General features: G+C 68.0%; 44 protein-coding genes (2 of these 44 only partly in view). 18 read left to right on the top strand and 26 right to left on the bottom strand.

The features are described 5' to 3' along the window. Together glyQ and glyS are read left to right on the top strand one after the other, a co-directional pair. Positions 1 to 283, top strand: partial view of a glycine--tRNA ligase subunit alpha gene (gene glyQ, locus FHW85_RS16735; protein WP_167254781.1) — the 3' portion only. The gene continues 638 nt to the left of window position 1, outside the view; 283 of the gene's 921 nt are visible here — the last part of the coding sequence; its start codon lies beyond the left edge, outside the window; it ends in the stop codon at positions 281 to 283. After that, positions 280 to 2,427 (top strand): glycine--tRNA ligase subunit beta, encoded by a 2,148-nt coding sequence (gene glyS, locus FHW85_RS16730; protein WP_168649003.1) that lies wholly within the window; start codon positions 280 to 282, stop codon positions 2,425 to 2,427. Before glyQ ends, glyS begins: the two co-directional genes overlap by 4 nt. A 61-nt stretch (positions 2,428 to 2,488) precedes the next feature. Here the strand turns inward: glyS and FHW85_RS16725 are convergent, their stop codons facing one another. Continuing rightward, the gene (locus FHW85_RS16725; protein ID WP_167254785.1) at positions 2,489 to 3,055 is read right to left on the bottom strand and encodes a helix-turn-helix transcriptional regulator; all 567 of its coding nucleotides are present in this window, start codon (positions 3,053 to 3,055) and stop codon (positions 2,489 to 2,491) included. Between the two features lie 340 nt (positions 3,056 to 3,395). Here FHW85_RS16725 and FHW85_RS16720 point away from each other — a divergent pair, with 340 nt between their 5' ends. Further along, positions 3,396 to 6,449, top strand: a complete 3,054-nt coding sequence (locus FHW85_RS16720; protein ID WP_168649002.1) for a TonB-dependent receptor — start codon at positions 3,396 to 3,398, stop codon at positions 6,447 to 6,449. Between the two features lie 303 nt (positions 6,450 to 6,752). Further along, on the top strand, positions 6,753 to 7,631 hold the full coding sequence (locus tag FHW85_RS16715; RefSeq protein ID WP_167254789.1) for a DUF1481 domain-containing protein: 879 nt from the start codon (positions 6,753 to 6,755) through the stop codon (positions 7,629 to 7,631). An 83-nt stretch (positions 7,632 to 7,714) separates the two neighbouring features. Here the strand turns inward: FHW85_RS16715 and FHW85_RS16710 are convergent, their stop codons facing one another. The 4 genes from FHW85_RS16710 to mnmG form a co-directional block, all read right to left on the bottom strand. Beyond that, positions 7,715 to 9,559 carry an autotransporter domain-containing protein gene (locus tag FHW85_RS16710; RefSeq protein WP_168649001.1) on the bottom strand — a complete coding sequence of 615 codons (1,845 nt, stop codon included), beginning with the start codon at positions 9,557 to 9,559 and terminating at the stop codon, positions 7,715 to 7,717. A gap of 120 nt (positions 9,560 to 9,679) precedes the next feature. Next, positions 9,680 to 12,013: a Tex family protein gene (locus FHW85_RS16705; RefSeq protein ID WP_167254793.1), complete on the bottom strand. Its 2,334-nt coding sequence runs from the start codon at positions 12,011 to 12,013 to the stop codon at positions 9,680 to 9,682. A 145-nt stretch (positions 12,014 to 12,158) separates the two neighbouring features. Next, positions 12,159 to 12,932 (bottom strand): RDD family protein, encoded by a 774-nt coding sequence (locus tag FHW85_RS16700; RefSeq protein WP_168649000.1) that lies wholly within the window; start codon positions 12,930 to 12,932, stop codon positions 12,159 to 12,161. 85 nt (positions 12,933 to 13,017) lie between these two features. After that, positions 13,018 to 14,892: a tRNA uridine-5-carboxymethylaminomethyl(34) synthesis enzyme MnmG gene (gene mnmG, locus FHW85_RS16695; protein ID WP_168648999.1), complete on the bottom strand. Its 1,875-nt coding sequence runs from the start codon at positions 14,890 to 14,892 to the stop codon at positions 13,018 to 13,020. Between the two features lie 503 nt (positions 14,893 to 15,395). On the opposite strand from mnmG, the gene FHW85_RS16690 reads away from it, so the two are divergent. Further along, a complete protein-coding gene (locus tag FHW85_RS16690; protein WP_246866797.1) occupies positions 15,396 to 15,674 on the top strand; it encodes a hypothetical protein in 279 nt (92 codons plus the stop codon). A gap of 36 nt (positions 15,675 to 15,710) precedes the next feature. Here the strand turns inward: FHW85_RS16690 and pepN are convergent, their stop codons facing one another. After that, positions 15,711 to 18,362: an aminopeptidase N gene (gene pepN, locus FHW85_RS16685; RefSeq protein ID WP_168648998.1), complete on the bottom strand. Its 2,652-nt coding sequence runs from the start codon at positions 18,360 to 18,362 to the stop codon at positions 15,711 to 15,713. 68 nt (positions 18,363 to 18,430) lie between these two features. On the opposite strand from pepN, the gene FHW85_RS16680 reads away from it, so the two are divergent. Further along, positions 18,431 to 19,441: an aldose epimerase gene (locus FHW85_RS16680; protein WP_168648997.1), complete on the top strand. Its 1,011-nt coding sequence runs from the start codon at positions 18,431 to 18,433 to the stop codon at positions 19,439 to 19,441. Further along, positions 19,438 to 20,385: a pyridoxal-phosphate dependent enzyme gene (locus FHW85_RS16675; protein ID WP_168648996.1), complete on the top strand. Its 948-nt coding sequence runs from the start codon at positions 19,438 to 19,440 to the stop codon at positions 20,383 to 20,385. The genes FHW85_RS16680 and FHW85_RS16675 overlap by 4 nt, the downstream gene beginning before the upstream one ends. A gap of 86 nt (positions 20,386 to 20,471) precedes the next feature. Here FHW85_RS16675 and FHW85_RS16670 read toward each other — a convergent pair whose 3' ends face one another. Beyond that, the gene (locus tag FHW85_RS16670) at positions 20,472 to 21,356 is read right to left on the bottom strand and encodes a DMT family transporter (protein WP_168648995.1); all 885 of its coding nucleotides are present in this window, start codon (positions 21,354 to 21,356) and stop codon (positions 20,472 to 20,474) included. Positions 21,357 to 21,607: 251 nt separating this feature from the next. Here FHW85_RS16670 and FHW85_RS16665 point away from each other — a divergent pair, with 251 nt between their 5' ends. From FHW85_RS16665 to FHW85_RS16650, 4 genes are all read left to right on the top strand, one after another. Beyond that, the gene (locus FHW85_RS16665; RefSeq protein WP_168648994.1) at positions 21,608 to 22,375 is read left to right on the top strand and encodes a hypothetical protein; all 768 of its coding nucleotides are present in this window, start codon (positions 21,608 to 21,610) and stop codon (positions 22,373 to 22,375) included. 151 nt (positions 22,376 to 22,526) lie between these two features. Beyond that, positions 22,527 to 23,270, top strand: a complete 744-nt coding sequence (locus FHW85_RS16660; protein WP_167254807.1) for an MHYT domain-containing protein — start codon at positions 22,527 to 22,529, stop codon at positions 23,268 to 23,270. Positions 23,271 to 23,389: 119 nt separating this feature from the next. Continuing rightward, positions 23,390 to 23,959, top strand: coding sequence for a DNA-3-methyladenine glycosylase I (locus tag FHW85_RS16655; RefSeq protein ID WP_168648993.1), 570 nt, complete (start codon positions 23,390 to 23,392; stop codon positions 23,957 to 23,959). Between the two features lie 332 nt (positions 23,960 to 24,291). Further along, a complete protein-coding gene (locus FHW85_RS16650; protein ID WP_168648992.1) occupies positions 24,292 to 25,161 on the top strand; it encodes an MBL fold metallo-hydrolase in 870 nt (289 codons plus the stop codon). On the opposite strand, the gene bioC is transcribed toward FHW85_RS16650, so the two are convergent. From bioC to bioB, 5 genes are read right to left on the bottom strand one after another with little or no spacing between them, the layout of a single operon-like run. Further along, entirely contained in the window at positions 25,158 to 26,039 is an 882-nt protein-coding gene (gene bioC / locus FHW85_RS16645; protein WP_167254810.1) for a malonyl-ACP O-methyltransferase BioC, read from the bottom strand. The genes FHW85_RS16650 and bioC overlap by 4 nt on opposite strands. Beyond that, the gene (gene bioH, locus FHW85_RS16640; RefSeq protein ID WP_168648991.1) at positions 26,036 to 26,806 is read right to left on the bottom strand and encodes a pimeloyl-ACP methyl ester esterase BioH; all 771 of its coding nucleotides are present in this window, start codon (positions 26,804 to 26,806) and stop codon (positions 26,036 to 26,038) included. Before bioH ends, bioC begins: the two co-directional genes overlap by 4 nt. After that, entirely contained in the window at positions 26,803 to 27,558 is a 756-nt protein-coding gene (locus tag FHW85_RS16635; protein ID WP_168648990.1) for a sulfurtransferase, read from the bottom strand. Before FHW85_RS16635 ends, bioH begins: the two co-directional genes overlap by 4 nt. A gap of 25 nt (positions 27,559 to 27,583) precedes the next feature. After that, on the bottom strand, positions 27,584 to 28,777 hold the full coding sequence (gene bioF / locus FHW85_RS16630; protein WP_168648989.1) for an 8-amino-7-oxononanoate synthase: 1,194 nt from the start codon (positions 28,775 to 28,777) through the stop codon (positions 27,584 to 27,586). A 10-nt stretch (positions 28,778 to 28,787) separates the two neighbouring features. Further along, positions 28,788 to 29,849 carry a biotin synthase BioB gene (gene bioB, locus FHW85_RS16625; RefSeq protein ID WP_168648988.1) on the bottom strand — a complete coding sequence of 354 codons (1,062 nt, stop codon included), beginning with the start codon at positions 29,847 to 29,849 and terminating at the stop codon, positions 28,788 to 28,790. Between the two features lie 346 nt (positions 29,850 to 30,195). On the opposite strand from bioB, the gene FHW85_RS16620 reads away from it, so the two are divergent. The 5 genes from FHW85_RS16620 to FHW85_RS16600 all read left to right on the top strand — a co-directional run bounded on the left by FHW85_RS16620 (position 30,196) and on the right by FHW85_RS16600 (position 33,677). Continuing rightward, a complete protein-coding gene (locus FHW85_RS16620; protein ID WP_167254818.1) occupies positions 30,196 to 30,402 on the top strand; it encodes a hypothetical protein in 207 nt (68 codons plus the stop codon). A 16-nt stretch (positions 30,403 to 30,418) separates the two neighbouring features. Further along, a complete protein-coding gene (locus FHW85_RS16615; protein WP_168648987.1) occupies positions 30,419 to 31,138 on the top strand; it encodes a ComF family protein in 720 nt (239 codons plus the stop codon). Positions 31,139 to 31,159: 21 nt separating this feature from the next. Then, a complete protein-coding gene (locus FHW85_RS16610; RefSeq protein ID WP_168648986.1) occupies positions 31,160 to 31,963 on the top strand; it encodes a thioesterase family protein in 804 nt (267 codons plus the stop codon). Between the two features lie 113 nt (positions 31,964 to 32,076). Then, positions 32,077 to 32,421, top strand: a complete 345-nt coding sequence (locus FHW85_RS16605) for a helix-turn-helix transcriptional regulator (protein ID WP_167254824.1) — start codon at positions 32,077 to 32,079, stop codon at positions 32,419 to 32,421. Continuing rightward, positions 32,421 to 33,677: a HipA domain-containing protein gene (locus FHW85_RS16600; protein WP_168648985.1), complete on the top strand. Its 1,257-nt coding sequence runs from the start codon at positions 32,421 to 32,423 to the stop codon at positions 33,675 to 33,677. Before FHW85_RS16605 ends, FHW85_RS16600 begins: the two co-directional genes overlap by 1 nt. Positions 33,678 to 33,722: 45 nt before the next feature. Here FHW85_RS16600 and FHW85_RS16595 read toward each other — a convergent pair whose 3' ends face one another. The 4 genes from FHW85_RS16595 to FHW85_RS16580 form a co-directional block, all read right to left on the bottom strand. After that, entirely contained in the window at positions 33,723 to 35,243 is a 1,521-nt protein-coding gene (locus tag FHW85_RS16595; RefSeq protein WP_168648984.1) for a CehA/McbA family metallohydrolase, read from the bottom strand. A 62-nt stretch (positions 35,244 to 35,305) separates the two neighbouring features. Then, positions 35,306 to 37,819, bottom strand: coding sequence for a TonB-dependent receptor (locus FHW85_RS16590; RefSeq protein WP_246866796.1), 2,514 nt, complete (start codon positions 37,817 to 37,819; stop codon positions 35,306 to 35,308). Between the two features lie 305 nt (positions 37,820 to 38,124). Continuing rightward, the gene (locus FHW85_RS16585) at positions 38,125 to 39,672 is read right to left on the bottom strand and encodes an MFS transporter (protein WP_168648983.1); all 1,548 of its coding nucleotides are present in this window, start codon (positions 39,670 to 39,672) and stop codon (positions 38,125 to 38,127) included. Continuing rightward, positions 39,665 to 40,405: a 3-oxoacyl-ACP reductase family protein gene (locus tag FHW85_RS16580; protein ID WP_168648982.1), complete on the bottom strand. Its 741-nt coding sequence runs from the start codon at positions 40,403 to 40,405 to the stop codon at positions 39,665 to 39,667. Before FHW85_RS16580 ends, FHW85_RS16585 begins: the two co-directional genes overlap by 8 nt. Before the next feature lie 104 nt (positions 40,406 to 40,509). Here FHW85_RS16580 and FHW85_RS16575 point away from each other — a divergent pair, with 104 nt between their 5' ends. Continuing rightward, positions 40,510 to 41,124 carry a TetR/AcrR family transcriptional regulator gene (locus tag FHW85_RS16575; RefSeq protein ID WP_167254834.1) on the top strand — a complete coding sequence of 205 codons (615 nt, stop codon included), beginning with the start codon at positions 40,510 to 40,512 and terminating at the stop codon, positions 41,122 to 41,124. A 450-nt stretch (positions 41,125 to 41,574) separates the two neighbouring features. On the opposite strand, the gene ubiA is transcribed toward FHW85_RS16575, so the two are convergent. Beyond that, on the bottom strand, positions 41,575 to 42,468 hold the full coding sequence (gene ubiA / locus FHW85_RS16570; protein WP_343203710.1) for a 4-hydroxybenzoate octaprenyltransferase: 894 nt from the start codon (positions 42,466 to 42,468) through the stop codon (positions 41,575 to 41,577). A gap of 236 nt (positions 42,469 to 42,704) precedes the next feature. Here ubiA and FHW85_RS16565 point away from each other — a divergent pair, with 236 nt between their 5' ends. Next, entirely contained in the window at positions 42,705 to 43,055 is a 351-nt protein-coding gene (locus tag FHW85_RS16565) for a hypothetical protein (protein WP_168648980.1), read from the top strand. Between the two features lie 140 nt (positions 43,056 to 43,195). Here FHW85_RS16565 and FHW85_RS16560 read toward each other — a convergent pair whose 3' ends face one another. The 9 genes from FHW85_RS16560 to ilvC all read right to left on the bottom strand — a co-directional run. Beyond that, a complete protein-coding gene (locus FHW85_RS16560; protein ID WP_210427830.1) occupies positions 43,196 to 45,727 on the bottom strand; it encodes a TonB-dependent receptor in 2,532 nt (843 codons plus the stop codon). Positions 45,728 to 46,099: 372 nt separating this feature from the next. Beyond that, complete coding sequence (locus FHW85_RS16555) at positions 46,100 to 48,958, bottom strand: TonB-dependent receptor (protein WP_168648979.1); 2,859 nt, start codon at positions 48,956 to 48,958, stop codon at positions 46,100 to 46,102. A gap of 49 nt (positions 48,959 to 49,007) precedes the next feature. Beyond that, positions 49,008 to 50,030: a FecR domain-containing protein gene (locus tag FHW85_RS16550; protein WP_168648978.1), complete on the bottom strand. Its 1,023-nt coding sequence runs from the start codon at positions 50,028 to 50,030 to the stop codon at positions 49,008 to 49,010. Continuing rightward, the gene (locus FHW85_RS16545) at positions 50,027 to 50,587 is read right to left on the bottom strand and encodes a sigma-70 family RNA polymerase sigma factor (protein WP_168648977.1); all 561 of its coding nucleotides are present in this window, start codon (positions 50,585 to 50,587) and stop codon (positions 50,027 to 50,029) included. Before FHW85_RS16545 ends, FHW85_RS16550 begins: the two co-directional genes overlap by 4 nt. Before the next feature lie 372 nt (positions 50,588 to 50,959). Next, complete coding sequence (locus FHW85_RS16540; RefSeq protein ID WP_168648976.1) at positions 50,960 to 52,933, bottom strand: S8 family serine peptidase; 1,974 nt, start codon at positions 52,931 to 52,933, stop codon at positions 50,960 to 50,962. 160 nt (positions 52,934 to 53,093) lie between these two features. Next, a complete protein-coding gene (gene ilvA, locus FHW85_RS16535; RefSeq protein ID WP_168648975.1) occupies positions 53,094 to 54,677 on the bottom strand; it encodes a threonine ammonia-lyase, biosynthetic in 1,584 nt (527 codons plus the stop codon). Further along, a complete protein-coding gene (ilvN, locus tag FHW85_RS16530; protein WP_167254850.1) occupies positions 54,674 to 54,922 on the bottom strand; it encodes an acetolactate synthase small subunit in 249 nt (82 codons plus the stop codon). The genes ilvA and ilvN overlap by 4 nt, the downstream gene beginning before the upstream one ends. A 10-nt stretch (positions 54,923 to 54,932) precedes the next feature. After that, complete coding sequence (ilvB, locus tag FHW85_RS16525) at positions 54,933 to 56,735, bottom strand: biosynthetic-type acetolactate synthase large subunit (RefSeq protein WP_168649008.1); 1,803 nt, start codon at positions 56,733 to 56,735, stop codon at positions 54,933 to 54,935. A gap of 137 nt (positions 56,736 to 56,872) precedes the next feature. Then, a protein-coding gene (gene ilvC / locus FHW85_RS16520) for a ketol-acid reductoisomerase (RefSeq protein ID WP_167254852.1) crosses the window boundary here: on the bottom strand, positions 56,873 to 57,487 show its 3' portion. The gene runs 414 nt beyond the window's last position; only the last 615 of its 1,029 coding nucleotides appear in the window; its start codon lies off the right edge, out of view; the stop codon is at positions 56,873 to 56,875.

Here is a 57,487-nt window from a genome sequence, read left to right as displayed (position 1 = left end):
GCCGGAGCTGCTGCGCTGGTTCGACGTATGCGAGGGCGAAGCCAACAAGCTGATCGCCGCCGGCCTGCCGCTGCCGGCCTACGAGCAGGTGATGAAGGCCAGCCACACCTTCAACCTGCTCGATGCGCGCCGCGCCATCAGCGTCACCGAGCGCCAGCGCTACATCCTGCGCGTGCGCACGCTGGCCCGCGCGGTGGCCGAGGCCTACGTCGCGCAGCGCGAAAAGCTCGGTTTTCCGGGCCTGAAGAAGCAATCCAAGCCGTCCAAGGAGCAGGCCGCATGAGCGCCGCCAAGTCACTGCTGATCGAACTGGGCACGGAAGAACTGCCGCCCAAGGCGCTGGACGAACTCGCCGCCGCGTTCCAGCGCGGCATCTGCGACGGCCTGGCCAGGCGCGGCGTCGAAGCCGCGCTGGATCTGGCGCGTGGCTTCGCTTCGCCGCGCCGTTTGGCCGTCCATATCCCGCAGGTCGCCGCGCAGCAGCCGGAGCAGACGATCGAGCGCCGCGGCCCAGCGGTGAATGCCTCGCTCGATGCCGAAGGCAACCCGAGCAAGGCGCTGCAAGGTTTCGCGCAGTCCTGCGGTGTCACCGTCGAGCAGCTGGAAAAACTCGAAACCGACAAGGGCGCCTGGTTCGTGTTCCGCGCCGTGAAGCCCGGCCAGCCGCTGGCCGCGCTGCTGCCGGACATCCTCGACGAAACGCTCAAGAGCCTGCCCATCCCCAAGCCGATGCGCTGGGGCAATCACGACTACAGCTTCGTGCGCCCGGCCCACTGGCTGGTGATGCTGCACGGCGCCGACATCGTCGAAGGCGAGGCGCTGGGCCTGAAGAGCGGCCGCAAGTCGCGCGGCCATCGCTTCCTGCATCCGCATCCGGTGCATGTGGCCGACGCCGACATCTGGCTGGATTCGATGCGCGCCTCCCACGTGCTGGCCGACCCGGCCGAGCGCCGCCAGCGCATCCGCGCCGAGGTGGCCAGGGCCGCCGCGCAGACCGGCGGCCTGCCGCGCCTGGACGACGCCCTGCTCGACGAGATCGCCAACCTCACCGAATGGCCGTCCGCCATCGCCTGCACCTTCGAGCGCGAGTTCCTGGCCGTGCCGCCGGAAGCCCTGGTCACCACCATGGAGACCAACCAGAAGTTCGTGCCGGTGTTCGACGCCGGCGGCAAGCTCACCGAGCATTTCATCGGCATCGCCAATATCGAGAGCAAGGATCCGGCCGAGATCCGCAAAGGCTACGAGCGCGTGATCCGCCCGCGCTTCGCCGACGCCAAGTTCTTCTGGGACGAGGACCTGAAGACGCCGCTGGCCGGCTACCAGGACGAGCTCAAGAACGTCACCTACCAGCAGTCGCTGGGCAGCCTGTGGGACAAGAGCGTGCGCGTGGCGGAACTGGCGCGCATCGTGGCCAATCGCGTCGAGGTCGACGCCGGCCAGGCCACCCGCGCCGCCGCGCTCAGCAAGTGCGATCTGCTCACCCGCATGGTCGGCGAATTCCCCGAGCTGCAGGGCGTGATGGGCCGCTACTACGCCAGTCATCACGGCGAAACCGCCGAAGTGGCCGCCGCGCTGGACAGCTACTACCAGCCGCGCTTCGCCGGCGATGCCATCGCCGCGGGCAAGGTCGGCCAGGTGCTGGCCGTGGCCGAGCGCCTGGACACCCTCGCCGGCATTTTCGCCGTCGGCCTCAAGCCCAGCGGCAACAAGGACCCGTTCGCCCTGCGCCGCGCCGCGCTCGGCCTGGCGCGCACCCTGGTGGAAGGCGGCCTGGAACTGGACCTCAAGGCCAGCTTCACCGAGGCGCTGGAGCTGATCCCCGAAGCCGCGCTCGCCGCCGGCGTGAAGCCCGGCAAGGACGGCAAGGTGCCGGCGCTGGACGCCGGCAAGCGCCGCGCCGCGCTGGTCGACGAGCTGTACGACTTCGTCATCGAGCGCCTGCGCGGCTACTACGCCGAGCAAGGTTTCAATGGCGAGCAGTTCGAAGCCGTGCTGGCGGTGGCGCCGGCCTCGCTGGCCGACTTCGACCGCCGCCTGCGCGCGGTGGCGGAATTCGGCCGCCGCCCGGAGGCGCTCAGCCTCGCCGCCGCCAACAAGCGCGTGGCGAACATCCTGCGCAAGCAGGCCGAAGAAGCTGGCGCGCCAGCGGTGCAGGGCGCGGTCGACCCCGCGCATTTCGAAGCGGATGCGGAGCGCGCGCTGGCGTCGGCGCTGGCAGCGGCGAAGTCGGAAACGGCCGGTGCCCTGCAGGCGGGCGACTACACCGCCGTGCTCACCCGCCTGGCGCAGCTGCAGGCGCCGGTGGATGCGTTCTTCGACGGCGTGCTGGTGAACGCGGAAAATCCCGCGGTGCGCGCGAACCGCCTGGCCTTGCTCGGCCAGCTGCAGGCGCAGTTCACGGCCATCGCGGATATCGCGCGGCTCTGAACTTTCGCCGGCACAACGAAAAACGGCAGCCATGCGGCTGCCGTTTTTTTATTCGCCTGGCTCAGGCCAGGTGGCGATCGCGCTTGAGGCGGTCGCCCAGGCGATGATTGAACGCCACCATCGCCGCCGCATCCACGTCGTTGCCGCCCGGGCCGAGAATCTCGTACAGGTCGGCCAGCAGGTCCGCATTGTCCGCCAGCGACAGGTTGCTCTCAGCCAGATCCAGTTCGGACTGCAGGATGCGCAGCGCCGTGTTCAGGCGGTGCGGATCCATCGCCACGCCGCTCGCATGCAGCGTATCGGCGGCCGTGCGCAGCTTGGTGCGCTGGCGGTTGGTGAGCGAAGTCTCGGTGCCCAGTTCTTCGCCGGAGGTGATCGCTTCGGACTGGATCATCGAACCTTCGCCGGCCACCAGCCACACCAGGGAAATACCCATGGTCTTGGCCAGCGTCACGCAACGAGCACGGGAAGGATCGGTATTGCCGTCGCGCCAGCTGCGCACGACGCCCTCGGAGAAACCGCACATTCGCGCGATCTCGGTCACGCTGCCGACCCGCTGGATCAGCACTTTGACTCGATCGGCGAAGGTGCCCCCGATCGGCGGCGTCGTAGTTATTTGCGTAGCCATGGGGATCTCCTGGGTAGTCTGGCAGTTGACTTTTGCAAGCCAGCCTTTCGGGCCGCTTACGTATTAGCCGGGCTATAACACGGCAAGTTGTTACGAAAGGGTTGACGTTTATCTGATCTTCATCTAGCGTCGATATTTCTTACGTGAAGCTGTCGTAAGAAAGTCGATTTCTGAGCGGGGAAACGCACGAACTCCCATTTGGGAATACGCGCGAGCGAAGAAATCGCAATTCACTTTTCCCGGGAATATTGCCCGGGTGATTCAAGGGGAGAACAACGAAATGGTTTCGCATACCGTCATTGCCGCACGGCAATTGCGCCGTGCCCGCTTGGCACTCGCTTTGAGCCTGACTCTCACCGGTGGCGTCGCATTCGCCCAGAGCACGGTGGGTTCGATCTACGGAAACGCTGCCGCCGGCACGACCGTGCAGGCGGAGAACACCGGCAACGGTTTCAGCCGCCAGGTCACGGTGGGCGCCGATGGCCGCTTCAACATCGGTTCGCTGCCGCCGGGCACCTACCGGCTGACCGTCAACGAAAACGGCACGCCGTCGACGCATGAAGTCACCGTCGTGGCCGGCCAGAACCTCAACCTCAGCCCCGGCGCGAGCAAGAGCGCGAAGGAACTGGGCGTGGTGCAGGTGTCGGCCAACGCGATGCCTTCCATCGACGTGGCCCAGGTGGAAACCGCCACCGTCTTCACCGCCGCGCAGCTGCGCAATCTGCCGATCGCGCAGAACCAGACCGCGGTGGCCCTGCTGGCTCCCGGCGTGACCAAGGGCGATGCCCAGTTCGGCAACCTGGCCAGCTTCAACGGTTCGTCGGTGGCCGAGAACAGCTACTACGTCAACGGCTTCAACGTCACCAACCAGTTCAATGGCCTGAACTACTCGCAGGTGCCGTTCCAGGGCATCGGCCAGATGGAAGTGAAGAGCGGCGGCTATGGCGCGCGCTACGGCTATTCGACCGGCGGCGTGATGTCCGTGATCACCAAGCGCGGCAGCAATGAGTGGACCGGCGGCGCACGCGTGGACTGGTCGCCGGAAAGCCTGCGCGCGAACAATCCGAACCTGTACTACAACAACGGCCGCCTCGCGACGGTGCGCGAGAAGAACGAGCAGAGTGAGCGCATCGCGAGCGTGTGGCTGGGCGGTCCGCTGATCAAGGACAAGCTGTTCTTCTACGCCTTGTACAGCCAGACCGACACCGACCGCACCACCTACGGCGGCACCTACTCCAGCCCCGGCAATGATCTCGGCTCGCGCGGCATGCTGGACGACCATTGGAAAGACCCGTACTGGCTGGTCAAGCTCGACTGGAACATCAACGACAACAACGTGCTGGAATACACCGGCTTCAGCGACGTCGAACACCAGAGCGAGCGCGTCTACAAGGGCGGCATGGACGCCAGCAAGCGTCCGCTGCGCGGCTCTTACCAGGGCACGCAGTACTGGAAGACCGGCGGCCGCACCGACATCCTCAACTACACCAGCTATCTGACCGACACGCTGACCTTGACCGCGATGTACGGCCAGCTGCGTTCGGCGCGCACCACCTATGCGGTGAGCAAGGACGGCCTGTACGAGTCGTACAACGGGGTGGTCGGCGACTTCAACCAGCCGGGCTGCGTGACCGTGGCCGACCGCCGCTATCCCGTGGCGACGCTGAAGACGCTCAACCCGTACGCGTCCTGCAACTTCGCCAGCACCTTCGACAAGGTCGGCGGCAAGGACGACAAGAAGTCCGGCCGCATCGACCTGGAATGGAAGCTCGACAGCCACGACCTGCACGCCGGCTACACCAAGGACAAGTGGACGTCCGACACCGGCCAGTCGCTGTACGAAGGCGGCGTGTACTTCAATTACTACACCCGTCCGACGGCGCGCGGCGTGGACAACTCCGGTTCGCCGGAAACCAGCTACGTGCGCTCCATCGCCTTCCAGACCGGCGGCAAGGTCGACATCGAGCAGAAGGCCTTCTACATCGAAGACAACTGGGCGATCACCGACCGCTTCCTTGCTTACGTCGGCGTGCGCAACGACGGCTTCAACAACAAGAACGGCGCCGGCGAAAGCTACGTCAAGCAAAGCAACATCTGGCAGCCGCGCCTGGGCTTTTCCTGGGACGTGATGGGCGATTCGTCGCTGAAGATCTACGGCACGGCCGGCACCTACTCGCTGCCGATCGCGGCGAACGTGGCGCTGCGTGCGGCCAGCGCGTCGATCTACAGCATCCACGACCAGTACTACACCGGCGTCAATCCGATCACCGGTGCGCCGATCGGCCTGCAGAACATTCCGGATGCCGATCCGAACCACGATCGCGTCGCCTATGCGGAGACCTATTACGCCAACGGCGCCAACGGCAGGACGCCGCAGGCTTCGTGGGTGGCCGACAAGGATCTCAAGCCGTACAAGCAGGACGAGTTCATCCTCGGCGCGCAGAAGCAGCTGGACAACGACTGGACCGTCGGCATCCGCCTGATGCACCGCAAGCTGCGCAACGCCATCGACGACGCCTGCGACTGGCGCCCGTTCTACAACTACGCGGTGAACGTGCTGGGCCTGCCGCCGCAGAGCGACGCCAATCCGGGCGGCGTACCGGAAAGCACGCCCAGCGGCGTGCCGGGCTGCTACATCTTCAACCCGGGCCGCGGCGTGGATCTCAACATCCCGCTCACCCAGGACGACGCCGACGCCGGCATCTCGCGCCACGTAAAGTTGTCCTCGCATGACCTGGGCCAGCCGAAGGCCAAGCGTTCGTTCTCCTCGGTGGAGCTGTCGGCCGAGAAGAGCTGGAATGACAAGTGGTACGTCAAGGCCTCGTACGTGTGGGCCAAGAGCTACGGCAACACCGAAGGCCTGGTGAAGTCCGACATCGGCCAGGCCGATACGGGCACCACGCAGGACTTCGATTATCCCGAGCTGATGTACTACAGCAACGGCAACCTGCCGAATGATCGCAAGCACACGATCAAGGTGTACGGCTCCTGGCAGGTCACCCCGGAATGGATGGTGGGCGCCAATCTGCTGGTGCAGACCGGACGTCCGAAGAACTGCTTTGGCGTGAATGAGGATTGGGATGCGTATGCCGGCTACGGCAGCAATGCCTCCTACTTCTATTGCCAGGGCCAGCCGGTGGCGCGCGGCAGCCTGGGTCGCACCAAGACCCTGTGGAACCTGGATCTGGGCGTGAACTACAAGCCGGCATGGGCCAAGGGCCTGCAGCTGAGCATGGACATCACCAACGTGTTCAACCGCCACACCCCGCTGACCATCGACGAGGCGGGCGAGACCAATGCGACGGATTACTACCAGAGCACCTTCGGGACGCCGACCAGCTACCAGACGCCGCGCTATGTGCGTGTGGCAGCTCAGTACGACTTCTCGCTCTGACGTAGCCGTAGGGATTCTTCCAATAAATGCCCCGCCCTCACGGGCGGGGATCTCCCTGGGCCGCACGCGACATGCGGCCTCTTTTTTGTAAGATTTTTATCTAAATGACTGATTCGATGGCTATTACCATTGTCGAGTCGACTATTTCCATGCGATGACGTATGGAATGCATAAAGTAATCTTGACTTTGTCCGATTCATAAATTTTGGGGTATTCTCCGAACTTCCCCCGCGAAAATGACTCGCGCCCCTGAGCGCCAGAGCTTTCGTGACCGTGTTTGTATCGATTGATTGAGGTTCCCCAATGCGCAGGATCGTCTGGTCACTGGTGTCGGTAGCAGCGCTCGCTCTCGCCGGCTGCAATTCTTCTGATTCGTCGCAGCCCGCGGCGTCGGCTGGCGGCGAGTCCGCGCCGGCGGCTTCGGCGCCCGGCCAGCAGCCGACCAAGGCCAATGCGGTCAGCGGCACCGTGGCGCTGCGCGATGCCGCCAGCCAGGTGTCCCCGCAGGCCAAGCTTGAGATCAAGCTGCTCGATCCGGCCCAGGACGGCACCCCGCTGGCCAGCAAGACGATCGATCCGGTGGCGAACCTGCCGCAGTCGTTCGAGCTGGAATTCAATCCGGCCGACGTCAACCCGAACAGCATGTACATCGTGCAGGCCGTGCTGACCGACGGCGACCGCCGCTACACCGCGCCGCTGCAGACGCCGGTACTGACCAAGGGCGCCGGCAACCAGGTGTCGATCCAGCTGGTGGGCGAGCAGACCCCGGGCGAGAAGGAACTGGCCGCGTTCAATGCGGTGCAGAAGCAGATCGGCGGCATGAAGATCACCAGCGGCACCAAGCTGGAAGACAAGGTCTCGCGCGGCTGGCAGGTGTTCCGCGAAGCCGGCGAAGTGAAGTTCATCCGCGAGCAGGTGGACTACGGCGACAAGGGCTTCACCACCACCGACTACGCCTACAAGGACGGCAAGCCGTGGGTCGTGGTGCAGCAGAAGAAGCCGAGCAAGGACGGCAAGCCCAGCTCCACCGAGCGCGCCGGCTGGAACGCCGACGGCGCCCTGGTGCTGAAGCAGGAGCAGGCCGGCAGCAAGACCGACGCGCTGGCCGACGACGAAGCCGCCAGCCTGCAGAAGCAGGCCACCAGCATCCTGAGCCTGGCCACCAACGGCAAGAACAAGTAAGCGCCGCTGCCGCCTTCAGGGCATGAAAAAAGCCGTCCGCTCGCGCGGACGGCTTTTTTATTTGGCGTGGCTGGAAAGCCGGCTCAGAAGCCGACTTTCACGCCCAGGTTGACGCTGTTGTACTTCTGGCTGTCGTCGCCGAAGCGGCCGCTGTAGCCCACCCAGCCGGTGACGTTCTCGCTGAACTGGGCGGACACGCCCACGTCGGCGGTGCCCCAGGTCTTGTCCGGCAGGAACCCGGTAAGGGCGAACTGGCCGGGCATGCTGACCACACCGGCGGTGACGCTGCGCGGGTCGGCCTTGCTGTCGTGGTTCCAGGCCAGCTCGGCGTACGGCGCCAGCATCATGCCGCCGGCCTGCCAATGGCCCTGCAGGCGCCAGCCCAGGGTGGAGATCAGCGCGTCGCGCTGCTGGCGGCCGAACCACATGGTGGTGCTGTCATTGCCGCTTTCGGTGTAGCCGTTGACCTTCACGGTCTGCCATTCCACCGTGGCGAACGGACCGGTGCGGATCGAGTCGAAGTTGAACCACCAGCCGCCGGTGGCGCCGCCGCCGAGGCGATTGCCGTCGGCCTTGCCGCTCTCGCTGCGCGACATGGCGCCGAGCTGGATGCGGCGCTCGATGTCGGTGAAGTTCGACTGCGCGTAGTTCAGGTAGCCGCCGATGTAGCCGCCGCCGTTGTGGTACGTGAGGTAGCCCAGGCCGCTGATGTCCTGCAGCTTGTAGCCGCCGCCGCCGGCGAAATCGGCATTGTGCTGGCCGATGCCCAGCGCCACGCCCATCGAGATGTGCTCGCTGGCGCGCACGTCGGCGCCGACGGTCAGATTGACGTTGTTGCTGGTGGTCTTGGGCGAGCTGCTCTGCTCGTCGAAGCGCTGGTGGGCGTAGTCGACGTTGGCGAAGAAGCGCGTGTCGCTGCCCACAGCGTCGGCCAGCATCTCGTTGCGGATGGCGCGGGTCTGCGCGGCAGCAGCGGCCAGCGGGGCTTCGCCCAGCATGGAGATCTGGCCCGGCGCCTGGATCAGCGACACCACGTACTGGCCCAGCATGGCGTGGGCGGCGGTGGTCGGGTGCACGCCGTCGGCGAACAGATAGGTGTTGTTGGTGCCCGCGGCGTAGCTGAAGGGCAGGCCGGAACCGGCCGGGCCGCACTGCACCGAGCTGCCGTTGCAGGCCGGCGTGGTGACGTTGGTGAAGCCGTAGGCCGACGGGTTGGCGATCACCTCGTTGAGCAGCTGGAAGGTGTTCACCGGGATCACGTTCAGGCCGTTGTTGCTCAGCTGGGTGATGCCCGCATTGAGCACGCCGTTGAAGGCGAGCGACAGCTGGGTGGCGCCGGCCGAGGCGGCCGCGCCGCCGGCGAGGCCGGACGGGGTCTTGCCGATGTCGGGCAGGTTGTAGACCACCACGTACTTGGCGCCGGCAGCCTGCATCTGGCCGATCAGGCCCACTTCGGTCTGCGCGGCGGACACGGCGCCCGCGGCCAGCACGTTCGGATTGGTCGAGCTGGCGGTCAGGTAGAAGATGTCGTTGGCGCCGCCCCAGACCTGGTACAGCGCCTTGCCGTCGGCGTGGCCGCCGTTGGCCGCCAGGTACATCTGGAACTGCTGCGGCAGCATCGGCACGCCGGCCGGGGTGCCCGGCGAGTTGTGCTGCAGGCCGGCGCCGCCGAAGGCGTAGTCGGTGCCGCCGGAGAGGGACGCCGTCACCGGCAGGCTCAGTGCCGCGGCGACGTTCTCCGCCGTGGTGGTGCCGGGGTTGGTGGTGAAACGCAGCGGGGTCGGCGAACCCGACAGCTTGGCGATGTTGCCGGCGTCGCTGAGGCTGTCGCCGATGACCACGACCTTGCTGAAGTCGGTGGCGGCGGCGGCAGTGCTGAACAGCAGGCCGGCGGCGATGGCGCCGGCGAGATGGCGGATGCGGGGCATGTCGGTAACGCTCCTTGAGCCGGGATGGCTTTTGTTATTCGCGCGTTACGGTAATGCATGCCCATACGTCAGCGCATGCTGCGCTGCATCGCAGCGCAGCATGGTCGGACAGGGCCGGGCTCAGCGCTTCATGGCGCGCGACAGCGCATCCGCGAACGCACTGTTGGCCGGCGCCGCCGCCGGCTTGGGCGCGCCGCCGCCCGGGCGCGGTCCGCGGCCGTCGCGCGGACCGCCGCGGTTGTCGCTGTTGCCGCCGCCGGCCGGGCGGCCGCCGCGGGCCTGGCCCGGCTCGTCGTCCAGGCGCATGGACAGGCCGATGCGCTGGCGCGGCAGGTCCACTTCCATCACCTTGACCTTGACGATGTCGCCGGCCTTCACCGCATCGCGCGGATCCTTGACGAAGGTGTGCGACAGCGCCGACACGTGCACAAGGCCGTCCTGGTGCACGCCGATGTCGACGAAGGCGCCGAACGCGGCCACGTTGGTGACGCGGCCTTCCAGGATCATGCCGGGGCGCAGGTCCTTCAGGTCTTCCACGCCCTCGGCGAAGCTCGGCGCGACGAACTCCGGGCGCGGGTCGCGGCCGGGCTTCTCCAGTTCTTTCAGGATGTCGCGCACGGTCGGCACGCCGAAGCGCTCGTCGGTGTATTGCTCGGGCTTGAGGCCGCGCAGGAAGCCGCTGTCGCCGATGATGCTTTTCACCTCGCGCCCGCACTGGGCAATGATGCGCTCCACCACCGGATAAGCTTCCGGATGCACCGAGCTCGCATCCAGCGGATTGTCGCCGCTGGGAATGCGCAGGAAGCCCGCGCACTGCTCGAACGCCTTCTCGCCCAGGCGCGGCACTTTCAGCAGGGCCATGCGGTTGGGGAACGGGCCGTTGGCGTCGCGGTGCTTGACCACGTTCTCGGCCACGCTGGCGCTTAAGCCCGCCACGCGGGTGAGCAGCGCGGCCGAAGCGGTATTCACGTCCACGCCCACCGCATTCACGCAGTCCTCGACCCTGGCGTCCAGTGCGCGCGCCAGCTTCACCTGGTTCACGTCGTGCTGGTACTGGCCCACGCCGATGGCCTTGGGCTCGATCTTCACCAGCTCGGCCAGCGGGTCCTGCAGGCGGCGCGCGATGGACACGGCGCCGCGCAGGCTCACGTCCATGTCGGGGAATTCCTTGGCCGCCACTTCCGAGGCCGAATACACCGAGGCGCCGGCTTCGCTCACCACGATCTTCGACAGCTTCAGGTCCGCGTGCTTCTTGATCAGCTCGCCGGCCAGCTTGTCGGTCTCGCGCGAGGCGGTGCCGTTGCCGATCGCGATCAGGTTCACGCCATGCTGCTTGCACAGCACGGCCAGGCGCGCGATGGACTGGTCCCACTGGTTGCGCGGCTCGTGCGGATACACGGTGTCGGTGGCCAGCACCTTGCCGGTGGCGTCCACCACCGCGACCTTCACGCCGGTGCGGATGCCCGGGTCCAGGCCCATCACCGTCCTGGCGCCGGCCGGCGCGGCCAGCATCAGGTCCTTGAGGTTGTCGCCGAACACGCGGATCGCTTCGTCCTCGGCGCTTTCGCGCACGCGGCCGAACAGGTCCAGCGTGAGGTGCAGGTGCAGCTTCACGCGCCAGGTCAGGCGCACGGTTTCGCGCAGCCAGGCGTCGGCGGGGCGGCCGCGGTCATGAATGCCGGCATGCGCGGCCACGCGGCCTTCGCCTTCCAGGTGGCCCTGCTCGGCGTCGGCGGTGGGCGCCAGTTCCAGTTCGATCACGCCCTCGTTGCGCGCGCGCATCAGCGCCAGCAGGCGGTGCGAGGGGATCTTGCCGATCGCTTCCATGTGGTCGAAGTAGTCGCGGAACTTCGCGCCTTCGTTCTCCTTGCCTTCCACCACCTTGGCGCGGATCTGGCCCTTGTCCCACAGCCAGTCGCGCAGCTCGCCGACCAGGTGGGCGTCTTCGGCGATGCTTTCCATCAGGATCGCGCGCGCGCCGTCGAGCGCGGCGCGCACGTCGGCCACGCCCTTCTCGGCGTCGACGAACTGCGCGGCGAAGGCCTCGGGCGCCTGCGTGGGATCGTTGCGCAGGCCCAGCGCCAGCGGCTCCAGGCCGGCTTCGCGCGCGATCTGCGCCTTGGTGCGGCGCTTGGGCTTGTACGGCAGGTAGAGGTCTTCCAGGCGCGCCTTGGTGTCGGCGTCGAGGATGTCGCGCTTGAGCGCATCGGTGAGCTTGCCCTGTTCCTCGACGCTGGCCAGGATCGCGCCGCGGCGGTCTTCCAGCTCGCGCAGGTAGCGCAGGCGTTCTTCGAGCAGGCGCAGCTGGGTGTCGTCGAGGCCGCCGGTGGCTTCCTTGCGGTAGCGCGCGATGAACGGCACGGTGGCGCCGCCGTCCAGCAGGTCGACGGCCGCGATGACCTGGTCCGGTTTGGCGGCGATGTCCTGGGCAATGCGATGTTCGATGCTGAGCATGGGGTACTGACGATTCCTTGGAAGACACAAAGGGGCGCGGCATGCCGCGCCGGTCGGGCGTGGAATGATAACAAGCGTGGGAAAGGCCGAAAAACGCAGGGAACGCCAGGGTTCCCTGCGCGGGCTCGGTGCGCGAGCTCAGGGGTCAGGCGTTGAACGAACCCTTGTTCGTCTCGTTCGGCGGCGCGGATGCGGCATTCGCCAGTTCGTTGGCGCGGCCGTTCAGCACCAGGGTGCCGGCGATCATGTCGTGCAGGCCCTGCTTGCGCTCGGTGAAGGCCACCATCAGATAGCCGATGCACAGGATCATGCCGCTGAGCATCTTGGCGAAATAGCGGCCGGTGGCGCGCAGGAAGCTGATGCGGTTGCCTTTGAGATCCACCACGCGGATGCCCATCGCCAGCTTGCCCAGCGTGGCCTGCCAGGACGAGCTCTCGCACAGCGCGAAATACAGCCAGGCGATCACGATCTGCATCAGCATCGCCGGCAGCATGGCGCCGTAGAACGCGCTGTAGGCGGACATCAGCGCGGAAGGATCGCCGCTGGCGCTCTGCGCGCTCTGCATCAGCGCGCTCTGCGCGGCATCGGCGCCGAGCATCTTGCTGATCAGCAGATTGGGGATGACCAGCACGATGTAGTCGAGGATGTAGGCCACCACGCGCTTCCAGAAGCCGGCGTGGTCTTCCAGCGAGCGCTCGGCGCCGGGTGCGGTCTGCAGCGGGGCCTTGGGCGGGGAATACACGCGGTCGAGCGCGGGCGGCTCTTCGGGAAACAGCGCGGACAGCGGTTTCCAATCCGCCATGCCCTGGTACCAGCCCAGGTCGTCCGGGCTCACTTTGCCGGTGCGCAACCACTCGCGCACGTCGCTTTCGCTATAGGGGCCATGCCGCTCGCCATCCCGGCCGATCCAGACTTCCATCGTTCGTGCTCCCATCGGTGGAAGCCGCATCATGCCACGCCCGCGCAGCGGTTCCATGTCCGTGCGCGGCGGCGCCGCGGGCCTCTCAGGCCGCGCGGCGCTTCAGATGCACCAGCAGCAGCGAGATCGCCGCGGGGGTGACGCCGCTGATGCGCGAGGCCTGGCCGATGGTCTGCGGCAGCGCGCGCTTGAGCTTGAGCAGCACCTCGGCGGACAGGCCGCGCACCTTGTCGTAGTCGAAGCCGTCGGGAATGGCCGTCTGCTCGTGGCGGCGCTGGCGTTCGATTTCCTCGCGCTGGCGCTCCAGGTAGCCGGCGTACTTGGCCTGCACTTCCACCTGGGCGGCGACGTCGGCGTCGCTCACGGCGGGGCCCAGTTCCGGCACGGTGGCCAGGCGGGCGTAGTCCAGTTCCGGGCGGCGCAGCAGGTCCAGCGCGTTGCTCTCGCGGCTGACCGCGATGCCGAGCTGGCGCTCGATCGCCGCGCCCAGCGCGTTGTTCGGCGCCGCCCACAGCGTGCCCAGGCGCTGCGTTTCCCGTTCCACCGCTTCGCGCTTGGCGCGCAGCGCATCGAAGCGCTGCTGCGGCACCACGCCCAGCGCATGGCCGGTTTCGGTGAGGCGCAGGTCGGCGTTGTCCTCGCGCAGATGCAGCCGGTACTCGGCGCGCGAGGTGAACATGCGGTAGGGCTCGATGGTGCCGTTGCTGGTGAGGTCGTCGATCAGCACGCCGATGTAGGCCTCGTCGCGGCGCGGATACCACGGCGCCTTGCCCTGCGTGGCCAGCGCGGCGTTGAGGCCGGCGATCAGGCCCTGCGCGCCGGCTTCCTCGTAGCCGGTGGTGCCGTTGATCTGCCCGGCGAAGTACAGCCCGGGAATGCCCTTGGTTTCCAGCCAGGGCTGCAGGCCGCGCGGGTCGAAGTAGTCGTATTCGATGGCATAGCCGGGGCGCGTGATGTGTGCGCGCTCGAAGCCCTTGATCGAATGCACCAGGTCCAGCTGCACGTCGTAGGGCAGGGAGGTGGAAATGCCGTTCGGGTAGATCTCGAAGGTATCCAACCCTTCCGGCTCGATGAAGATCTGGTGCGAGGACTTCTCGGCGAAGCGCACCACCTTGTCCTCGATCGAGGGGCAGTAGCGCGGGCCCACGCCTTCGATCTGGCCGGTGTACAGCGGCGAGCGGTCGAGCGCGCCGCGGATCACTTCGTGGGTGCGCTCGCTGGTGTGGGTGATCCAGCAGTTGACCTGGCGCGGGTGCTCGCCGCGCGAACCGAGGTAGGAGAACACCGGGGCGGGATCGTCGCCGGGCTGCTCTTCCAGGCCGGTGAAGTCGATGCTGCGCAGGTCGATGCGCGGCGGCGTGCCGGTCTTCAGGCGGTCGGCCGCCAACGGCAGCTCGCGCAGGCGCTGCGCCAGGGTGGTGGCCGGCGGGTCGCCGGCGCGGCCGCCGGCGTACTGCGCCTGGCCGATATGGATCTTGCCGGCCAGGAAGGTGCCGGCGGTGAGCACCACCGCCCGGGCGCGGAAGCTCAGGCCCATCTGGGTCATCACGCCGACCACGCGGCCGCCTTCCAGCAGCAGGTCGTCCACGGCCTGCTGGAACAGTTCGAGGTTAGGCTGGGTTTCCACGATGCGGCGGATCGCCGACTTGTACAGCGCACGGTCCGCCTGGCAGCGCGTGGCGCGCACGGCCGGACCCTTGGAGGCGTTGAGCGTGCGCCACTGGATGCCGGCACGGTCGGCCGCGCGCGCCATGGCGCCGCCCAGGGCGTCGATTTCCTTGACCAGATGCCCCTTGCCGATGCCGCCGATGGCCGGGTTGCAGCTCATCTGGCCGATGGTCTCGATGTTGTGGCTGAGCAGCAGCGTGCGCGCGCCGGTGCGGGCCGCGGCGAGCGCGGCCTCGGTGCCGGCATGGCCGCCGCCGACCACGATGACGTCGTAGGGAATCGGGTGAAGCATGGTGAAGACCGCCTGCGGGCGCCTGAGTGGAGCGGAGAAAGCGATATGGTAACTCGATCAGTGCCTTAGCACGTCGAGCCATTTTCCTGGCACGGATCCTGCTTTTATCCCTGTGCACTTTCACTGGGCAGACGCTGCGCGGAGACGCGCGCAGAGACCGAACGGACAGGGGTTCGGTCGCGTGCCGGGGAGAGGAAGCAAGACGGCGCCCATTGGGCGCCGTCGTTTTTTCTGCTTGCCGGAGGCTGGGAGAAGCTTGGGTCCGGCCAGAATAAGATCTGGCGCCCGGCGGTCTCAGGAACAGGGGGAATCCAGGATGACCGTGTTGCCGGGCGCCAGAAACCGTGAATGCGGTGGGCGCAGGCGGCGCTGCCGCCTCGTCGTGAAGGCGATAATTGCCCCTGCAGCGTGAACATGGGGTGACTAAAACGGAGATTTGTGCCGGAGCGCGGCAGCAGCTGACGTCCTGCGTCATTCCGTGATCCGTGCCCGGGAATTCCGTGATGAGTATCCAGGTGGCACGTGATGCACATCACAAACAATGGCACGCCGGTTGCTTCGCCTTCCCCGCCGTAGCGTTTCAAGGGGGCAAGGCCATGGACATGAGCATCGACTTCAAGGCGTTCTTTCCGCACCACGATCTGCTGATCGAAATGGGTCGCGTGGAAATGGCGATGGAGCATCTGGATCAGCGCGCCGACGACGAGCGCCGCTCGCTGCGTCCCCGGCTGGAATCGCGCATGCACCGCCTGCGCAGCGAGCTCGATCACCTCGTCGTCTGAAGCGGCCCGGCGCGCCGGGCCACCCGCTCGCTTCGCCTACTCGTGCAGCATGCTCTGCACGATCTCGCCGAGATTGCGCGACAGGCCTTCCCGTTCCGCCAAAGCGGCAATCGCTTCCCTGGCGCGTGCGCGGCGCACCGGCTCCAGCCGGCGCCAGCCGTTGAACACGGTGGCCAGCCGGGCGGCGATCTGCGGATTGAGCGCATCCAGCGCGGCCAGCCGTTCCGCCAGCAGCCGATAGCCCGCCCCGTCGGTGCGGTGGAAACCCGACGGGTTGCTGCGCGCCCAGGCGCCATAGAGTGAATTGACCCGGTTGGGATTCTTCAGGGTGAACGCGGCGTCCCGCTCCAGCGCCTGCACGGTCGCCAGCGCCGGCTCGCCGGGTTGCTGGGTCTGCACGCTGAACCACTTGTCCAGCGCCAGCGGGTTGTCCGCATAGCGCTGGCGGAAATGCGCCAGCGCCTCCACGGCCTGCGGCGCGCCGGTGCGCACCAGCACCGCCAGCGCGGCGAGGCGGTCGGTCATGCCGGGCGCGCGTTCGTATTGCTGCTCGGCCAGAGCCTGAGCACGTGGCGTATCGAGCAGGGCGAGCAGATCGAGCATGCGCCGCTTCAGCCGGCGCTGCGCCTGGCTGGCGGCGTCGAGCTTTTCGCTGGTCCGGGCGGACAAGGCCTGATAGCGCGCCAGGATGGCCTCGGCGCCCAGGCGTTCGGCCAGCCGCCGCTGCAGTTGTTCGCGCATGGCATGGATGCGCTGCGGATCCGCTTCGCGCTCGCGCTCGGCCAGCTCCACCTCGCCGGGTGGCGTCATCAGGTCGGCCAGCAGGGCGGGATCCACGCCGTCTTCGGCAAACAGCTCCGCCAGTGCACCGCTCCACGCCTCCACCGCCTCGCCGCCGCCATGTTCGCGCAGCGCCTCGTATGCGCAGGTGGCCAGTTGCTGCCCGGCCTGCCAGCGGTTGAAGCCGTCGGCGTCGTGGCGCAGCAGCAGGGCGAGGTCGGCCGCGGCGTCCATGCCTTCCAGGATCACCGGCGCCGAGAAGCCACGCAGCAGCGACGGCACCGGCGCGGCGTCGACATCGCGGAACACGATCTGCTGTTCGGCCTTGTCGGCCACCACCACCAGCTCGGTCGCACCCGACTGCGGATGTCCGTCGACATGCAGCGGCAGCATCCGCCCATCGCGCGCGAACAGCGCGAGCTTCACGGGAATCGGCAACGCCCGCTTCTCCGCCTGCCCGGGCGTAGGCGGCGTGTGCTGGGCCAGCGTGAGCGCGTACTCGCGCCGCATCGCGTCGTAACGGCCGCTGGCGCGCAGGCGCGGCGTACCCGCCTGCGCATACCAGGCCAGATAAGGCGACAGATCGATCCCGTTCGCCTCGCCCAGCGCGCCGAGGAAATCCTCGATCGTCGCTGCCCGCCCATCGTTGCGCGAGAAATACAGATCCATGCCGCGCCGGAAACCTTGCTCGCCCAGCCGCCCCGCGATCATCCGCACCAGCTCCGAACCCTTCTCGTACACCGTCGCGGTATAGAAGTTGTTGATCTCGCTGTACTGCGCCGGACGCACCGGATGCGCCAGCGGGCCGGCATCTTCCGGGAACTGCGCGCGGCGCAGCAGCGCCACGTCCTCGATGCGTTTCAGCGCCGGCGAATTCATGTCCGCCGAGAACTGCTGCTCGCGGAATACCGTCAGCCCTTCCTTCAGCGACAGCTGGAACCAGTCGCGGCAGGTGACGCGGTTGCCGCTCCAGTTATGGAAGTACTCGTGCGCCACCACCGCTTCCACCGCGCGGTATTCGTCGTCGGTGGTCGAATCCGGATCGGCCAGCAGGTATTTCGCGTTGAAGATATTGAGGCCCTTGTTCTCCATCGCGCCCATATTGAAATCGTGGGTGGCGACCACGTGGAAAACGTCCAGGTCGTAGTTGCGCCCGTAAGCCTGCTCGTCCCAGCGCATCGAACGCTCCAGCGCATCCATTGCGTAGTGGCAGCGGTCGATCACGTTGGCCTCGGACCAGATCACCAGCTTGACCGCGCGCCCGTCCGCCGTGCGGTAATCGTGCTCGATTTTTTCCAGCCGCCCGGCCACCGTGGCGAACAGATAGCTCGGCTTCGGATGCGGATCGACGAACCGCGCCCAATGCCGCCCGTCCTGCATCTCGCCCGCGCCTTCGGGATTGCCGCCGGCCAGCAGCACCGGGAAGCGTGCCTTGTCGGCGCGCAGCGTCACCGTGTAGCGGGCCAGCACGTCCGGCCGGTCGGGAAAGAACGTGATGTGGCGAAACCCTTCCGCCTCGCACTGCGTCAGCAGGAAGCCGCTTTCGCGCGAACCCGACAGATACAGGCCTTCCAGCGCCGTGTTCCGCGCCGGCTGCAGGCGTACCCGCGTTTCCAGCACGCTGCCGTCGCGCGCGCCATCCACTTCCAGCTCGCCTTCGTTCTGGCGGTAGCGGCTGGCATCCAGCGGCTGGCCATCCAGTGCGATGGAAAGCAGCTCCAGCCCTTCGCCATCCAGCCGCAGCGGTTCGTCCTGCGCGGGGTCTCGGCGCAGGAGCAAGCGGGACGACACCTCGGTGACGTCGATCCCTAAGTCGAACTCCAGTTCGACGCGCTCCACCCGCCAGGCGGGTGCGCGGTAATCGCTGAGGCGGATGGTAGGTGCGGAAAGCTGGTCGCGTGCGCTCATGGGGGACATTGGCAGGCTGCGGAGACGGTTCAGGCTAACATGCGGCATTTTCGCAGCAGGACAAGCTAATGCCGAGCCATGCCTACCGCGCCGGACGCAGCAGCGTGGGACCCCACGAGATCGTGATCCTGGAAGACCCTTCCCGCGGCCGCCGCGTGCGCATCGCGCGGCGCGGCGCCACCGTGATCGGGCTGGAACAGACCCTGGGCGCGGCCACGCTGGACCTGGCCGATGGCTACCGCGACGCCGCCGAGCTGGACAGCCGCCCCAGCTCGCGCTTCGCCATCATGGCGCCGTTCGCCAACCGCATCGACGATGCGCGCTACAGCTTCGATGGCGAAACCCACGACCTGCAGCCGGGCATCGAGGGCGCGCAGCGGGCGGCGCGGCATGGCTTCGTGCGCGGCGTGGATTTCGAGCTGGCCGGTTTCGGCGCGAACGAATTGGGTGCGCATGTCGAATTCCGCACCTCGGCGATCCGCCCCGGCGTGCATCCGGGCTACCCCTTCGCGATCGACCTCAGCATCAGCTACCTGCTCGATGCCGACGGCCTCACGCTGGAAGCCGGCATGCGCAATGTCGGCGACCGCGCGGCGCCGTGCTTCTTCGGCTGGCATCCGTACTTCCGCCTGGGCGACGGGCCGGCCGATGCCTGGGAACTGCAGATTCCCGCCGAGACCATCGTGCGCACCGACGCCCACTACATCCCGCTGCCCGGCAAGGCGGCGCACGTGCCGATGCAGGAAGAGCCCGCGCTGGATTTCCGCCGCCCGCGCCCGATCGGCGCACACGAGATCAACCATGCTTACGCGCAGCTGCGCCTGGACGAGGACGGCCGCGCCCGCACCCGCCTGCGCGATCCCGACAGCGGCCTGGGCCTGGCCGTGTGGCAGGAGTCCGGCGTGATGCTGGTGTTCACCGCCGACACCGTCACGCGCGACGTGCGCCGCTCGGTGGCGCTGGAGCCGATGGAAAGCTGGGCCGATGCCTTCAACCGGGCGGATTGCGCCGATGCCATCCGCCTCGAACCCGGAACCGAACGCCGCTTCCGCTGCGGCGTGGAGATCGAACTGCCATGAGTGCACTGCCCGACCTCGACCAGATCCGCGACGCCGCCGCGCGCATCGCTCCTTACGCCGTGGTGACGCCGGTGCTGCGCAGTGCGCGCCTGGATGCGCTGGCCGGCGCGGAACTGCATTTCAAATGCGAGAACCTGCAGCGCGGCGGCGCGTTCAAGTTCCGCGGCGCCTGCAATGCGGTGTGGTCGCTGGACGACGAACAAGCCGCGCGCGGCGTGGTCACGCACTCCTCCGGCAATCACGGCAATGCCTTGGCGATGGCGGCCGCCACGCGCGGCATCACGGCGCATGTGGTGGTGCCCGCTGGCGCGGTGCGCGCCAAGGTGGATGCGATCGAACAGGCCGGCGCGGTGCTGCATCGCTGCGGGCCGACGCAAGCGGCGCGCGAGGCGATGTCCGCCGAGGTGCAGCGCCAGACCGGCGCGGAAATGGTGCATCCCTATGCCGACCCGCGCGTGATGGCGGGGCAGGGCACGCTGGTGCTGGAGCTGCTGCGCCAGGTGGAAGGCATCGATGCGCTGATCACGCCGCTCGGCGGCGGCGGGCTTGCCGCCGGTTGCGCGATTGCCGCGCATGGCCTGAAGCCGGAGCTGGCGATGTTCGGCGCGGAGCCGGCGGGTGCGGACGATATCGCGCAGTCGCTGGCGCGCGGCGCACGCATCGAGTCCTTTCATCCGGACACCATCTGCGATGGCCTGCGTGCACTGGTCGGCGAGCCGAACTTCGAAGCGCTGCGCACGCATCGCACGCAGGTGATCACCGTCAGCGACGAAGAAGTGGTCGCGGCGATGAAGCTGCTGTGGCGCGAACTGAAGCTGGTGATCGAACCGTCCAGCGCCACCGTGCTGGCCGCGGTGCTGAAGCAGCCCGAGCATTTCGCCGGCCGCCGCGTCGGCCTGGTGCTGACCGGCGGCAACGTCGATCTCGACGCGCTGCCCTGGTGAAAACCGTAGAACCGTAGGTTGGGGTGAGCCGCAGGCGAACCCCAGCTTTCCCGCACTGTTGGGGTTCGCCTGCGGCTAACCCCAACCTACGCCGGCCTCTTCAATTTCAAACCGCTCACCGCAAGCAAGCCGGCAAGAACCAGCGCCATACCCACCCATTCCATCGCCGACGGCTGCTCGTGCAGGATCGCCCACGCCAGCAGCACGCTGACGATCGGCACGCCCAGGCTCGAAAGGCTCGCCACCGCGGTCGGCAGGCGCTGCAGCACCAGCAGCCACAGGCCCCAGGCCACGCTCGACGCCAGCACCACGCTGTAGGCCAGGCCCGCGATCAGCTCCCAGGTCCAGTCGATCGGCCGCTGCGGCACCAGCAGCGCCACCACGCACAGGCCCAGCGCGCCGAACAGCATCTGCCACGCGGTGAGGTTGAGCGGCGTCGGCTTGTGCCGCTGGAACATGCGCTTGCTCAGCACCGTGCCCATCGCCCAGGCCGCGCCCGCAGCGATCGCCAGCAAGGTGCTGCCGCCGGTGCCCAGGCCGCGCCAGGGTTCGATGATGCATACCAGGCCCAGCGCGGCGAGCGCGAGTCCCGCCCAATGCCGCGGCGTGGGTTTCTCGCGCAATACCACCCACGCCAGCAGCACCGCCCAGAACGGCATGGTGTAGGCGAGCAGTGCGACGCGTCCCGCACCGCCTTCCACCAGCGCCCACTGGCCAAGGCCCTGGAACGCCGCGGTCTGGCACAAGCCGATCAGCGCCGTCGGCAGCAGCGGCGGCGGACGCAGCGGCTGCCGCGTCGCCAGCAGCACGCCGAACAGCACCAGCGCGCCCAGCGTGTAGCGCAGCGCGGAGAACTGGAACGGCCCCGCATGCTGCAGCACCTGCTTCATCACCACCCAGCTGTAAGCCCAGATGAGGATGGTGACGAGCATCGCGGCGATCGCGCCGCGCCTGGAAGCATTCGAAGACATGTGGCCTGCGCAAATTTTTTCGCCGGGCCGGTGCGCGGCGTGAGTGGAAAGAGGTCAGCAATGCGCAAGCTTGGCGATGGATCGACGTGCGTCGACGCGCTTGCGTGAAGAGCGCGTGTACAGCGCCGGCCGAGCCAATCATTGAATGCGAGGCGCAATGCGAGTTTCTAGAAAGACATCACATTTTGCCTGGATCGCATGAATCATGTTGCCGTCCACAATTGAAACCAGCATCGACCACAGGGGGAAAGATGATCGAGCTGGAGGTGCAGGTCCTCTCGGACCGCCGCGAAGGATTGCTGGTGGAGCTTGGCCGCGTGGTCGTGGCCAACGGATTCACCCTGGTGCGGCAACGCTTGTCCCAGGACAGCCGGGGAACCTGGCTGACCATGATCGTGCGCGGTCCCACCGACCGGCAGCTCGCGATGGAAGAGGCGCTGGCCACGCACAGCCGCGTGCTGAGCTTCGAAGCGGGCCTGGCCGAAGGCCGTCCGGCGATGGCGGCGATGGCGCAGGCGGCATCCGCGCCCGGGCCCGCGCCGCTGGCGCCGCCGGCTCCGCTGACGCAGAGCGCCGGCCCTGACGTGCACCAGGTGGAAAGCACGCTGCCGCAGCTGGCGCGCGACTATCCCAAGATCTATCCCTGGCTGCGCAATCTCGAGCACGCGGTGGCGGCCGATGCGCGCGAAGCCTCGCTGCACCTGGCCGGCCGCCGCACCGGCGCATGGGTGTACAAGCGCGAATACGCGATGGGCGCCAGGCTCACCCTGGTCGACGCGATCAAGCGCATCGCCGTGCCGGCGATGCGCGAGCTGGCCAGCGTGGACTGGCGCGACGGCCAGCTGCTGATCCAGAACAGCCCGCTGTGTTCGCCGGGCAGCCAGTCCGGCTGCCGTTTCTTCAGTGGCTATATCGAAGGCGTGCTCGGCGGATCCGTCGAGCCGCAGACCGTGTTCGTACGCAACCTGTTCTGCCGCAGCCACGGCGCGGCGAGCTGCATTCTCGAAATCTCGCACTGACGGACGTGCAGTAGGCAGGGGGGACCGGTCCCGGCCCGGACCCATGGCAGACACCCACGGCGCAGCCGCGCCGCAGGCGGGCTTTTTTTGAATTTCCACGCGACCGATTTCCGCACGAACCCGTTTCCACGCGAACCTAAGGAGAAATGCCATGGCTGCGCATCAAAGCTACAGCTGGATGCTGATCGTTCTTTCCTACCTGATCTCGGTGCTCGGTTCGTATACGGCGCTGCAACTGGCGGTCGGCATTCCGCTGGCGCAAAGCAGCCGCCAGCGCACCGCCGCCATCCTCGCCGCCGGTGCGGCGATGGGCGTGGGCGCGATCTGGGCGATGCATTTCATTGCCATGCTCGCCTGCGACATGGGCATGCCGGTCACCTACGACCTGGCGCGCACCTCGCTGTCGGCGGTGCTTGCGTTCGCGGCCTGCTCGATGGGCCTGGCCATCGCCGGCAGCGGCAGTTTCAGCTGGCCCAAGCTGGTGGCGGCCGGCGTGTGCATGGGCCTGGGCGTGGCCGGCATGCATTACCTCGGCATGGCGGCGGTGCTGATGGGCGCTTTCATCACCTACGACGTGAGCATCGTGGCGCTGTCCGTGCTGATCGCCATCGTCGCCTCGATCGCCGCGCTATGGCTGGCCTTCAATCTGCGCGGCATGGCGCAGATGGTCGGCAGTGCCCTGGTCATGGGCATCGCCGTGTGCGGCATGCACTACACCGGCATGGCCGCGGTGAATATCGAAGACAACGGCAGCCAGCTGCCCGCCGGCTATGCCGCCGGCCTGCGCGGCGACAACCTCGGCGTCAGCATCTTCGCCGTGGTGCTGGTGCTGCTGGTGGTGGTGCTGGTGCTCAACCATATGCGCCAGCGGCGGCGCGAGGCGATCACGATCTGAAAGCAGGGAACGGGGAATGGGGAGCGGGGATCAGGGGCGCTCGACCGACGCTCTTCCGTTCCCCGTTCCCCGTTCCCCGTTCCCCATCTATGCTTCGTCTCCCTTCCGGAGCACGACGCATGGCCAAGCCTCTCACCCGCTGCGCCTGGGCCGACGGCAGCGAGATCGAACGCGACTACCACGACAGCGAATGGGGCGTGCCGCTGCACGACGACCGCCTGCTGTTCGAATGCCTGATCCTGGAAGGCGCGCAGGCCGGCCTTTCGTGGCGCACGGTGCTGGTCAAGCGTGAGCGCTACCGCGAGGTGTTCCACAACTTCGAGATCGCGCGCGTGGCGGCGATGAAAGACCGCGAGCTGGAAAAGCTCATGCTCGATCCGGGCATCGTGCGCAACCGCCTCAAGCTCTCCGCCACGCGCGGCAATGCGCAGGCGGCGCTCAAGGTCATCGACGAAATGGGCAGCCTCGATGCGCTTTTATGGTCTTTCGTCGATGGCAAGCCGCTGAAGAACCGCTGGCGCGAACGCAGCGAGGTGCCGGCCAGCACGGCGGTGTCGGACCGCATGAGCAAGGACTTGAAAAAGCGCGGCTTCCGTTTCGTCGGCAGCACCATCTGCTACGCCTTCATGCAGGCCACCGGCATGGTGGACGACCACATCACCGGTTGTTTCCGCCACAACGCCAAATAATCAGCGCCGCCGCAGCTCTTGCTCCCTCTCCCCTCCGGGGAGAGGGCTGGGGTGAGGGGCCGGGCGGAGCGGTGCGCGGAGGGCCGCCACAAGCGCCAAAGTTTTTCTTCGCCCCGTAGAAGCGCCACCGCGAGCACCCGCCCTCATCTGCTGCGACCGAAGGGAGTCCCCGTGGGACCGGCATCTTCCTCGCTCCTCAACGCCGCGCACATCCATGTGCGCTCCCCGCGTGCTCCCCAGCGGGGAAGAGTTTCAGTAGGAGCGGTGACAAGAACAACCGGCGCGCTGCACTATGTCCGCTGCGTCACCGCCATGCCGGCGAGGTAATACCGATGTCCCCGCTCCAGCCCATCGTCCACGCGTTCTTCCACGCCGACACCCACACCTTCACCTACGTCGTCCACGAAGGCCGCTCCGCCGTGGTGATCGACCCGGTACTGGACTACGACGCGGCCGCCGCCCACGTGTCGAGCGCCTCGGCCGATGCCGTGATCGCTTATGTGCACGAACAGCGGCTAACGGTCGAATGGATCCTGGAAACCCATGCCCATGCCGATCACCTCAGCGCAGGCGACCACCTGCGCAATGCGTTCGGCGCGAAACTCGCCATCGGCGAAGGCATCGTGCGCGTGCAGTCGCGCTTCAAGGCGCTGTTCGGCCTGGGCGAGGAATTCGTGCCGGACGGCCGCCAGTTCGACCGCCTGCTGCGCGATGGCGACGCGCTGCATGCGGGCGTGATGGAGATCCGCGCCATGGCCACGCCGGGCCACACCGACGACGGGCTGACCTATCTGATCGGCGATGCGGCCTTCGTGGGCGACACGCTGTTCGCGCCGGAAACCGGCACCGCGCGCTGCGATTTCCCCGGCGGCGATGCCTCGCGCCTGTACGCGTCGATCCAGCGCATCCTCGCGCTGCCGCCGGAAACGCGGCTGTTCCTGTGCCACGACTATCCGCCCGCTTCGCGCGGCGCGGAGGCGCAGACCAGCATCCCCGCGCAGCGCCACGGCAACGTGCACGTGAAAGATGGCGCGACCGAAGCCTCCTTCGTCGCCCTGCGCACCGCGCGCGACGCCACGCTGCCCGTGCCGCGGCTGCTGCTGCCGGCGCTGCAGGTGAATATCCGCGGCGGCCGCCTGCCGCCACCGGACGAGGAAGGCGTGCGCTACCTGCGCCTGCCGCTCAACCGGTTCGGCGCCTAGCGGCGGCGCGAACCGCGCAGGCTGTCCACCGAGAAGCTGGCGATCTCGCCGCCGCCTTTCACGCGGCGCGACTGGCCGGTCGCCGGACCCCACGCATGCGCCGTCACCACCTCCCAGGTGGCCGGCACGCGTCCGTCGACGCGCATGCTTTCGTAGGCGTCCAGCATCTGGCGATAGTGCTTCTTGCCGGTCAGCCCGCGCTCGCGCGCGGTGTCGGCATTGGTGGCGCCCAGGCCCTGCAGTTCCTTCAGCAGCAGGCGCGGCTCGCTGTAGGTGAGGGTGTAGCGGTCCACGTCCAGCACCGGGTCGCGCAGGCCGGCGGCGATCATGGCGTCGCCCAGGTCGTGCATGTCCAGGAAGCGGCTCACGTGCGGCTGCTGGTCGGCCTGCGCCCAGGCCGCGCGCAGTTCCTTCAGCGTGTCGGGGCCGAAGGTGGAGAACAGCAGCAGGCCGCCGGGCTTGAGCACGCGCACGCATTCGCCGAACAGCGCCTGCAGGTCGTCGATCCACTGGAAGCACAGGTTGGAATGCAGCACGTCCACGCTGTGGTCAGGCAGCGGCAGCGCGGTGGCTTCCGCGCACACGCGCTGGAACGGCTTCAGCCAGCTCGCATGCTGCCTGGCCGCACGCAGCATCGGCAGCGCGAGATCGGTCGCCAGCACCTGCGCCTTGGCATAGCGCTTCTTCAGCAGCGCCGCGCCGCGGCCGGTGCCGGCGCCGACGTCGACCACCAGGGCCGGCGCTTCCAGATAGAAATCCAGCCGCTCGAACAGCAGGTTCTGCACCTCGCGCTGCAGCGCATCGTGCTGCTCGTAGGTGCGCGCCGCGCGGCCGAAGTTGCGGCGGACCTGGCGCCGGTCGATATGGAAGTCGCTCATCGCCAGCTGTCCAGCAAAGGGTTGAGGGCCTGCGCCACCGCCTCGGCGTGGCCGAAGAACGGTGCGTGGCCGGCGCGCGCGATCTCGTCGTAGCGGCCGCCGCATCGGGTGGACGACCACTGCATCGCCTGCGGATGCACCAGGCGGTCGCGGTGCCCGGCAATCCAGGCGCTGGGCACGGCCAGGTCCGGCAGGGCGGCGCGGCGGTCGGTGTCGTCCAGGATGCGGATGCCTTCCTGCAGCACGCGCAGGTCCGGCTCGCCACGCTCGAAAGCCAGCGCGCGCAGATGGCGCAGCTCGGCGCGCGGGTCCGCGCTGCCCATGGCTTCCAGCGCGAGAAAGCGCTCCAGCGTGGCGTGGTAGTCGGTTTCCAGGTCGGTGGCGAGCTGGCGCACCAGGGTGGGGTCGCTGCCGTAGGGCCAGCTGTCGTCGCGCACGAACTTGGGCGTGGCGCAGAGCATGGCCAGGCCGCGCACCTGGCGCGGGCGTTCCAGCGCGGCGGTGAGCGCGATCAGGCCGCCCAGCGACCAGCCCAGCCACAAAGCGGGCGGCGTCGCGTCGGCAATCGCCGCGGCGCAGGCCGAAGGCGCCAGCGGAATACCGCAGTCGCGCGAATGGCCATGGCCCGGCAGATCCACCACATAGACGGTGCAGCGCTGTTCCAGCGCCTCGGCCAGCGGCGCCATCACGCCGCCATGCATGGCCCAGCCGTGCAGCATCACCACCGGCACGGGACCCGCGCCGCGCACGTCCACGTGCAGGCTCATGCGTCCGCTCCGTCGCCGCCGATGGCGGAAGGAGCGAGTTCCTTGTCCACCGCGCCGCGTTCGTCGAACACGAAGCAGCCGCCGCGCCAGTAGGCGCCGTCGGTTTCCTCGAAATACTTCAGGATGCCGCCTTCGAGCTGGAACACGTTTGCCACGCCCATATCCTGCATATGCAGCGCCGCCTTTTCGCAGCGGATGCCGCCGGTGCAGTACGACACCACCGTGCGGCCCTCGAAGCGCGCGCGATCCGCGGCGACGGCTTCAGGGAAGGCGGTGAAGCTGGCGATGCGGTAATCCACGGCGTGCTCGAACCGGCCCACCTCCGTTTCGTAGTCGTTGCGCGTATCCAGCAGCACCACTTCGCGCCCGTCGTCGTCGCGGCCCTGTTCCAGCCAGCGCCGCAGCGTGGCCGGCGCCACCGACGGTGCGCGGCCGCCTTCGGGGCGGATCGTGGGCCGGCGCATGGTGATGATTTCCTTCTTCAGCCGCACGCGCATGCGGCCGAACGGCACGTCGTCGGACAACGACTCCTTCGGCGCGAGGTCGGCGAAGCGCGCGTCCTCGCGCAGCCAGGCCATGAACGCGTCCGTCGCTTCGCGCGGGCCGGCCAGGAACAGGTTGATCCCCTCCGGCGCCAGCAGGACGGTGCCTTTCAGCGACAGCGCCAGGCAGCGTTCGAGCACGCGCTCGCGCAGCGCCGGAAGGTCTTCCAGGCTGACGAATTTATAGGCGGAGAGATTGACGATCGGCATGAGGGATACGGCAGGTAGCGCGCCATTATAGCGGCGGGGTGGCTGCCTGGTCCGGCGCCAGGCCGGACAGGGCCTCCAGCAGCATGTCCACGTGCTCTTCCTCGTGGGCCGCCGACAGCGTGATGCGCAGGCGCGCCTTGCCGGCGGGCACGGTGGGCGGGCGGATCGCGCCGACCAGGAAGCCCACCTGCTCCAGCGCGCCGGCGGCGGCCATTGCCGTACCGGCCTCGCCCAGCAGCAGCGGCTGGATGGCGGTATCCGAGGGCATCAGGGGCAGGCCCAGCTGCCGTGCGCCGCCGCGGAAGCGGCGGATCAGCGCGGCCAGCTTCTGGCGCCGCCAGCTTTCCTCGCGCACCACGCGCACCGCGGCCAGCGCGGCGGCGGCGACGGCCGGCGGCATGGCGGTGGTGTAGACGTAGGTGCGCGCGGATTGCAGCAGGCCTTCGATCAGGCCCGCGGAACCGGCGACGAAGGCGCCATGGCAGCCCAGCGCCTTGCCCAGGGTCGCCATCAGCACGGGCACCTCGCGCTGGCCCAGCGCCAGCAGGCTGAGCGTGCCGGCGCCGTCGTCGCCGAGCACGCCCAGGCCATGCGCGTCGTCGACCATCAGGGTGGCGTCCTGCGCCTCGCACAGCTTCGCCAGTTCGCGCAGCGGGGCGAGGTCGCCGTCCATGCTGAACACGCCGTCGGTGGCAAGCAATGCGCCGGCCTCCGTGCGGCTGGCGAGCTGGCGCGCGGCGCCGTCGACGTCGTTGTGCGGATAGCGCTTCAGTTCCGCGCCGGCCAGCGCGGCGCCGTCGAGCAGGCAGGCGTGATTGAGCTTGTCCTGCACGCAGACGTCGCCCGCGCGCAGCAGCGCCTGCATCGCGCCGAGGTTGGCCATGTAGCCGGTGGAGAACAGCGCCACGCGCTCGCGGCCGGTCCAGTCGGCCAGCGCTTCTTCCAGCGCCGCGTGTTCGGCGCGATGGCCGCAGATCAGATGCGCGGCGGTGCTGCCCACGCCTTCGTCGTCCGCGGTGCGCTTGAACGCGGCGATCACCAGCGGATGCTGCGCCAGGCCCAGATAGTCGTTGCCGCAGAAACCGAGCAGGCGCTGCCCGCCGCTTTCCAGCCACGGGCCCTCGGCATGCTCGACGGTGCGCAGCCGGCGCAGCAGGCCGGACCGCGCGCGCTCCTGCGTGGCCTGCGCCAGGCGTGCGAGCAGGGAAGGGCGTGGCATGGCGCCGCGGTCAGGCCGCCGCGCTGCAGCCGCAAGCGCTGCCGCAGCTGCCTGCGCCGTAACCTTCCGAAGCGGCCGCGTCTTCCAGGATATCGGCGTGCACCGTGCCGGCTTCTTCCACCACTTGCAGCGGATGCAGGTCCAGGCGCTGGAACAGGCGGCGGTCGTGCTCCACGTCCGGGTTGCCGGTGGTGAGCAGCTTCTCGCCGTAGAAGATCGAGTTGGCGCCGGCGAAGAAGCACAGCGCCTGCACCGCGTCGTCCATCTGCTGGCGGCCGGCGGACAGGCGCACCATCGAGGCCGGCATCAGGATGCGCGCCACCGCAATGGTGCGCACGAATTCGAACGGATCCAGTGTCTCGGTACCTTCCAGCGGCGTGCCGGCCACTTGCACCAGCTGGTTGATCGGCACCGATTGCGGATGCTCCGGCAGGTTGGCCAGGGTCTGCAGCAGGCCGGCGCGCTGCGTGCGCGTCTCGCCCATGCCGACGATGCCGCCGCAGCAGGTCTTCAGGCCCACCGAGCGCACGTGTTCGAGCGTGTCGAGGCGGTCCTGGTAGTCGCGGGTGTGGATGATCTCGCCGTAGAACTCCGGCGCGGTGTCCAGGTTGTGGTTGTAGTAGTCCAGGCCGGCGCGCTTGAGCGCCTGCGCCTGGTTGCCGTCGAGCATGCCCAGGGTGGCGCAGGTTTCCAGGCCCAGCGCCTTCACCGCCGAGACGATCTCGGCCACCTTGGCCACGTCGCGGTCCTTCGGGCTGCGCCAGGCCGCGCCCATGCAGAAGCGGCTGGCGCCGGCGTCCTTGGCCGCCTGCGCGCGCGCCACCACGGCATCCACGCTCATCAGCTTTTGCGCCTTCACCCCGGTGTCGTAGCGCGCCGCCTGCGGGCAGTAGGCGCAGTCCTCCGGGCAGCCGCCGGTCTTGATCGACAGCAGGGTGGAGACCTGCACGGCGTTGGGGTCGTGGTGCTCGCGATGCAGCGAGTGCGCGCGGTGCAGCAGCTCGTTGAACGGCAGCGCGAACAGCGCGGCGACCTCGTCGCGGGTCCAGTCGTGGCGGAGAGCTTGAGTCATGGGGATGGCTCTGGCGGGGAAGGGCGACAGTCTGGCAGCGCCGCGGCGTCTGTCAACCGAAACAGTGGTAATGAGGTTGACGATGCGGGGACGTATGGCCCGGTGCTCGTCATTCCGGCGCAGGCCGGACGAGCGCGTAGCGCGAAGAACGCCCGCAGGGCGGCCCCGAAGGGGTGAGCGAAGCGAATCATCCAGTAACGACAATGCCTGGTTGTCGCTGGGATGCCAGAGCAGGCCTTTGGATGCAGTCACTCCATATGGCACCCCGCTACTGGATTCCGGCCTGCGCCGGAATGACGAGCCCTAAGCTACGATCGCCCTAGTCAGCCCATCCAGGAGCCCATGCATGACCACCGGACAAGGCAGTACGGGCAATGTGCTCGCCGCTATCTGCAGCTTCTTCATCCCTGGCCTCGGCCAGCTGGTGCAGGGGCGCCTGCTGATCGCCATCGTGATGTTCGTGCTGGCCGGCGTGCTGTGGATCGTATGGCTGGGGTGGATCATCCACCTGTGGTCGATTCTGGATGCGGCGATGTTCAAGCCGAAGGCCTGAGGCCGGCCGGATGCGCATGGAGGCGCCGGTTCGTCTGCTCCAGCGCGGGCTCGATCGCCTGCACGCCACGGTGCTGCCATGGCGCTGCCTGCTGTGCGGCGCTGCGGGTGCGCCGGGCATGGACCTGTGCACCGCCTGCGCGAAGGACATGCCGCGCAATCATTCCTGCTGCGCGCGCTGCGCCTTGCCGCTGCCGGTCGCGGCCGCCGCTTGCGGACAATGCCTGCGCCGGCTGCCGCCGTGGGAGGCGGCCTGGGCGCCGTTCCGTTATGGCTGGCCGCTGGACCGGTTGGAAACGCGCTTCAAGTTCGGCGACGACCTTGCCGCCGGCCGCACGCTGGCGGCGCTGTGGCGCGGCGAGCCGGTCCCGTCCGAACGGCCGGCCCTGATCGTGCCGGTGCCGCTGCACCGCTCGCGCCTGCGCCGGCGCGGCTACAACCAGGCGCTGGAGCTGGCGCGTCCGCTGGCGGCGATGCTGGGCCTTGCGCAGGGACCCGACGTGCTTGTGCGCACCCGCGACACCTCCGCCCAGACCGAACTGGATCGCACCGCCCGCCGCCGCAACGTGCGCGGCGCGTTCCGGCTGCGCGCGGGCGCCGTGCTGCCCGATCACGTCGCCCTGTTCGACGACGTGATGACCACCGGCGCCACCCTGGCCGAATGCGCGCGCGTGCTGAAGCGAGCCGGCGTGCGGCGGGTGGATGCGTGGGCGTTGGCCCGCGCACCGGCGCGCTGAAACCACCGATGGAGAAAAGACATGCTGTATTCGCAGGTGCTCGCCGGCCTTCGTAGCCACGACGGCGGCTGGACCGCCGAGGTCCCGGCAAGCTGGGCGCAGGGCCGCACCATCTTCGGTGGCCTGCAAGCGGCGCTGGCCGTGCGCGCGATGCGCGACCTGGTGCCGCAGGCGGTGCCCTTGCGCGTATTGCAGGCAAGTTTTATCGCGCCGATCGCACCGGGACCGGTGCGGATCGAAGCGAACGTATTGCGCCGAGGCAAATCGGTGACGCAGATCGAAGCACGCGTGCTCGATCAGGGCCAGACCGCCTGCCTGCTGTTCGGCGTGTTCGGCGAGGCGCGCGCATCGGTGCTCGACATCAAACCGCCGCGGCCCGTTCTGCCGCCGGCTGAAGCCGCCAAGCCATTCACCTATGTCGAAGGCATCGCTCCAGCTTTCACGCAGCATGTGGCGACGCGCTGGCTCGGCGGCGTGTCGATCTTCCAAGGCAGGGAGGAGCCGCGAACCGGCATCTACGTCGGCTTTCGCGACGAACCCTATGCAGGCCCCGGCGCCCTGGGCGAAGCGCAGATCATCGGCTACGCCGACATCGTTCCCACACCCGGCTTGTCGATGCTGAAACAGCCGACCATGGCCAGCTCGCTCACCTGGACGCTGGAACTGCTGTCGGACGACTTCGGCCCGGCCCGCGAAGGCCTGTGGCTGATGGATACCGAAGTCACCGCGGGCAGCCACGGCTATCTCAACCAGAGCGCCACCTTGTGGAGTCCCGAGGGGGAGGCGGTGGCGTTGAGCCGGCAGAGCGTGGTGGTGTTTGGGTGAGTGGCTGGCGTCCCCTGGATCCTGGCTGAAATGATCGAGCAAACCTGAACGGGCAAGGATAAAAATACGAAATTAAATTGCATTGAAAGCGCATCCAATGTAATTTAATTGGTATGGCTAAGCGCACTCCCCCCAGCCACCCCGCCGCCCAGCGTGCGATCAAGGCGCTAGGCCAGCGCCTGCGCGCCGCGCGCCTGCGCCGGAAAATGACTCAGGCGGTGATGGCCGAGCGTGTGGGCGTGAGTGTTCCTACGCTGGCCAAGCTCGAGGATGGCGATCCGTCGACCAGCCTCGCCACCATGTTTCGCGTTCTGTCCGTGCTCAACCTGGCGGCGGACCTGGACAAGCTTGCCGCTGACGACAAGCTGGGGCGCGAACTTCAGGATGCATTGCTCGCTCCACCGCGCCCCAGCGGCCGCCGCACGGCCAAGGCCGTGCCGCCGGAGCGGAGCAAGTGATGAACGATCTGGACGTCCGGCTCGACGATGCAAGCCTCGGCGGCAGCGCGCTGGTCGGTCACCTGCAGCGAAGCATCAACCGCGGCCGTCAGGTCATCGGCTTCGAATATGCGGAGGGCTGGATCGCCGGCACTGGCGATATCGCTCCGTTCGATCTCGATCACCAGTTGCTCGCGGGGCCGGGGCGTCTCTACGCACGGGCGGGCGCCAATCGACTTTCCCCTGCATTCCAGGATGCATCGCCCGACCGCTGGGGCTGCATGCTGATCGAGCGGCGCGAGCGGATCCGATCGCGCCAGCGCGGTGAAGCGCCGCGCGTGCTGAGCGACTGGGACTACCTTGCAGGTGTCAGCGATGAAACCCGCATGGGCGCCCTGCGGCTCTTCAGTCCGGATACGCAGCAGTTCGTGGATGCGGATCGCTTGCAGGCGCCGCCCATCGCGGAGCTGCGCGAACTCGAAGCGATCACGGCCGAAGTAGAGCGCAACGACGACGACGACACGCCCGAGCGCATCGAATGGCTGATGCACCTGGCCGCTGCCGGCTCGGCGCTCGGCGGGGCTCGCCCCAAGGCGGCCGTGCGCGACGTCGACGGCTCGTTATGGCTGGCAAAGTTTCCTTCGAATGACGATCGCCATGACATCGGCCTGTGGGAATTCATTACCTATCGGCTTGCGTGTGCGGCTGGTATCGATATGCCTGACGCGCGCGTCATGCAGTTCTCGGATCGCGGCCACACCTATCTTGTCCGCCGCTTCGACCGCCAGGGCGATTCGCGCCGCGCCTATGCCTCCGCGCTGACGTTGACGGATCTCGATCAGAGCGACGGTGCTTCGTACCTCGACATCGTGCAGGCCATCGAGAACAACGGCGTCGCAAACCATATCGGCTCCGACCTTGAACAGCTATGCCGGCGCGTGCTCTTCACGATCCTTATCGGCAACCGCGACGATCACCTGCGCAACCACGGCTTCCTGCGCGAAGGCAACGGCTGGCGCCTGTCGCCGGCCTTCGACATCAACCCCAATCCCGAAAAAGATGCGCATGTCCTGGCGATCGATGATGTCGATCCGACTTCGGACAGCGCTTTATGGAAGAGCACCGCGGACTTCTATCGCGTCTCCAGAAAGCGGCTCGAAGCGATCGAGCGAGAAGTGCGCCAATCGGTGGCGGCGTGGCGCGACGTCGCCGCTGACGCTGGTGCCTCGCGTCGCGAGATAACGCGCATGTCGGCGGTCATCGACGCAACTCGCTGACGCTCGCTTGTCCGCCCGTAACCTGCGGGGCTCATCCTGGCGAAATCAGCGCGTGGGATTCAGGTAGATCGGATTCCCCACCAGCAATGCCTTGCCGGCCGCATCCCGCACCTCCACCCGCAGCCAATGCGCCTTGCCATCGCTGTTCCAGCTGAACTTGCGGTGCAGGTCGTCCGTGTCGACCTGTGCCGCGACGGCAGGCGCGAACGGCTTGCCGTCGAGCAGCACGGCGAGGCTGGCGCCCTTCGCATGGGCGACGTGCACATCGAACGAGGCAGTGCCATTCGCTGGCACGCGCAGGGCGTCGCCCATGCTGGCCTTGGCGCCATCGGCTTCGCCGCTCAGTTCCAGCACGCGGTCGCGGCTGCCTTCGGTGTCGATGAACACGTGCCCGGCGCGGATGCCATCCAGGATCGCCGGCATCGACAGCTCCCGCGCATACACCACGGTGGCCGGCACGCCGGTCGGATTGGTGCCGATGCGCGCCTCGTGCTGGAACGCCTCGTGGTTGTCGCTGCCGCCGATGGCGGTGAGGCGGTAGCCCTTGGCCAGCTGCGATTCCCAGAACGGCAGGCCGGAAATCGGCGTGCCGATATCGCTGCCGTTCACCGCTTCCACCGCCTGCACCAGGCTCATATCCACCGGCGGCTTGGCCGTCCATCCGCAGCCCATGCATACCTCGCCGCTGGGGCGGATGGCGTGGTTGATGGAGATCACGCCATGCAACGGTGCGATGGCCTTCAGCAGTGCATTCCAGTCCGGCACCTCCTTGCTGCCGACGCGGAAATCCACCAGCGCCGTGGTGCCGAACAGGTTGGCGTGGCCGGTGAAGGTGGTGACTTCGCGCCCGGGGATCAGCAGCAGCTGGTCGAAGTAGGGCTGCAGCTCGCGCATCGCATTGGCGTGCGACACGGTGTTGTGGTCGGTGATGGCGATAAAGTCGAGTCCGCGCTGCGCGGCGGCCTGCACGGTGAAGAACAGCGGGCAGGGCACGCGTTCGCCGCTCTGGTTCTTGCAGCCGCCGTCGCTGTGCGCCGTATGCATATGCAGGTCGCCGCGATACCAGCCGGCTTCCTTGCGCAGCGGCGGATTAAGCACGGCGGGTTCCCATGCCGGGTCGCTGGCGTGGCCGAACCAGATGTTGGCGGTGTAGTTGCTGTGGCTTTCCTTGCGGATATTCGGAATGCCAAGCAGCAGTTGCCAGCGGCCGGGGCGGATCGCGCCGGGGAGATAGGACGGCGTGGCATCGGTAGCCGACACGGTGAACAGCTTCCTGGTGCCGCCGCTCCAGCCGCGGAAGCCGTCCTGGCCGCGGAAACCGTCGGGGCCGAGCAGGCCCAGGTCTACCGCCGTCTTCTCCTCGCGGCCGCTGTAGTCGAACTGCACGGTGATGCGGGTGGTGCCGGCCGGCACGTCGAACGGCAGCGTGCGGTAGGTCTGGTGATCCTTGCCGGCCAGTTCGCCATGCAATACCACATCGGGTTTTTCGACCTCCGCCGCGTGCGTGGCGAACGGTAGCGCGCAGGCGAGCAGCAGGGACAGGGAACGGAACAGGCGGATCTTCATGGCTTGGCGGAACCTTTTTGAGCATGCAGCCGGGAGCCGGGCCGGCGCCCGGCTCCGCAGCCTCAGAAGCGATACATGATCGCCGCACGATACGCGCGGCCCAGGATCGGACGCGCGATAAACGTGTTGGCGCCGGCATCCGCGCTGGCCAGCTCGCCCGCGCGCGGGTTGCCCTCGGTCAGGCCCAGCGAGTTGGTGATGTTGTCCGCGTAGAAGAACAGCGAGCACATCGGCGAGATGTCGTAGCGCGCGCTGGCGCTCCACACGTCGTACGAAGGCAGCTTCACCGAGTTGGCGGTATCCACGTAGCGCTGGCCTTCGTACTCGTAGGCCAGCTGCAGGCGCAGCTTGCCGCCCAGCAGGTTCACACCCGGCACCACGCGATAGCTCTGCTTGGGCACGCGGATCAGCTGGTTGCCTTCGTAATCGCGCAGCACCGGCGCGCCGGCCACCAGCTCGGTATAGCGCAGGCCCTTATATTGCGGGTCCTGCAGGGTGGCGGTGACCTGCACGTCGAACCAGTCCACCGGATACCAGGTGCCTTCCAGCTCCAGGCCCTTGGTCTTGGTGTCGGCATAGCCCTGCTGGGTGGTGGAGGTATTGCCGTTGGGATTGAACACGTAGTTGCTGAAGCCGACGTTGTTGTATTTGGTGTAGAACGCGGTGGCGTACAGGTCGAGCTGGCGGTCGGTGTACTTGTAGCCGACTTCGCCCAGCTTCATGGTCTGGGTCACCGGCACGGCGGTGGGGTTGGTGATGTAGGTGCTCAAGTTAGGCAGGCGGAAGGTCGGCGTCCAGCGCGCGAACACACCCGAGCGCGGCGAGAACTGCCAGTTGGCGCCCAGGGTCCAGCCCAGCTTGTTGAAGGTGTGGTCCCACGGCACGTACTGGCCGGTGCCGGTGATGATCTGCGAGGTGGCCGGCGTGCCCAGGTTCACCGTCTGCTTGGTCTCGGTCTTGCCGCGGGTGTTGACCTGTTCCCAGCGCACGCTGCCGTCGATGCGCAGCTCGTCGTTCACCTGCCACTCGTCGGACAGATAAAACGCGTTGGTGGTCGAGGTGCCGGTAGCGTTCTCCCATTCGTAGCCGTAGCGCGAGATGCCGTGGTCGGTGAGCGTGGAAACCGGCTGGCCGGCCGCGTTCACCGCCACCAGGTCGAGCAGGCGCGCATTGTTGGTGGCGTCCAGCAGGGCCACCGAGGAGTAGCGGCTGAAGTCCTGGTCGAAGCGCGCGTAGTAGTAGCCGAAGGTGACGTCGTGGGTCTGGCCGCCGAGGTCGAACTTGCGCAACAGGCGCGTGTCGTTGATGAACTCCTTCACCGGCATGGTCACGCCGCGCAGGCCGCCCAGCACCACCAGGCCGTTGCCGTTCTGGCTGGCGTTGTCGAACACCTGGCCAGGGTTGTCCGCGTAGCGCAGCTGCAGCCCGGCGGCGCCGGCCGGCTTCTGGCTGGCCACCGAGGCGAGGTACTTGGTGGCGCTCATCAGCGAGTTGGGGAACACGCCGTTGCGCTGGGTATGGGTGTCGTCGTAGCGCAGCGACTCGGCCAGCTTCCAGCCGCCGCCCAGTTCGTAATCGAACTTCAGGGTCAGCTGGTCGCGCTTCACATGCGTGCCTTCGCTGTTGTCGAAGTTGTACAGGCCGCCATTGCCCATCTTCATCAGCACGTGCTCGGTCTCGGGACCGGCCAGCGTGCCGTAGTTGCCGTCGAAGCCTGGCACCGCGCGGATATCGCCGTTCGCGGTGGTGCGCATCGGGATGCCCAGGTACAGCGCCACCTTGTCGTCCAGGTGCTTGACGTCGGCGCTGAAGCTGCCGCCTTCGAAGTCGCGCGCCAGGTTCAGGCGGATCTGGCCGCCGTCGTTGGCATTGAACTTGGGGTCGCGGATGCCGCTGTCGGTGCGGTAGAAGCCGCCCGCGCTCAGCTTCCAGCCATTGCCCACCGGCGTGCCGACCCAGAAGTCGCCGCGGGTCAGGCCGTAGTCGCCGACGGTGAACTTCAGCAGGCCCTCGGCCTTGTCGCCCACCTTGCGCGGAATGAAGTTGATCGCGCCGGCCGGCGCGTTCGAATAGAACACCGAGGACGGGCCGCCGCGCACCACTTCGATGCGCTCGATCGTCTCGTCCAGGCGGAAGGCCTGGTCGGCATTGAGATAGCCCAGCGCCGGATCGTGCTGCACCGGCACGCCATCCTCCAGCAGGTTGACCGAGCCGAAGCCGTCCACCGGGATGCCGCGCGCGCGGATATTGCCGCTGGCCTCGCCGCCGGAGGCTTCCACCCAGAAGCCCGGCACGGACTTCATCGCCTCGGTCACCGAGGTCGGCGCCTGCATGCGCAGGCGGTCCTCGTCGATGGTGGTGATGGAATAGCTGGTCTCGGCCTTGGTGCGCGTCTCCACGCCCGAGCGGGCGGTGACCACGATGCCGTCGAGGTTCTTGGCGCGGTCGGCGGCGGGCTTGCTGTTGTCGCCGGTGGAAGCGTTGCTGTCCTGCGCGCCGGCGTGCGGCGCGAAGGAGCAGAGCAGGCCGCCCAGCAGGGCCAGGCCGATGGCGTGGCTGATCGATGTGGTGCGCAACGTCGTGACTCCGGGGAAGAGGGAATGACGGAGCCTTGCGTACGGACAACCGCAGCACGATCGACACCGTGTGCTGATCCCATGGGATCGCACCATTGGGATCGCACTGAGTATCGTGTGAAGGCTTCCCTGGCCCGGACACAGGCTCTGACGCGGCGCAAGTTAAAGCGGCGCTGTGACAGCGAAGCTCAGGGGGGATGACGGCCAGCCGACAGCTTGGGTTTAGACGTCCAAAACTGTCATGAAAACGTTGTGTAACGAGTCATGGAGGGGCGGATGACCGCCCCTCTGCCTATGTACCCGGATCAATGAGCGTTGCAGGGTTCGTGCGCGGCGGCGGTTGCCGGTGCGTGAGCGCGGCGCCGGCGCAGCAGGACGAACGACGCCGCGGCCAACGCCAAAGTCAACGCCGCCAGGCCAACCAGCAAGCCGCCGAACGCACCGCTGTAGCCATGCAGCAAGGCGTCGCGGCCGATCGCCGGAGCCACCCTGGCCGCGTGCGCCATGCTGCCGGTGGCAAGGCTCGCGGCCGCCGCCACCGCCTGCTCGTGCGGCGCCGCCGCCAGTTGCGTTTCGATCAGGCCCGTCAGCGCCGTGCCCACCGCCGCCATCGCGATCGCCTCGCCCGCCACGCGCGTGGTGGTGAAGAAACCGGTGGCCATGCCGGCGCGCTCCTTCGGCACCACGCTCACCGCGAGATCGTCCATCAAGCCCCAGGGCAGGCCGGAGCCGGCGCCGATCAGCAGCAGCGGCCACAGCAGCGCATGCCAATCCGCACCGGGCACGGCGGCCGTACGCAACCAGAACAGGCCGGCGGCGGCGAGGCCCAGGCCCAGCGCGGAGAGCAGGCCTGCCGAAAGCCAGCGCGTCAGCAGCGCACCGGCGAACGGCACCACCAGCATCGGCACCGACAACGGGATCATCAGCAGGCCGGCCGCCACTTCGCTGCGCCCTTCCACGCCGACGAAACGCAGCGGCAGGAAGATCAGCAGCACCACGTAGCACAGCGCCGTGGCCAGCGGCAGCGCCTGCGCGCCGAGGAAGCGCGGGTTGCGGAACAGCGACAGGTCCAGCATCGGCCGCGGCACGCGGCGTTCCACGTAGACGAACAGCGCGAGCATGGCGGCCGCCGCGCCCACCAGCAGCAGCGGCAGATAGCCGTTCGCATGGCGCGGCGCTTCGATGATGCCGAAGGTGAGCAGCACCAGCGCCGCGGTAAAGCTCAGGCTGCCCGGCAGGTCCAGCCCTTGCGCACCGGGGTCGCGGGTTTCGCGCATGCGCGGCACGCCGACCAGCAGCACCAGGACGCCGATGGCCGCGGTGGACAGGAACACCGCGCGCCAGCCCAGGGAGTCGATCAGCCACGCCGACAACAGCGGCCCGAAGGCCAGGCCCAGGCCGAACGTGGTGCCGAGCAGGCTGTACGCCCGCGTGCGCGCATGGCCTTCGAACTCCTGCGCCAGCGACGCCGCGCCGGCCGACATGGTGAGCGCCGCCGCGATGCCCTGCGCGGCGCGGCCCAGATCCAGCCAGCACAGGTTGCGCGACAGCGCGAGCAGCACCGACAAGCCGGTGAACAAGCCGATGCCGAGCGTGAAGATGCGCTTGCGCCCGTACTGGTCGGCCAGGGCGCCGGCCGCCATCACGCTGCCGCCGAAGGCGAGGATGAAGGCATTCACCGCCCACGACAGCAGGCGCGGGTCGCTGCCCAGCGCCTGTCCGATCGCCGGCAGCGCAATGGCCGGGCCGGTAAAGCTCAGCGGCATGCCCAGGCCGGCCAGGCACACCGCCGCCAGGACCAGCAGGCGGTCGCGCAGGCTGTGCGGCTTGGCGGAAGCGGCGCCGTCAGGCATTGGCGCCACCGTCCACCGTAAACGCCGCGCCGGTGGCGAAGCGGCCTTCCTCGCTGGCCAGCCAGGCCACCATGCCGGCGATATTCGAAGCATCGCCGTAGCGGGGGATCGCCATGCGGGTGCGCTGCCCGTCGGCACGCTCGCCGTCGGCAGGGTTCATGTCGGTGTTGGTGGAACCGGGCTGCACCAGGTTCACCGTGATGCCGCGCGCGCCGAGATCGCGCGCCAGCCCCTTGGTAAAGGCCGACAGCGCCGACTTGCTCATCGAATACAGCGTCATGCCCGGCGACGGCACGCTATCGGCCAGGCAGCTGCCGATGCTGATGATGCGCCCGCCTTCGCCCAGGTGCCGCGCCGCTGCCTGCGAGGCGACGAACACCGCGCGCACGTTCACCGCCATGGTGCGCTCGTAGTCCTCCAGCGTGGTTTCCTCGAACACGCCGCCGAGGAAAATGCCGGCATTGTTGACCAGGATGTCCAGCCGGCCGAAGTCGGCGGCGGCCTGATCCACCGTGGCGCGCAGCGCCGCCGGATCGGCCGCGTCCGCCTGATAAGCGCGCGCCTTGCCACCGGCCGCTTCGATCTCGCGCACCAGCGCCTGCGCCTTGTCCGGCGAGCTCACATAGGTAAACGCCACCGCCGCGCCATCCCGCGCCAGCCGCTGCACGATCGCCGCACCGATCCCGCGCGAACCGCCCGTCACCAGGGCCACCTTGCCGTTGAGAGTGCTCATGCTCGTGCTGCCTTTTATGTAGTAGTCGATACATAAATAGGAGCAGCCCTTGACGGGAACTGTCAAGGACTTTATGTATTGACCGCTACAGAAAGGTGCTTCCGATGACGGCTGTGACAAAAGAGCGGGGCCGCCCGCGCAAATTCGACCGCGACCAGGTCCTGCGCCTGGCCATGGAGGTCTTCCTCGACCGCGGCTACGACGGCGCCTCGGTGGGCGACCTCACCACCGCCATGGGCATCAACGCCCCCAGCCTCTACGCCGCCTTCGGCTGCAAGGAAGCCCTGTTCCGCGAAGCCCTGGACCTGTACGTAACCTCCGCCGGCCCCCGCACCCGCGACGAACTCCACAAGCGCGACGTCACCGCCCGCGAAGCCATCCAAGCCATGCTCCGCGAAGCCGCCCGCCGCTTCGGCGAAGGCCGCGGCTGCCTGGTGGTACTGGGCGCGACGCATCGCACTACCGAAAACGAGGCGGTGTTCCACGACCTGGCCGAACGCCGCAACGAGACCCAGTCGCTGATCCGCCGCCGCTTGAAGCAGGGTGTGGCTGACGGTGACGTGCCGTCCAAGGTCGACATCAGCACCGTTGCCGCCTTCTACGCCACGGTCCTCAACGGCCTTTCCCTTCAGGCGCGCGACGGCGCGTCACGCAAGCAGCTGATGGGGGTGGTGGATTGTGCGATGAAGGCTTGGGTGGGGCTGGTTGGGGCGACTTGAGCGCTCCCTCGTCTTCGCTCCGCCCGACCCCTCACCCTGCCCTCTCCCCGGAGGGGAGAGGGGTGAAGTGGTGAGGTAGGCAGGAACGAAGAGCGAAAGCTGGCCTCGGTTCTTGAAAGTCCTCTCGGCCACGGCACGTTGAAGCAGCCGTTACGTAAACGCACTGATGTTTCGTGTAGACCCAGGTTAATCAAGTTACCGCAGCCGCCCACTGCTCCTTCTAGTCGCGTCGCGAGCCTTGGCTCTTAGGCCATTCTCTCTTTGGTTACTTTCTCTTTGGGCCAGCAAAGAGAAAGTGACCCGGGCGCCGGCAGGCGCACGGAATGCCCGCTGCATAAGCGGCCCATTCGCGATAACGCGAAAACCAAGCGATACGGAAACTGGATCCCGGCCTACGCCGGGATGACGAGTAGGGAGACCTACGCCAGGATGACGAGCAAGTCGTAACGCCTACTTGACCGCCAGCGCCAGCACAATCCCCACCCACAAAACCATCCCCAACCAGTTGTTATTGCGAAACGCCCAAAGGCAAGCCCCGCGATCCCGCGTACGAATCCGCCACAACTGCCACCCAAACAACCCGGCCGCGCCAACCAACCCCAGCCAATACACCCACCCCAACACCGCCCGCTGCCCCACAAACACCATCGACAACAAAAACGTCCCCATCAGAATGCCCAGGATCGGCAGATCCGCATCCCCAAACAAAATGGCGGTGGACTTGGCCCCAGCCCTCAAATCGTCATCCCGATCCACCATCGCATACTGCGTGTCGTAAACCACCGACCACAGAATATTGGCGATAAACAGCAGCCACCCCAGCGGCGGCACCGTTCCCGCCACCGCCGCAAACGCCATCGGAATCGACCACCCGAACGCCGCCCCCAACACCACCTGCGGCATATACGTATACCGCTTCGTAAACGGATACAGCGCCGCCAGCGCCGCCCCGGCAAACGACAACTTGATCGTCAGCGCATTCGTAAACAGCACCAGCAGAAACGAAAACACCAACAGCGCAGCGAACACGATCAACGCCTCCCGCGGCGTCACCCGCCCCGCCGCAATCGGCCGCCCCGCCGTACGCTCCACCTGCGGGTCGAGCTTCCGGTCCGCATAGTCATTGATGGCGCACCCCGCCGCCCGCATGGCGAACACACCCAGGGTAAAGATCACCAGCGCCTTCACCGGCGGAAAATCGCCCGCCGCCAGCCACAACGCCCACCAGGTCGGCCACAGCAGCAGCAGCGCCCCGATCGGCCGGTCCATGCGGGTCAGCACCAGGTAATCGCGGGCCTTCTCGCGGTAATGCGGCGGCAGCCGCTGCAGCAGCACGTCCAGCACGCGGGTGGCGCGGGTGGAGCTGTCGGCCGGCCGGGCCGGCGGAGCGGCGGCGGGGCGCGGGCGCGCCGAGCCGGAGGAGGTAACGCGCCGCTGGCGCTTGCGGGATGTCGGAGCCATGCGCCGAAGTTTAGCCTGGGCCGTCGCCGAGGTTGGCGTGGCGAGCGCCCTGAAACGCCGTTGTCATCGACATCGTCACACCGGCGCGCATACTCTCACGCGTCGCCCGAGGAGCCGCCATGCCCAAGGCCATCAGCCACATCGCATTGATCGTGCACGACCCGGACCAGACCGCCCGCCTGTTCTCCGCGGTCTTCCCCGACGCCCGCATCCTGGTGTCCGAACCCGACGACAGCCATCACCAGGAAGCCCACGTGGAACTGGCCGGGGTGCGCTTCGTGCTGGTCAAGGGCATGGGCCCGGCCACCCGCCATGGCGACCATATCGCCCTGGCGGTGGACCCGGCCGAGCTGCGCGCCTGCGCCGAGCGCCTGAACGTGCTGAAGATCGAGTACCAGCTGGCGCGCGGCGATGGCGCGCTGTACTTCAGCGACTACGACAACCACGTATTCGAGCTGGATGCCACTTGAGGCGTAGGTTGGGGTGAGCCGCAGGCGAACCCCAACGTGGCGAGGCGCCTGAAGGTGCGAGTGTTGGGGTTCGCCTGCGGCTCACCCCAACCTACGCCAAGGTGCGGGTTGACGTCCCAAGGTGCTGGGTTGACGTCGCCTTAGAACTTGAAATCCAGCCGCGCGTAGTAATACCCGCCGTTCACGCCAAACGGCAGCGTCTCCCAGCCATACACGAAGCCCAGCTGCGGGAACGGCGCGCCCGTCTTCGGATTCCACTTGTCCGGATAAGTGTCGAACACGTTGTCCGCGCCCACCGTCAGCTTCAGGTTGCGCGAGAAGCGGTAGCCCACCGCCATGTCGGCCAGCCACTTGCCGCTCCAGGTCTGGATCACGCCGGGCGTGAAGCCCTGGCCGCTGACCTGGCCGAAGTAGTTGCCGCGCAGGGTGAAGTCCCACGGGCCGGTGCGGTAGATGCCCTGCAGGATGTGGTGCACGCGCGGCTGGCCCTGCTCGATCAGGGTCACCTGGGTGTCGTCGAACAGTTTGTCCGGCGGCAGGATGGCGGACTGCGACTTGCGCTTGGTGACGTCGGTCTTGTTGTAGTTGAGCAGGGCGGTCAGGTCGAGGGTGGAGCTGTCGTCGAAGCGGAAGCCTTTCTCCGCCACCACGTCGATGCCCTTGGTGCGCGTGTCGATCGCGTTGGTGAAGAACAGCACCTGGCCCACGCCGAACGGCTGCAGGATGCCACGGATCGGGCAGTTGGCATTGTTCGCCGCGCAGGCATTGCCGTCGGTGCCCACGCTCTCCGGCACGATATTGCTGGAGAAGATGATGCGGTTCTTGATGTCGATGCGGAACACGTCGACGGTCAGCGTGATGTCGTTGCCGGGCTTGTAGACGATGCCCGCGGTGCCGCTGTGCGAGGTCTCCTGCTTCAGCGGCTGGATGCCGAAGGCGCGCGTCACGGCGCTGTTCTGCCGCGCGGTGAGCGTGTCGGTCAGCGTGCCGCTGGGATCGAGGTTGGTGGAGCGCTGGCTGTAGAACAGCTGCTGTACGCCCGGCGCGCGGAAGCCGGTGGCCAGGGTGCCGCGCACGGCGAAGCTGTCGTTGGCGTCGAAGCGCAGCGAGAGCTTGCCGGTGGTGGTGCCGCCGAAGTCCGAGTAATGCTCGTGGCGCACGGCGGCGCCGAGCAGCACGCGCTCGGTCACCTGCGATTCGGCATCGGCATAGAACGCGATGTTGTGGCGCGCCTGGTTCACCGCTTCCGACGGCGAGAAGCCGGGGAAGCCCTGCATGCCGGGCTGCGCGATGTCGCCGGTCTGGCCGTAGATGGGAATCGCGCGGTTGTCGGTGCGGCCGTACATGTACGACACCGGATCGCCCGGCAGGATCTGGTAGCTGTCGCGCCGCCATTCGAAGCCGAAGGCGAGATTGAGCGCATCGTGGCCGATGCCCCAGTCGATCGGGCCGCGCACGTCGGCATTGAAGGTGGTCTCGTTGAGCCGCAGCGTGCCGGTGTCGGCCGAGGTGGGCGAGGCGCCGTAGATGCCGGCGGCGGGATTGGCCGGGTCGCGCGGTTCGTACCACCAGCTCACGTTCGCCGAATTGCGCTCGTCGAAGCCGAACTGGCTGCGGCCGTGGATCAGCGAGATGTCGTAGTCCCACTTGTCGGCCAGCGGCCCGCGATAACCCACCGCCAGCGACGCGTCCTTCACGTTGGTGGCGATGTTCGGCAGGAAGCCATTGGGATACAGCGACGGAATGGTGCGGTTGTCGCCGGCCGGACGGAAGAAGCCGTACGAATTGCCTTTGCGCTGCGAGATGCCGCCGAACCAGTACAGCTCGCCGCCGGCGATCGGCAGGCCGCCGTTGAGCCAGAAGTAGGCGTCCTTGGTGTCGGCGTCGCCGAGCTTCTGCGTTACGCGTGGCGGGCTCACGCGCAGCGAATCCGGGCCGGCCCGATTGGTGGGATCGCGATGGCGGTATTCCGCGGTGAGATTGAGATAGCCGTCCTGGCCCAGGCGGAATCCGGTATTGATGCCGCCCTGGCGCGTGAAACCATCGCCCTTGTAGGTCTGGCCGGCGGTGACCGAGCCGTCGGTCTGGCCCACCTGCTTCTTCAGCACGATATTGATCACGCCGGAGATCGCATCCGAACCGTACTGCGCCGCTGCGCCGTCGCGCAGTACTTCGATGCGTTCGATCGCGGAGATCGGAATGGCATTGATGTCGGTGCCGGCGGAACCGCGGCCGATGGTCTGCTGCACGTTCACCAGCGCCTGCTGGTGCCTGCGCTTGCCGTTGACCAGCACCAGCACCTGGTCGGGGCCGAGGCCGCGCAAGGTGGCCGGACGGATGGTGTCGGTGCCGTCGCTGACGAAGGTGCGCGAGAAGTTGAAGCTCGGCTCCAGCATCTGCAGCGCCTGGCCCACTTCGACCACGCCGGCGTTCTCCAGCTGCTCGCGGCCGATCACGTCGACCGGTGCCGGTGTCTCCGCCGCGGTGCGGTCCTTGGCGCGCGAGCCGACGACCTGCACGCCTTCGAGTGTTTTGGCTTTCTGCTGGTCGGCCGGCGCGCTGTCCTGCGCGTTGGCCGCCAGCGCCATCGATAATCCAAGCATGGCCAGGCTGCATTGGCGCGCACTGACCCAGACGCGTCCTTGCGGACGCGACACATAACGACGTGACATGCACTTCTCCCGATGAAGTCGCGCGAGGCGACAACGTGGCAGCACGCATGAACATGCGACTGCCGCCTCCCGGGTCCGAACGTGCGCTGCAGGAAAATTCGTGTCAAGCGTAATTATCCCCAAAGCGCGAACGGCATCATCAAATGCGTAGACGATGCGGCGTATGCGATATCGCGCTTCACGTGCTCGTGACGTATTGCGTCGGTACTTACGTAGTTTGCGTGTGCGCGGTGCAAGCTTCGCGTCAGTTGCGGCGCCTCGAAGAGATGCGCGCGATGAACTCCCTCTCCCCTGCGGAGAGAGGGTTGGAGTGAGCGGGACCCACGGAGCACAGAAGCAGGAGCACGGAACCGCGACGGAAGCCCAGGCGTTCTAAGGCCGGTAGCTTATGCCAATCAGGTAATAACGCCCCACCACATCGTCGAACATCGGGTTGTAGGCGATGCCGGGCGAGCCGTAATACACGGGCTGGTGATCGAGCGCGTTGTGCACGTTGAAGCTGAAGGACCAATGCGCGATGCCGCTGTACGCGGCATGCAGGTCGAGCACGCTGAAGGCCGGCGTCTTGCATTTGCCGTTCTGCTGCAAATCGTCCGGGCAGGTCAGCGGGCTGCCGGCATAAGGCTCGTAGCGGTAGTGCCCGGTGAAACGCAGGTTGGCGCCGAGGCTCCAGTCGCGGTACGTCCAGTCCAGGCTGGCCAATGCGCTGACGCGCGGCTGCGAGGCGTAGCCCGCGTAGCGCATGCTGGGATCGCCCTCGATCATCTGGCGGTCCAGCCGGTCCAGGTAATCGACGCCCAGGTGGATGTCGTAGCGGCCGTAGCGCGCGGTCTGGTGGCGGTAGCGCAGATCCAGGTCGATGGTGCGCGCGTCGGTATGCCCGAGGTTCACCAGCTGCTGGTTGAGCGCGTACAGCACGCCGCGGCGGCTGCGCTGGAACAGCTGCGGATAGCTGTCCGGATGCAGCAGGGCATAGCTCAGCGGCAGCTGGATGATTTCGTGGTCGCGGCGGATGCGATAGAAATCCAGCGCCGCGCCGAACGCGCTGCTCGGCGCCCACACGACGCCCAGCGTGTAGCTGCGCGAAGTCTCCGGCCGCAGGTTCGGATTGCTGACCGAATTGGCCTGCACCTGGCAGAACGAGGTGTCGTCGGTGGCCGGCGTGGCATTGACGCAGGGCAGCGCGCTGTTGGCCACCTGGGTGATGAAGCGGGTGGCGGCAAGCGTCGGCGGACGGCTGAGCTGCAACAGGGTAGGGGCGCGATAGCCCTTGGCCCAGGTGCCGCGCAGGCTCAGGTCGTCGCGCAGGTCCCATTTCAGGCCGAGCTTGGGCGACACGGCGGCGCCATAGGGCTGGGTACGGTCCAGCCGCCAGGCCAGGTTGGCCTGCAGGCGTGCGGTGAGCGGCGCGTTGAACTCGGTATAGGCGGCCAGGCTGTGCCGGTTCTCGTGGCGCTGGTAGGGGCTGTCGAACTGCTGCACCAGGTTGCGCAGCAGCAGCGGATCGGGGCGGTCGTCCAGGCGGTCGCGCCAGGTCTCCGCGCCGATCGCCATCGACAAGGGGCCGTGCGGCAACTGCGCCAGCGGCCCGGTCAACTGCACGCTCAGGCTGGTCTTGGCGGCGGTGGCGTGGCGCATCAGCACGGGCGAGATCGCCTGCACCACCGCGGCGTCGTTGGGTGCATCCAGCCGGAACGAACCCGATCGCAGCGAACTGGCAAAGCTGTCCACGCGCAGCAGCCCGCGCAGCTGGTCGTCGCTGCGGTTGCGCTGGTCGTTGGCGTGCACGTCCCAGTCCCATTCGTCCCAGTGGCCTTTGAGGCCCAGCGTGACGAAGCGGTTGGTCGATACGGAGCGGTCGCGAACCGGGCCGAGGTCGCTGAAGCTGTGGTCGTAGATCGGCTCGTCGTCGCCGCTGCGGTTGTCCGGATGGCTGGCCGGCAGCATGAAGCTGTCGCGCAGCGGCGCCATCTGCTGGCGCTGGTCGATCTTGGTCCAGCGCAGGTCGGCATAGGCCTGCAGCGCGCCGAAGCGGCGGTCCAGGTGCGCGAACAGCGAGCGGCTGAGCAGGCCGGTCTGCAGGCTGGTGAGCTGCGCGTCGTCGTCGATGCACACACCGCTGGCGTTGCGCTGCCGCGCCGAGCAGCCGCCGGCCAGGTAGCGCAGGTTGGCGCCGTCCAGCACGAAGGCGCTGGCATCGCCGCTGCTGTCGTCCGAACCGGACTGGCGCTGCCGGCTCCAGTCGCGCGCGCCGCCGAGCAGCGGCTGGCGGTTGAGGTAGTCCACGCTCACCAGCGCATGCAGTTCGTGGCCGATCATGCCGCCCGCGCTGGCGGTGACGCGGCGCTGCTGCGCGTCGCCGTGGCCGGAGATGCCGTAGCTGCTGCTGAGACTTACACCAGGAGCGTCCTTGCGCATGATCACGTTGATCACGCCGGCCATGGCGTCGGAGCCGTAGATGGCCGAGGCGCCGTCGCGCAGGATCTCCACCCGCTCCACCAGGGCCAGCGGGATGCTGTTGAGATCGTTGACCGTGCTGAAGTTGTTCTGGCTCAGGCCATAGCCGGCCATGCGCTGGCCGTCGACCAGGAACAGCGTGGCCGAGGAACCGAGCCCGCGCAGATCCACCGAGGCCGCGCCGGTGGCCGTGGCCAGGCCGTTGTTCTGATACAGCTCGCCCTCGGTCATCGCCACCGGCGCATTGCTCACGCGGATGCCCGGCTGCGCGCGCAGCAGGTCGAACAGGGTCTGGTAGCCGCTGCGCTCGATCTGCTCGTGATCGATCACGGTCAGCGGCGAGGCGGTTTCCACGTCGGTGCGGCGGATATGCGTGCCGGTCACCTCCACCGGCGCCAGGCGCGGCGCCGGCGAAGGGCGTTCGATCGGCGGCAGCTCCTGCGCGGGCAGCTTCAGCGCGGCCGCCGCGGCGGCCTTCAGCACATAGGTGTGTTCGTCCACCGCCACCGCGCGCAGGCCGCTGCCGCGCAGCAGCTGCTGCAGCGCCTGGTCGGCCGAGTAATGCCCGCTGAGGCCGGCATTGTGCCGCCCGATGGCGAGCTCCGGCGCGTACAGCAGCTGCGTGCCGCTTTGCCGGGCGAAGGCGCGCAGGCCGTCGTCGAGGGTGCCGGCGTCGATGCGGTAATCGCGGTCTTCCAGCGCATGCGCGGCCCGCACCGGCCCCAGCAGCACCAGGGCCGCGGCCAGAAGCGGAAACAGACGACCTGCGCGCATGCCTGCTAGCAGCGCCGGGGTTGCGGCAACGCGGGACGCAGCGGGCTACTCAGCGGCGCGCGCCTCCGGCGTTCGAGGGCGATCCGGGGTAAAGCGTCAGCTCATGGCTGCCGGTGGTCACCGCGCGCAGGCCCCAGCCGGCATCCAGCGCCTTGACCAGGGCCTGCTGGTCGCCGGCGTGGAAGCTGCCGCTGATGCGCAGGTCGGCCAGGCGCTGGTCGCCCAGCAGCAGCTTGGTGTCGGAATAGCGGTTCATCTCGGCCAGCAGCGAATCCAGCCGGCGCTCGCGGAACACCAGCTCGCCCTGGCCCCAGGCCTGCGCGGCCTGGGTGTCCAGCGCGCCGACCACGGCGCTGCTGCCGTCGGCGGCGATGCGCAGCTGCTGCGCGGGCGACAGCGCCTGGGTCTGCTGGCCATGGGTGACTTCCACCGAGCCGGCGAGCAGGCCCACCACCACGACGTCGCGCTCCTTGCTTACCTGGAACACGGTGCCGGTATCGCGGATCACATTACCGCCGGCATGCACTTCGAACGGCGCCGCCGCGTGCGCGACGGCGAACTCGGCGCGCCCGCGCTCCAGCGTCACCAGGCGGCGCTGCGCGTCGAAATGCGTGGTCACGGTGGAGTCGGCATCCAGGATCATCTGCGTGCCGTCGTCCAGGGTCAGCCTGCGCGGCAGCTCGGTGGCGCTGGCGTAGCGGCGCGAGAAGCCGCCATGGTCGACGTGCGTGCCGCGCAGCAGGTACGGCACGCCGAAGGCCAGCAGCACCGAGGCCGCCACCGCCATCGGCAACAGCCGCGCCAGCAGGCGCCGCTGGTCGCGCCGCGCCGCGGTGCGGCGGCGCGCGGCCAGGCTCGCGGCGCGCAGCAGCGGGTCGCCGGCGAGCAGGGCGGCGTTGGCGTGCAGGCGCTCGGCCTGGGCATAGGCCTGCGCATGGTCCGGGTGCTGCGCGCGCCAGTGCTCGAACGCGGCGCGTTCGGCGGGACCGCAGTCCGGTGCGTGCAGGCGGGCCAGCCAGCTTTCGGCGCTGGTGGGACAGTCGCGGGGTGAATCTGCTTGGTTGGCGTTCATCCGGCCTGCCCCCTGTCGCCCAGCTTCTTGCGCAGCAGCGCAAGCGCCTTGCTGATGTTTTTTTCCACGGCCTTGACCGAGATGCCGCAGTGCTTTGCGATTTCCGGGTAACTCATGCCTTCGATGCGATTGAGCAGATAGATCTCGCGGCAGCGCGAGGGGAGTCCGAGCAGGGCCTGCTGCAGGCGCGCGAGCTCCTGCTGGTTGGCGATGCGCTGGTCGTGGTCCTGGTCGTCGGAGACCAGGCCGTGCGCGTGCTCGTCCAGGCTGATGTGGTCGTGCTGGTAATGCGTCTGCGCGCGGCGGGCGCGGTCGTTCAGCGCATTGATGGCGATGCGGTACAGCAGCGAACTCCAGGACTCCGGGGCATGTTCGCGATAGCGGATCAGGCGGACCAGGCTTTCCTGGGCGATGTCCTGCGCGTCTTCTTCGGACGACACGCGGCGGCGCAGGAAGGCCAGCAGGGACTGGCGCTGCTCGCGCACGAAGCTGTCGAAACGCAGTGCATTTCCCACCTGGCGACCCGGCTGTTCGCCGTCGGCCGAACTTCCACCCATACCCTGATTCCGTACGCGGAAACCCCCGAGGGCCAGAGTATCGCAATTGTTCAAGGCTACCTCGCTCGGAGACCGCGCCAGCGTGGGTAAAACCCCTCCCCCGTGCCCAAGCACGAGGGAGGGGGGTAGCCCCTGTTGCCAGGGTTTGGCCTCGTTTCAGGGGAGGACGAGGCCCACAATCCGCGATCCGTGCGTCTTGCGCTCCCCTCCGGGGGCACCAGAGGGAAATCGGCGCCGCGCCGCCCGCGCCCGGAGGCGACGGACGGCTACGGCAAAATCCACCGGGATTTTTCCGGTCACCTGAGGAGATAAACGCAAGGACGAGGAAACCCCCTACCTCCCGGGCGGATGCCGGGAGGCGGGTGGCGGGGGTCAGGGCGTCTTCTGCCCGGCGCTGGCGGCGTCCAGCTTCTCGCGCAAGTGGACCAGGGCCTGGTCGGCCTGGATGAAGCCGTGGCCGGAGCGGTGGTCGAAACCTGCGCCCGCCATGTCGAGCGACGAGGCCTGCATGGCTTGGTACAGGTCGGCCACCGTGGCGGTGGGTTCGGCCTGCCACAGCAGGGCGGCGACGGCGGCGGCATGCGGGGCCGCGGCCGAGGTGCCGTAGAAGTGGTACGACAGATAGTCCGGATAGGTGCGGCAGTCGGCGACGTCCGCCTCGTCCGCACCGGCGTTCGCGCTGGACTGGCCGAAGAAGGTGGTGGTCACGCCATCGGGGGCGACGAAGTCCGGCTTGCGCGGGACGGCGGCGTCCGCCAATGCCGCGCCGTCGTTGTCGAACAGCAGCGGCGTGCCGCCGGCGGAGGAAAACGATTCCAGCATGGCCGTCTGCCGGGCGGAGTTGCAGTACGGCGTGCGGAAATAGTCGGCGGCGCCCAGGGTCATGGCGTTCGCCGACAGGGTATGCCCGTAGAGCGTGCCGGTATCGGTGCCGTGGCTGTCGATGGTGGAGCCGCCGGCCAGCACGATCAGATGCACCCGCGCCGGTGCCGGACCGTCGGCGAGCCCCAGGCGCAGCGTGCCCCGGTAGGCTGCTCCCGGATTGGTGATGTTGAGGCGCAGCTGCGCCGGCTGGCCGATTACGGAGCGGCCCGTGCACAGGCCGGCCCGGATCGGTTTGCCCCGCTGGTCGCCGAGGCAGAGGTTGAGCGAGCTGCTGGCATTGGGCGAGGTCATGGGCTGATCCCAGTACACGCCGATGATGGTGGTCGAGCTCGCTCTGACGGTGATGGGCAGGTTCTCCAGCGTGGTGGCGCTGCCCGGATCGAAGTCGAGCAGGCGTTCGCCGAGGTTGAGCGGCGCACGTAAGCCGCCATCGCCGCGCTGAACGGCGACGCTGGCGAAGCTGGCGTGGTTGTTGTCGTACGCAGCCCGGCCGCGGTTGGCGTCGTTGCCGCCGGCGGTGAAATAAGCGGCGCCATGCGTGCGGACGACCTCGTCGATGGCGGCGCCGGCAAGGCCGGTCTGGTAGAGCGGCTCGTTAAAGAAGCCCAGGTCGTCGACGATGATCCGCGCACCGGCGCCGCGGCGGCCATGCTCATCGGTCTGGTCGGTGGGCAAGGCCAGCGTCTTGATGCCCCGGGCGAAGTCGGCCAGCGTGTCGGGCGAATAGAAAGCGATGCTCGCGCCGGGCGCCACGTCGTGGATGATCTGCGCCATCGCGCGGCCTTCGTCCGAGCCGGAACCGAGGCAGTCGCTCGACTCCTTGACTACGGTGATACGCGCGGGCAGGTCGCCGTTGGCGATGTCTTCGGCCTGGCCGGCCTGGCAGTCGAAACTGTCAGAAATCACGCCGATGGTCAGGCCGCTGCCGTCTATGGCCGTGAGCGCGGCGGCGTCTGCGGCTGCCAGGCGGATCCGCCCGGTTTCGCGCAATGCCTTGCTGCGCTGCGCGGAGTCTCCCTGTGAGTTCACCAGGCCGGCGCGGGTGCGCTTCTCCGGCACGCTGATGGTCAGCACGCCGGGGAGCGCCGCTGCCTGGTCGATCTTCGAAACGGGCAGGCGTCCGCCGATGTCGTTGCGGTAGACGGCGCCGGTTTCGAAGCCCAGCGCTTCCAGCTGCGTACGCACGGCGGCCACGTCGCCCTTCGCCACGATGTCGACCGTGACATGGGGTTCTGCGCTGGCCGGCCGTGCGGTGGCCGAGCGGCCGGTGGAAGTCAGGGCCGCAGCTTGCCGCTTGATGCGCAGCAGCGCGTTGTCGAGCTTGGCATTGGTGCCGGTGGAGCGTTCCAGCGCGGACAGTCCAGGCGGCGCGTTGTCGCCGCGCAGCTGCTGGGCGTGAGCAGTGCCGCCGAGCGCCGTGGAGACCAGCAGCGCGAGCGCAAGGGCATCGATTCTTGGCATGGGAGTTCCCCGTATCGAGACGAGGCGGGAGCGGCCTCGCCGATATCAGATGACGGCGAACCCGCCTTGCCGTGTATCGGGCGACAGGGAGACACCAAGACCGATGTCCGGCATGCATGCCGGTATCCGGGTGACCGGCGCGAGGACGAAAAACTCGGGTTTATGCCGCGGCCGGATGCGTCGCGTCGCGCAGCAACAGCCGATACGCGGGGTTGCCGCTCTCGTCGCGGCAGGGGTAACCCAACTGGGCCAGGAACTGCTGGAACATCGCCCGCTCATCCGCCGGCACCTGGATGCCGACCAGGATGCGGCCGTAATCCGCACCGTGATTGCGGTAATGGAACAGGCTGATGTTCCAGTCCGGATGCATATGGCCGAGGAAACGCGTGAGCGCACCCGGGCGTTCGGGGAACTCGAAGCGGTACAGCAATTCATCGCGCGCCAGCGGCGAGCTGCCGCCGATCATGTGGCGCAGGTGCAGCTTGGCCAGTTCGTCGTCGGTCAGGTCGAGCACGCCGAAGCCTTCGGCGGCGAAGGCGGCGGTCAGCGCCTCGCGCTCGTCGCGCTGGCGGATCTGGATGCCGACGAAGATATGCGCGTTCGCCGCATCGCCGATGCGGTAGTTGAACTCGGTGATCGAACGCTGGCCCAGCGTGGCGCAGAAGCGGCGGAAGCTGCCGCGTTCTTCCGGAATGGTGACGGCGAACACCGCCTCGCGCTGCTCGCCCACTTCGGCGCGCTCGGCGACGAAGCGCAGGCGGTCGAAGTTGAGGTTGGCGCCGGAGACGATGGCGACCAGGGTGGCGTTGTGCAGATCGTGCATGGCGGCGTATTGCTTGAGGCCCGCCAGGGCGAGCGCGCCGGAGGGTTCCGGCACGCAGCGGGTTTCCTGGAACACGTCGCGGATCGCCGCGCAGATGGCGTCGGTGTCGACGCGCAGCATGGCGTCCACGTGGCGCTGGCACAGCGCGAAGGTTTCCGCGCCCACGCGCTTGACCGCGGTGCCGTCGGCGAACAGGCCGACTTCGTCCAGCGTCACGCGCTCGCCCTGTTCCAGCGACTGCGCCATGGCGTCGGAATCGACCGTCTGCACGCCGATCACCTTCACTTCGGGCCGCAGCGCCTTGATGTACGCCGCCACGCCGGCCAGCAGGCCGCCACCGCCCACCGGCACGAACACGGCATGCAGCGGGCCCGGATGCTGGCGCAGGATCTCCATGCCCACGGTGGCCTGGCCGGCGATCACGGCCGGGTCGTCGAAGGGATGCACGAAGGTGTAGCCGTGCTGTTGTTCCAGGCGCGCGGCTTCGGCCTGCGCGTCGCTGTAGGAATCGCCGGCCAGCACCACTTCCACCCAGCTGCCGCCGAGGCGGCGCACCGCGTCGATCTTTACCTGCGGCGCGGTCACCGGCATCACGATCACCGCGCGCAGGCCGAGCTTCGCCGCGGCCAGGGCCACGCCCTGCGCATGGTTGCCGGCGGAAGCGGCGATCACGCCGCGCGCGCGCTGCGCGGCATCCAGGCCCACCATCTTGTTGTAGGCGCCGCGCAGCTTGAAGGAGAACACCGGCTGCTGGTCTTCGCGCTTGAGCAGCACCTGCTGGCCGATGCGCTCGGACAGCAGCGGCGCTGCTTCCAGCGCGGATTCGCGCGCCACTTCGTAGACGCGCGAAGCGAGCGTGCGCCGCAGCAGGTCGTGGTCCGCGTCTTCCGCCGGCGGCCGGTCGGCGGCCACCGCGTTCACTGCAGGGCTTCCGCGGCGGGATGGCTGACTTCGATCACGTCCACCAGCTTGCGCGCCTGCTTGATCAGCTGGTCCACCGCCTCGTCGGCGCCGTGCATCACCAGGGTGAGCTGCGAGACGGCCGGGTCCTGCGTGGCGGCCACGGTGAGCGAATCGATATTGAAGCCGCGCGCGGAAAACAGTCCGGCCACGCGCACCAGGGCGCCGGCCTCGTTCTGCAGCAGGATGGAAAGCGTGTGTTTCATGAGTATCTCGTCAGAACATGTCGCTGGCGGCGCCGTCGGCCTGCACCGACTGGCGCGAGGCGATGTGGTCGCCGGTGATCATCTGCGCGTAGGTGGCGCCGGGGCCGACCATCGGATACACGCCGGCATCGGGGTCGATCATCACTTCCAGGAAGGCCGGGCCCGGGTGGGCGAGGAAGTCGGCGATGGTGGCGGCCAGTTCCTCCTTGCGCTCCAGGCGGCGCGCCCATTCGAAGCCGTCGGCCTGCGCGGCCTTGATGAAGTCCTTGCGGTGCAGGCTCTTGTCGGAGGAGGCGAAGCGGCCGCGGAAGAACAGCTTCTGCCACTGCCGCACCATGCCGTCGCCGATATTGTTGAGCACCACCACCTTCACCGGCAGGCCGTAGGTGGTGACGGTCTCCAGCTCGCCCAGGTTCATGCGGATGCTGGCGTCGCCGTCGATATCGATCACCACCGCGCCGGGCCGCGCGAACTGCGCGCCGATCGCCGCGGGCAGGCCGAAGCCCATGGTGCCCATCGAGCCGGAGCTCAGCCAATGGCGCGGCTCGCGGAAATCGAAATACTGCGCCGCCCACATCTGGTGCTGGCCGACGCCGGTGCTGATCACCGCGTGGCCCCGGGTGTGGCGGTTGATCTCTTCGATCACCGCATAGGGTTGGATCAGCGGGCTGGCGCGGTCGTAGTCCAGCGCGTGCGTGTGTTTCAGGTCCGCCACGTGGCGATGCCACGGTGCGTAGCGTTCGGACAGCTTCTCGCGCCAGCCGTGGCGCTCGCCCCAGGCGCGCAGCTGCGCCAGCGTGCGGGAGAGGTCGCCGGTGTGGTGCCAGTGGACCGTCTTGACCTTGCCGATCTCGGCCGGGTCGATGTCGATCTGCGCGATGAACTTCGCCTGCGGCGCGAACTTGTCCGGCACGCCGGCCACGCGGTCGTCGAAGCGCGCGCCCATGGTGAACAGGAAGTCGCAATCCTCCACCGCGTAGTTGGCATAGGCCGTGCCGTGCATGCCCAGCATGTGCAAGGCCAGCGGCTCGGTGGTGTCGTAGGCGCCGATGCCCATCAGGGTGGTGGTGACGGGCAGGCCGTAGTCGGCCACGAAGGCGCGCAGCTCGGCGGAAGCACCGGAGGCGATGGTGCCGCCGCCGGCATAGATCAGCGGACGCTTCGACTGCGCCAGCGCTTCGAAGAAGGCCGCGCACTGCGCGTCGTCCAGCACCGACTGCTCCAGCCGTTCCAGCCGCGCGCGATAGCCCGGCATCGGCAGCAGGCCTTCGCCGTGGAAGGGCAGCAAGGTGTTCTGCACGTCTTTCGGGATATCCACCACCACCGGCCCCGGGCGGCCGCTGCGCGCGATCTCGAAGGCGGTGCGCAGGGTGGCTTCGAGTTTTTCGGCGTCGGTGACCAGGAACACGTGCTTGGCGCAGGCGCTCATGATGTTGGCGATCGGCGCTTCCTGAAATGCATCGGAGCCGATCGCGGTGGTCGGCACCTGGCCGCACAGCACCACCATCGGCACCGAATCGGACATCGAGTCGCGCACCGGCGTCACCATATTGGTGGCGCCGGGGCCGGAGGTGACGATAGCCACGCCCACCTTGCCCGAAGCGCGCGCATAGCCGGCGGCCATGAAGCCCGCGCCCTGCTCGTTGGCCGGCACGATCAGCGGCATCGGTTCGCCGCCGCTGGGTCCGATATGCGTGGCGTTGTAGCGGAACACCGCGTCGTACACCGGCAGGATGGCGCCGCCGGAGTAGCCGAACAGCACGTCCACGCCCTCGTCGGCCAGGACCTGGACCACCACCTCGGCGCCGCTCATGCGCAGCGCGTTGAGGGGATGGGTGGCGTCGTCGGCGTGCGTGGCGTCGGCGATGTCCGGCAGCAGGGCGTTCATGGTGTCGCGAATCCTCATGGCAAATGAAAACCCCTCGCCGTCGCGGCGAGGGGCGGGGTGGCTCAGCCGGTTTTCTTCAGCGGCTCGGCGGCGGGCTTGCCGGCCGCGGCGGCGCCGGCCTGCAGCCAGGACATGCGCGCGCGCAGCTTGGCGCCGACCTGCTCGATCGGATGCTCCAGGTCCGCCTGCTTGAAGCGCTTGTAGTTGGGCAGGCCGGCCTGGTACTCGGCGATCCAGTTGCGCGCGAAGGTGCCGTCCTGGATGTCGGTGAGCACGTCCTTCATGCGCGCCTTGGTGCCGGCGTCGATCACGCGCGGGCCGCTGACGTAGTCGCCGTACTGCGCGGTCTCGGAGACGAATTCCAGCATGCGCGCGATGCCGCCTTCGTAGAACAGGTCCACGATCAGCTTCAGCTCGTGCAGCACTTCGTAGTAGGCGATCTCCGGCTGGTAGCCGGCTTCCACCAGGGTCTCGAAGCCGGCCTGCACCAGCGAGCTGGCGCCGCCGCACAGCACGGCCTGCTCGCCGAACAGATCCGTCTCGGTCTCTTCCTTGAAGTCGGTCTTGATCAGCAGGGCGCGGCCGCCGCCGATGCCGTCGGCATAGGCCTTGGCCTTGGCTTCGGCCTCGCCGGTGACGTCCTGGTGGATCGCCCAGATGCTGGGTACGCCGCGGCC

Source organism: Dyella sp. SG609, assembly GCF_012275375.1.
Taxonomy (GTDB): domain Bacteria; phylum Pseudomonadota; class Gammaproteobacteria; order Xanthomonadales; family Rhodanobacteraceae; genus Dyella_D; species Dyella_D marensis.
The sequence above is the reverse complement of the archived record's forward strand: the minus strand, read 5'-3'. Positions and strand labels throughout refer to the sequence as shown.

What these genes read in the sequence shown, in the direction of transcription:
- glyS (WP_168649003.1), top strand. Translation starts at nt 280, where the DNA reads ATGAGCGCCGCCAAGTCACTGCTGATCGAACTGGGCACGGAAGAACTG.
- FHW85_RS16725 (WP_167254785.1), bottom strand. Translation starts at nt 3,055, where the DNA reads ATGGCTACGCAAATAACTACGACGCCGCCGATCGGGGGCACCTTCGCC.
- FHW85_RS16715 (WP_167254789.1), top strand. Translation starts at nt 6,753, where the DNA reads ATGCGCAGGATCGTCTGGTCACTGGTGTCGGTAGCAGCGCTCGCTCTC.
- FHW85_RS16710 (WP_168649001.1), bottom strand. Translation starts at nt 9,559, where the DNA reads ATGCCCCGCATCCGCCATCTCGCCGGCGCCATCGCCGCCGGCCTGCTG.
- FHW85_RS16705 (WP_167254793.1), bottom strand. Translation starts at nt 12,013, where the DNA reads ATGCTCAGCATCGAACATCGCATTGCCCAGGACATCGCCGCCAAACCG.
- FHW85_RS16700 (WP_168649000.1), bottom strand. Translation starts at nt 12,932, where the DNA reads ATGGAAGTCTGGATCGGCCGGGATGGCGAGCGGCATGGCCCCTATAGC.
- mnmG (WP_168648999.1), bottom strand. Translation starts at nt 14,892, where the DNA reads ATGCTTCACCCGATTCCCTACGACGTCATCGTGGTCGGCGGCGGCCAT.
- FHW85_RS16690 (WP_246866797.1), top strand. Translation starts at nt 15,396, where the DNA reads ATGAGTATCCAGGTGGCACGTGATGCACATCACAAACAATGGCACGCC.
- pepN (WP_168648998.1), bottom strand. Translation starts at nt 18,362, where the DNA reads ATGAGCGCACGCGACCAGCTTTCCGCACCTACCATCCGCCTCAGCGAT.
- FHW85_RS16680 (WP_168648997.1), top strand. Translation starts at nt 18,431, where the DNA reads ATGCCGAGCCATGCCTACCGCGCCGGACGCAGCAGCGTGGGACCCCAC.
- FHW85_RS16675 (WP_168648996.1), top strand. Translation starts at nt 19,438, where the DNA reads ATGAGTGCACTGCCCGACCTCGACCAGATCCGCGACGCCGCCGCGCGC.
- FHW85_RS16670 (WP_168648995.1), bottom strand. Translation starts at nt 21,356, where the DNA reads ATGTCTTCGAATGCTTCCAGGCGCGGCGCGATCGCCGCGATGCTCGTC.
- FHW85_RS16665 (WP_168648994.1), top strand. Translation starts at nt 21,608, where the DNA reads ATGATCGAGCTGGAGGTGCAGGTCCTCTCGGACCGCCGCGAAGGATTG.
- FHW85_RS16660 (WP_167254807.1), top strand. Translation starts at nt 22,527, where the DNA reads ATGGCTGCGCATCAAAGCTACAGCTGGATGCTGATCGTTCTTTCCTAC.
- FHW85_RS16655 (WP_168648993.1), top strand. Translation starts at nt 23,390, where the DNA reads ATGGCCAAGCCTCTCACCCGCTGCGCCTGGGCCGACGGCAGCGAGATC.
- FHW85_RS16650 (WP_168648992.1), top strand. Translation starts at nt 24,292, where the DNA reads ATGTCCCCGCTCCAGCCCATCGTCCACGCGTTCTTCCACGCCGACACC.
- bioC (WP_167254810.1), bottom strand. Translation starts at nt 26,039, where the DNA reads ATGAGCGACTTCCATATCGACCGGCGCCAGGTCCGCCGCAACTTCGGC.
- bioH (WP_168648991.1), bottom strand. Translation starts at nt 26,806, where the DNA reads ATGAGCCTGCACGTGGACGTGCGCGGCGCGGGTCCCGTGCCGGTGGTG.
- FHW85_RS16635 (WP_168648990.1), bottom strand. Translation starts at nt 27,558, where the DNA reads ATGCCGATCGTCAATCTCTCCGCCTATAAATTCGTCAGCCTGGAAGAC.
- bioF (WP_168648989.1), bottom strand. Translation starts at nt 28,777, where the DNA reads ATGCCACGCCCTTCCCTGCTCGCACGCCTGGCGCAGGCCACGCAGGAG.
- bioB (WP_168648988.1), bottom strand. Translation starts at nt 29,849, where the DNA reads ATGACTCAAGCTCTCCGCCACGACTGGACCCGCGACGAGGTCGCCGCG.
- FHW85_RS16620 (WP_167254818.1), top strand. Translation starts at nt 30,196, where the DNA reads ATGACCACCGGACAAGGCAGTACGGGCAATGTGCTCGCCGCTATCTGC.
- FHW85_RS16615 (WP_168648987.1), top strand. Translation starts at nt 30,419, where the DNA reads ATGGAGGCGCCGGTTCGTCTGCTCCAGCGCGGGCTCGATCGCCTGCAC.
- FHW85_RS16610 (WP_168648986.1), top strand. Translation starts at nt 31,160, where the DNA reads ATGCTGTATTCGCAGGTGCTCGCCGGCCTTCGTAGCCACGACGGCGGC.
- FHW85_RS16605 (WP_167254824.1), top strand. Translation starts at nt 32,077, where the DNA reads ATGGCTAAGCGCACTCCCCCCAGCCACCCCGCCGCCCAGCGTGCGATC.
- FHW85_RS16600 (WP_168648985.1), top strand. Translation starts at nt 32,421, where the DNA reads ATGAACGATCTGGACGTCCGGCTCGACGATGCAAGCCTCGGCGGCAGC.
- FHW85_RS16595 (WP_168648984.1), bottom strand. Translation starts at nt 35,243, where the DNA reads ATGAAGATCCGCCTGTTCCGTTCCCTGTCCCTGCTGCTCGCCTGCGCG.
- FHW85_RS16585 (WP_168648983.1), bottom strand. Translation starts at nt 39,672, where the DNA reads ATGCCTGACGGCGCCGCTTCCGCCAAGCCGCACAGCCTGCGCGACCGC.
- FHW85_RS16580 (WP_168648982.1), bottom strand. Translation starts at nt 40,405, where the DNA reads ATGAGCACTCTCAACGGCAAGGTGGCCCTGGTGACGGGCGGTTCGCGC.
- FHW85_RS16575 (WP_167254834.1), top strand. Translation starts at nt 40,510, where the DNA reads ATGACGGCTGTGACAAAAGAGCGGGGCCGCCCGCGCAAATTCGACCGC.
- FHW85_RS16565 (WP_168648980.1), top strand. Translation starts at nt 42,705, where the DNA reads ATGCCCAAGGCCATCAGCCACATCGCATTGATCGTGCACGACCCGGAC.
- FHW85_RS16560 (WP_210427830.1), bottom strand. Translation starts at nt 45,727, where the DNA reads ATGTCACGTCGTTATGTGTCGCGTCCGCAAGGACGCGTCTGGGTCAGT.
- FHW85_RS16555 (WP_168648979.1), bottom strand. Translation starts at nt 48,958, where the DNA reads ATGCGCGCAGGTCGTCTGTTTCCGCTTCTGGCCGCGGCCCTGGTGCTG.
- FHW85_RS16550 (WP_168648978.1), bottom strand. Translation starts at nt 50,030, where the DNA reads ATGAACGCCAACCAAGCAGATTCACCCCGCGACTGTCCCACCAGCGCC.
- FHW85_RS16545 (WP_168648977.1), bottom strand. Translation starts at nt 50,587, where the DNA reads ATGGGTGGAAGTTCGGCCGACGGCGAACAGCCGGGTCGCCAGGTGGGA.
- FHW85_RS16540 (WP_168648976.1), bottom strand. Translation starts at nt 52,933, where the DNA reads ATGCCAAGAATCGATGCCCTTGCGCTCGCGCTGCTGGTCTCCACGGCG.
- ilvN (WP_167254850.1), bottom strand. Translation starts at nt 54,922, where the DNA reads ATGAAACACACGCTTTCCATCCTGCTGCAGAACGAGGCCGGCGCCCTG.
- ilvB (WP_168649008.1), bottom strand. Translation starts at nt 56,735, where the DNA reads ATGAGCGGCGCCGAGGTGGTGGTCCAGGTCCTGGCCGACGAGGGCGTG.